Source organism: Bacteroides sp. Ga6A2 (assembly GCF_000702225.1).
Taxonomy (GTDB): domain Bacteria; phylum Bacteroidota; class Bacteroidia; order Bacteroidales; family Bacteroidaceae; genus Ga6A1.
This window is the reverse complement of the sequence record NZ_JNKX01000032.1, coordinates 1-46,027: the sequence shown is the minus strand read 5'-3', so window position 1 is coordinate 46,027 and position 46,027 is coordinate 1. Positions and strand designations below refer to the sequence as shown.

At 46.2% G+C, this 46,027-nt stretch carries 41 protein-coding genes and 1 pseudogene; 35 read left to right on the top strand and 7 right to left on the bottom strand.

What is annotated here, in order from left to right; translation table 11 throughout:
- The 4 genes from T538_RS0109265 to T538_RS0109250 form a co-directional block, all read left to right on the top strand.
- On the top strand, positions 1–328 hold a 328-nt coding region (locus T538_RS0109265; RefSeq protein WP_031541056.1), incomplete at its 5' end, for a transposase.
- 215 nt (positions 329–543) lie between these two features.
- Positions 544–2,115, top strand: coding sequence for an endonuclease I family protein (locus T538_RS0109260; protein WP_031533481.1), 1,572 nt, complete (start codon positions 544–546; stop codon positions 2,113–2,115).
- Positions 2,116–2,336: 221 nt separating this feature from the next.
- Positions 2,337–2,843, top strand: coding sequence for a flavodoxin FldA (gene fldA, locus T538_RS0109255; RefSeq protein WP_031533480.1), 507 nt, complete (start codon positions 2,337–2,339; stop codon positions 2,841–2,843).
- A 39-nt stretch (positions 2,844–2,882) separates the two neighbouring features.
- Positions 2,883–3,260 carry a DUF2023 family protein gene (locus T538_RS0109250; RefSeq protein ID WP_031533479.1) on the top strand — a complete coding sequence of 126 codons (378 nt, stop codon included), beginning with the start codon at positions 2,883–2,885 and terminating at the stop codon, positions 3,258–3,260.
- Positions 3,261–3,329: 69 nt separating this feature from the next.
- Here T538_RS0109250 and purN read toward each other — a convergent pair whose 3' ends face one another.
- From purN to T538_RS0109230, 4 genes are all read right to left on the bottom strand, one after another.
- Positions 3,330–3,905 carry a phosphoribosylglycinamide formyltransferase gene (purN, locus tag T538_RS0109245; protein ID WP_031533478.1) on the bottom strand — a complete coding sequence of 192 codons (576 nt, stop codon included), beginning with the start codon at positions 3,903–3,905 and terminating at the stop codon, positions 3,330–3,332.
- A gap of 106 nt (positions 3,906–4,011) precedes the next feature.
- Positions 4,012–4,533, bottom strand: a complete 522-nt coding sequence (locus T538_RS0109240; protein WP_031533477.1) for a prolyl-tRNA synthetase associated domain-containing protein — start codon at positions 4,531–4,533, stop codon at positions 4,012–4,014.
- A gap of 173 nt (positions 4,534–4,706) precedes the next feature.
- Complete coding sequence (locus T538_RS0109235; protein WP_031533476.1) at positions 4,707–5,531, bottom strand: DUF4249 family protein; 825 nt, start codon at positions 5,529–5,531, stop codon at positions 4,707–4,709.
- A gap of 26 nt (positions 5,532–5,557) precedes the next feature.
- Complete coding sequence (locus tag T538_RS0109230) at positions 5,558–7,633, bottom strand: TonB-dependent receptor plug domain-containing protein (protein WP_081834929.1); 2,076 nt, start codon at positions 7,631–7,633, stop codon at positions 5,558–5,560.
- Between the two features lie 373 nt (positions 7,634–8,006).
- Here T538_RS0109230 and T538_RS0109215 point away from each other — a divergent pair, with 373 nt between their 5' ends.
- A complete protein-coding gene (locus T538_RS0109215) occupies positions 8,007–11,024 on the top strand; it encodes a UvrD-helicase domain-containing protein (RefSeq protein WP_031533473.1) in 3,018 nt (1,005 codons plus the stop codon).
- Between the two features lie 121 nt (positions 11,025–11,145).
- Here the strand turns inward: T538_RS0109215 and T538_RS0109210 are convergent, their stop codons facing one another.
- A complete protein-coding gene (locus T538_RS0109210; RefSeq protein WP_031533472.1) occupies positions 11,146–13,509 on the bottom strand; it encodes a TonB-dependent receptor domain-containing protein in 2,364 nt (787 codons plus the stop codon).
- 255 nt (positions 13,510–13,764) lie between these two features.
- On the opposite strand from T538_RS0109210, the gene T538_RS0109200 reads away from it, so the two are divergent.
- Complete coding sequence (locus T538_RS0109200) at positions 13,765–16,086, top strand: glycoside hydrolase family 3 N-terminal domain-containing protein (protein WP_031533471.1); 2,322 nt, start codon at positions 13,765–13,767, stop codon at positions 16,084–16,086.
- 438 nt (positions 16,087–16,524) lie between these two features.
- On the opposite strand, the gene cdd is transcribed toward T538_RS0109200, so the two are convergent.
- On the bottom strand, positions 16,525–16,995 hold the full coding sequence (cdd, locus tag T538_RS0109195) for a cytidine deaminase (protein WP_031533469.1): 471 nt from the start codon (positions 16,993–16,995) through the stop codon (positions 16,525–16,527).
- A gap of 106 nt (positions 16,996–17,101) precedes the next feature.
- On the opposite strand from cdd, the pseudogene T538_RS18910 reads away from it, so the two are divergent.
- From T538_RS18910 to T538_RS0109090, 22 genes and pseudogenes are all read left to right on the top strand, one after another.
- Positions 17,102–17,611 (top strand): annotated as a pseudogene (locus tag T538_RS18910) (glycoside hydrolase family 73 protein); the annotation flags it as partial.
- 33 nt (positions 17,612–17,644) lie between these two features.
- The gene (locus tag T538_RS19235) at positions 17,645–18,364 is read left to right on the top strand and encodes a lytic transglycosylase (RefSeq protein WP_369794985.1); all 720 of its coding nucleotides are present in this window, start codon (positions 17,645–17,647) and stop codon (positions 18,362–18,364) included.
- Between the two features lie 116 nt (positions 18,365–18,480).
- Complete coding sequence (map, locus tag T538_RS0109185; RefSeq protein ID WP_031533466.1) at positions 18,481–19,341, top strand: type I methionyl aminopeptidase; 861 nt, start codon at positions 18,481–18,483, stop codon at positions 19,339–19,341.
- 14 nt (positions 19,342–19,355) lie between these two features.
- Positions 19,356–20,384: a tRNA (adenosine(37)-N6)-threonylcarbamoyltransferase complex transferase subunit TsaD gene (gene tsaD / locus T538_RS0109180; RefSeq protein WP_031533464.1), complete on the top strand. Its 1,029-nt coding sequence runs from the start codon at positions 19,356–19,358 to the stop codon at positions 20,382–20,384.
- Between the two features lie 2 nt (positions 20,385–20,386).
- Positions 20,387–20,887: a CinA family protein gene (locus T538_RS0109175; RefSeq protein WP_031533463.1), complete on the top strand. Its 501-nt coding sequence runs from the start codon at positions 20,387–20,389 to the stop codon at positions 20,885–20,887.
- 103 nt (positions 20,888–20,990) lie between these two features.
- Complete coding sequence (gene rpmB / locus T538_RS0109170; protein ID WP_031533462.1) at positions 20,991–21,251, top strand: 50S ribosomal protein L28; 261 nt, start codon at positions 20,991–20,993, stop codon at positions 21,249–21,251.
- Between the two features lie 20 nt (positions 21,252–21,271).
- Positions 21,272–21,460: a 50S ribosomal protein L33 gene (gene rpmG / locus T538_RS0109165; RefSeq protein WP_031533461.1), complete on the top strand. Its 189-nt coding sequence runs from the start codon at positions 21,272–21,274 to the stop codon at positions 21,458–21,460.
- A gap of 19 nt (positions 21,461–21,479) precedes the next feature.
- Complete coding sequence (locus tag T538_RS18085) at positions 21,480–21,638, top strand: DUF4295 domain-containing protein (protein ID WP_081834927.1); 159 nt, start codon at positions 21,480–21,482, stop codon at positions 21,636–21,638.
- Positions 21,639–21,766: 128 nt separating this feature from the next.
- Positions 21,767–22,732, top strand: a complete 966-nt coding sequence (gene ftsY / locus T538_RS0109155) for a signal recognition particle-docking protein FtsY (protein WP_031533459.1) — start codon at positions 21,767–21,769, stop codon at positions 22,730–22,732.
- Positions 22,729–24,033 (top strand): 30S ribosomal protein S12 methylthiotransferase RimO, encoded by a 1,305-nt coding sequence (gene rimO, locus T538_RS0109150; protein WP_031533457.1) that lies wholly within the window; start codon positions 22,729–22,731, stop codon positions 24,031–24,033. Before ftsY ends, rimO begins: the two co-directional genes overlap by 4 nt.
- 3 nt (positions 24,034–24,036) lie before the next feature.
- On the top strand, positions 24,037–24,312 hold the full coding sequence (locus T538_RS0109145; protein WP_031533456.1) for an HU family DNA-binding protein: 276 nt from the start codon (positions 24,037–24,039) through the stop codon (positions 24,310–24,312).
- 3 nt (positions 24,313–24,315) lie between these two features.
- Positions 24,316–26,028: an HU family DNA-binding protein gene (locus tag T538_RS0109140; RefSeq protein ID WP_081834926.1), complete on the top strand. Its 1,713-nt coding sequence runs from the start codon at positions 24,316–24,318 to the stop codon at positions 26,026–26,028.
- A 73-nt stretch (positions 26,029–26,101) separates the two neighbouring features.
- A complete protein-coding gene (locus T538_RS0109135) occupies positions 26,102–27,097 on the top strand; it encodes an AAA family ATPase (RefSeq protein WP_031533454.1) in 996 nt (331 codons plus the stop codon).
- Between the two features lie 4 nt (positions 27,098–27,101).
- On the top strand, positions 27,102–27,971 hold the full coding sequence (locus T538_RS0109130) for a DUF58 domain-containing protein (RefSeq protein ID WP_031533452.1): 870 nt from the start codon (positions 27,102–27,104) through the stop codon (positions 27,969–27,971).
- A 3-nt stretch (positions 27,972–27,974) separates the two neighbouring features.
- Complete coding sequence (locus tag T538_RS0109125; RefSeq protein ID WP_031533451.1) at positions 27,975–29,054, top strand: hypothetical protein; 1,080 nt, start codon at positions 27,975–27,977, stop codon at positions 29,052–29,054.
- Between the two features lie 6 nt (positions 29,055–29,060).
- Positions 29,061–30,059 (top strand): vWA domain-containing protein, encoded by a 999-nt coding sequence (locus tag T538_RS0109120; protein ID WP_031533449.1) that lies wholly within the window; start codon positions 29,061–29,063, stop codon positions 30,057–30,059.
- An 11-nt stretch (positions 30,060–30,070) separates the two neighbouring features.
- Positions 30,071–31,090: a vWA domain-containing protein gene (locus tag T538_RS0109115; RefSeq protein ID WP_031533448.1), complete on the top strand. Its 1,020-nt coding sequence runs from the start codon at positions 30,071–30,073 to the stop codon at positions 31,088–31,090.
- A gap of 2 nt (positions 31,091–31,092) precedes the next feature.
- Complete coding sequence (locus T538_RS0109110; RefSeq protein ID WP_081834930.1) at positions 31,093–31,755, top strand: tetratricopeptide repeat protein; 663 nt, start codon at positions 31,093–31,095, stop codon at positions 31,753–31,755.
- Positions 31,756–31,763: 8 nt separating this feature from the next.
- The gene (locus tag T538_RS0109105) at positions 31,764–33,560 is read left to right on the top strand and encodes a BatD family protein (RefSeq protein WP_031533445.1); all 1,797 of its coding nucleotides are present in this window, start codon (positions 31,764–31,766) and stop codon (positions 33,558–33,560) included.
- Positions 33,557–34,345, top strand: coding sequence for a tetratricopeptide repeat protein (locus T538_RS0109100; protein WP_031533444.1), 789 nt, complete (start codon positions 33,557–33,559; stop codon positions 34,343–34,345). The genes T538_RS0109105 and T538_RS0109100 overlap by 4 nt, the downstream gene beginning before the upstream one ends.
- A gap of 5 nt (positions 34,346–34,350) precedes the next feature.
- A complete protein-coding gene (locus T538_RS0109095) occupies positions 34,351–35,031 on the top strand; it encodes a phosphatase PAP2 family protein (protein WP_031533442.1) in 681 nt (226 codons plus the stop codon).
- Between the two features lies 1 nt (position 35,032).
- Positions 35,033–35,290 (top strand): DUF6965 family protein, encoded by a 258-nt coding sequence (locus tag T538_RS0109090; protein ID WP_031533440.1) that lies wholly within the window; start codon positions 35,033–35,035, stop codon positions 35,288–35,290.
- Between the two features lie 193 nt (positions 35,291–35,483).
- Here T538_RS0109090 and T538_RS0109085 read toward each other — a convergent pair whose 3' ends face one another.
- Positions 35,484–36,128: a hypothetical protein gene (locus tag T538_RS0109085; protein WP_031533439.1), complete on the bottom strand. Its 645-nt coding sequence runs from the start codon at positions 36,126–36,128 to the stop codon at positions 35,484–35,486.
- A 281-nt stretch (positions 36,129–36,409) separates the two neighbouring features.
- Between T538_RS0109085 and T538_RS0109080 the strand changes: the two genes are divergently transcribed.
- Genes T538_RS0109080 through ccsA form a run of 7 tightly spaced genes read left to right on the top strand, consistent with a single transcriptional unit; the run spans position 36,410 to position 45,546 of the window.
- Positions 36,410–37,672, top strand: a complete 1,263-nt coding sequence (locus T538_RS0109080; protein ID WP_031533438.1) for a hypothetical protein — start codon at positions 36,410–36,412, stop codon at positions 37,670–37,672.
- Between the two features lie 36 nt (positions 37,673–37,708).
- The gene (locus tag T538_RS0109075) at positions 37,709–38,866 is read left to right on the top strand and encodes an imelysin family protein (protein WP_031533437.1); all 1,158 of its coding nucleotides are present in this window, start codon (positions 37,709–37,711) and stop codon (positions 38,864–38,866) included.
- A gap of 3 nt (positions 38,867–38,869) precedes the next feature.
- Positions 38,870–40,384 (top strand): di-heme oxidoredictase family protein, encoded by a 1,515-nt coding sequence (locus T538_RS0109070; protein WP_031533436.1) that lies wholly within the window; start codon positions 38,870–38,872, stop codon positions 40,382–40,384.
- 26 nt (positions 40,385–40,410) lie between these two features.
- Positions 40,411–41,622 (top strand): porin, encoded by a 1,212-nt coding sequence (locus tag T538_RS0109065; protein WP_031533435.1) that lies wholly within the window; start codon positions 40,411–40,413, stop codon positions 41,620–41,622.
- Positions 41,623–41,638: 16 nt separating this feature from the next.
- Complete coding sequence (locus tag T538_RS0109060) at positions 41,639–42,364, top strand: hypothetical protein (RefSeq protein WP_031533433.1); 726 nt, start codon at positions 41,639–41,641, stop codon at positions 42,362–42,364.
- A gap of 31 nt (positions 42,365–42,395) precedes the next feature.
- Complete coding sequence (locus T538_RS0109055; RefSeq protein ID WP_031533432.1) at positions 42,396–43,523, top strand: Rid family hydrolase; 1,128 nt, start codon at positions 42,396–42,398, stop codon at positions 43,521–43,523.
- A 4-nt stretch (positions 43,524–43,527) separates the two neighbouring features.
- Positions 43,528–45,546 carry a cytochrome c biogenesis protein CcsA gene (gene ccsA / locus T538_RS0109050; protein WP_155993090.1) on the top strand — a complete coding sequence of 673 codons (2,019 nt, stop codon included), beginning with the start codon at positions 43,528–43,530 and terminating at the stop codon, positions 45,544–45,546.
- The last annotated feature ends 481 nt before the right edge of the window (positions 45,547–46,027 follow it).

The window sequence follows — 46,027 nt, the reverse complement described above, 5'->3', positions numbered from 1 at the left end:
CGCCGACAGGGGCTACATCAAGAAGGAACTCTTCGACTCACTGTTCGATCAGGGAGTCCTTCTCGTACATGGTCTCAAGGCGAACATGAAGAACAAACTCATGTCGCTTGAGGAGAAGATTCTGCTTAGGAAAAGATGCATCATCGAGTGCATCAACGACCTGCTCAAGAACAAGGCAAACCTTGTGCACTCACGCCATCGCTCGATACATAATTTTATCATGAACATCTGCTCTGCCCTTACTGCATATTGCTTCTTCGAGAACAAGCCGGATGCCCTTCCTGTGCATGTCGAAAAATCAAGACAACTTGAGCTGTTTGAACTCTAATCTTATCCCGAACTGGCGTATAAAGGCAACGCAAGCCGCTTTTTATATGACTGTGTACGATGAGTATAACGGCATTCCGCAAAAGTAAAATGAAAACTTCCGAAAAACTTAGTCGTGCATTTTTGTCTGTGTTTAGCCAAATATCAATATCTTTGCAGAGTATTGGTGCTACTATCATTCAACAAAGTATATATAGGTTAAATTACTAAACAAAGATGAACAAGGTTAAACGAATTCTTATTGCGGTTCTTTCGGCAACCGTAATTGTCAACATGGCGTATGCAACCGGCGGCGTAACGCGCAAGCAGCTTGCCGAGTATGCCAGCAGTCTGAAGGGATTAAAGAAGGCTGAACTGAAAGAGGCTATGTACAGACTTATGAATCCGAAGACGGTGCTCGAATACGGAAGCGGAAGCGGGCACACTTGGGACGGATTCTACGATACCGATCGCACCGCTGATAACTACTGCATTGACCGCTATTGTGACGACCGTCGCGAGTTTGGAAGTCGTGGCGCGGTTGTTTCCGGACTTAACATAGAGCACAGCTTCCCTAAATCGTGGTGGGGCGGCACAAAGAATAGCGCGTATATGGATCTGTTCAACCTTATGCCGTCGGAAGTAACGATAAACTCGGCAAAGAGCAACTATGGCATGGGCGTTGTAGACAATGTAAAGGATACAAACGGCTGCACAAAGGTGGGTACGGGCAAAGGCTCAAGCTCTAACGTAAACCTGTGGGAGCCGGCCGACAAGTGGAAGGGCGACTTCTCAAGAGCATACATGTATATGGCTACGGCTCATCAGAATCTGAGCACAAAATATACGGGCGAGGCTCTCACATCGCTCGAGAAGAACGTGTGGCCGACGCTTCAGCAATGGGCTTACACTCTATATCTGATGTGGACGAGAACCGACAAGGTAGACCAGATTGAGGTTGACCGCAATAACGCCGTCTATGAGATTCAGGGCAACAGAAACCTGTTTGTAGACTATCCGACACTTGCCGAATATGTGTGGGGAGACAGTATCGACGCGGAGTTCGATCCTTACACCGCGCTTACAACCTGCTCGGACGATGACAGATACGCATCATATCAGTATAACGACAATGGTGGCTCTGCTGGCGGCAATAGCGGCAACGAGAGCGGCGGCAACGGCGGAGATAGCAACGACGACGATAATATCGATGATGTTGAAACTGGCGAGGTTGAGGGCACATACATTCTCGTAACCAATGTTGGCGACCTTAAGACTGGCGACAATCTGCTTATTGCATCGGACAACTATGTAATGAGTTCGACTCAGGCGGCTAACAACCGTCCAGCTGTGACAACAACCGTTACAGACGATAAGATTGTTTATGCCGACGATATGGCTGTTGTGACCCTTGTACGCACGGGCGACTACTGGCTGCTGAAGACAAACGGAGGCTATCTCTATGCGGCATCGTCTTCTTCAAACTGGTTGCGCACAAGCGATAAGGCAGACAATACAACCAAGGCGTCAATCACTCAGGCTGCCGACGGCTGCGCGGTTATTAAGTTCGTAAACGTGAGCGGTCGCAACGAGCTTCAGTATAACGCAAGTGCCAACGTATTCTCTTGCTACAAGAGCGGCAACCAGAAGGCTATTCAGTTGTACCGCCGCATTGCTACAACCGATGGCGTTTCTGCAACAACCATCAGCACAGGTGATGAGGCTGTCTACAATCTCAACGGCGTTAAGGTTGATGCTTCTTACAAGGGCATCGTTGTAAAGAACGGAAAGAAATACTTCAACAGATAATATTCTGATTCCGAAGGAAATAAGATAAAGACTGCCGGGGCTGAACGGAAAAGCCTCGGCAGTCTTTTTTTTGTTTCAGAAGAAAACCGCCGATACCGAAAATTAGTGATTCCGCGCCTCAAAATCATCGTTTTTAGTGATTGTGCCGATGCCCGATAGCATTTACTTTTGCACTCGAAAGTTTAAATGATTATTAACAAACACATTTAACGTTTATTTGTATGAAGAATATAGGAATTGTTTTTGGCTCAACAACAGGTACATGTGAGAGCCTTGCAGCAACGGTTGCTGAGAAACTTGGCGTGTCGGCAGACAACGTTATAAACGTTACTGACCTCACAGCCGACAAGGCGGAGAGTTATGATGTATTGGTGCTCGGCTCATCTACTTGGGGCGACGGAGAACTTCAGGATGATTGGTACGACGGTCTTTCGGTGCTGAAGAGTGCCAATCTTTCGGGCAAGACCGTTGCGCTTTTTGCTTGCGGCGACTCAGACTCTTACTCGTCAACATTCTGCGATGCAATGGCTGAGCTGAAGGCTGGCTTGGCATCATCGGGCGTTACATTCGTTGGTGCGGTAGATGCTTCGGCTTACTCTTACGACGACAGCCGTGCTGTAGAGGACGGCAAGTTCATCGGTCTTGCCATCGATGATGTAAACGAGAGCAGCAAGACTGACGCTCGCGTATCGGCTTGGGCAGAAGCCCTAAAGCCTTATCTGGCATAAAGTAAGAAGAAAGTTTTATAATTATTGAAAGGAAACGCAATGCAAGTATCAGAAGATTTCAACCCAGCCGACCTGAAGGTCCTGTTCAACCACATTTACGAGTACAAGAAGGGTGTACGCAGAATGGTTCTCTACACGGTAAACCGAAAGTATCTCGACTTTGCCGTTGAGCGCCTTGCCCATCAGGGTATAAGTTACTATGTATTGTCGGCAGGCAAGAACAACGTTAATCTCTTCTTCGGAAGAGACGAGTGCATCGACACGGTGCGTTGCCTCATCAGATGTCCGCTGAACCAGCTTACGCCAGAGCAGGATTTCATTTTGGGCACTCTGCTTGGCTACGACGTGTGCGTGCAGTGTGAACGTTATTGCGGCAAGGTTGAAGCAATTGGCAAGATGCGGCTTGCTGTTTCCTGATTGTTAGTTGTAGTACACAAAAAAGAAAGAAGGCTGTCGTCTCTCATTAGTAGATGACAGCCTTCTTTTTTATTCCTTTATAACGCTTTCTATAACCTTTGGGAAGTGAGCCTGCTCAAGTTCGTGAATCTTGGCGGCGATGGTGTCGGCAGTATCCTCGTCGGAAAGTGCTACCTTGAACTGCGCAATATGCTCGCCGGCATCCAGTTCGTTATTCACAAAATGAATGGTTATTCCCGTCTCTTTCTCTCCGGCAGCCTTTACAGCCTCGTGAATGTGATGACCGTACATTCCCTTTCCGCCGTATTTAGGCAACAGGGCAGGGTGGATGTTTATGATGCGCTTAGGATAGGCATCGATAAGATAATCTGGCACTTTTACTAGGAATCCGGCAAGGATGATGAAGTCGCAATCCTTTACGGCAGCCATTACCGTGGCTTCGTCCTCGGCAAACTGCTTTCGGCTTATAACCGCGTTGGGAATGTCATGATTCTTGGCTCGCTGAAGTGCGTAGGCATCAGCCTTGTTGCTCACCACCATACTCACCTCAACCTGCTCGTCGGCAGAGAAATAGTTGATGAGGTTTTCGAGATTCGTTCCGCCGCCGCTCACAAACACGGCAAGGCGTATCTTTTTGTTGTTCATATATGTTTTTGTTGGTTGTTATTTCAGATTTTAATTGACAGTTGACAATTCAAAATTATGAATTATCAATTTTGAATTATGAATTCAGCCGTTTTCAATTTTCAATTCAATAAAGCTTGATATACTCGTAAGTATTTCCGATGCCGTCAAGATATTGTTTGAACGCTTCGCGCGAGATTACCACCGTTCCGCGGCAGTCGTTAGGGTGGAACGACAGGCTTTCGGCATCCTTCAGATTCTCGTCGAGAAACAGATGAACGTGATGTTCCTCGTCGTTAATCAGTCCGAAAGGCGAAACGCTTCCCGGCTCCAGACCAAGATACTTCATCATGCGCTCTGGCGATGCGAACGACAGCTTTCCGCACGATGGCAGACCCTTTGACACTAGCGATTCCTTCAGAATATGCTCAAGTTCGTGAATGTCTAGGTCGTAGTCGCAGTTGAAGCACACCAGATAGTGCTTGTTGCCTTTATGGTTTCTGAAGAAGAGATTCTTGCAGTGGACAGAGCCGTCCTCCTTCCACCAGCGTTTGGCTTCTTCTATGGTTTTACCTTCGGGATGATTGTAATTTGTAAACGGAATGTTATGTTCTCTGAGATAGTTGAGGACAGTTTCTTCTCGTGTCATACTGATTGATTTTTTTTACTTCTGTGTGCAAATATACATTAAATAGCCGAAAAATCCGAACTTTTTGTAAGAATTTAGGCAAAAAGAAGGTCGGCTACTGAATGATGTAGCCGACCGTTGTATCTGTTTCTTTTGTGCTTTGCATAAAACGTGCAAGGAAATGCGTTTTTCCTTTATTTGTCCGGGTCTTCGCCGATGCTCGACTGGTTGTATGTTATCGTCGGTATTCGGCAGATGCTTCGGGCAGAGAACAGACCGAGCACTCCAGATGTGAAGTTTGGCAGCGGATTGCAGTTGTTGCTTTCGGCAATGCTCAGCGAGAAGAAGTAGTTGTATGCCGTTTCGTCGATGAGGCTCACCGAGATGTCGAGTTTGTCGCCGTCGTGCAGCCATTCCTCGCGTTTTTCCTTCTCGTCGTCGCCCTCGTTGTTTGCGAAGAGGCTGCAATTAAACACAATCTTTCCGTCGTTGGCAACCTTGTTGTCCGAGAGCATCCAGCGATACATCTTGTCGTTGCGCATGATGCGAATGTAGTAGTAGCGAGGTTGCTTTCCGTCGTCGGCTAATGTTATCTTGTATACGTAGAGTGAGTCGCCCAACATCGGCATACGATAGAAGTAACTGTCCTCGAACTTTATCTCATCGGGCATGACCGATGTCGATTGCGTGGTTACGTTTCCGATATTTGCTTTCAGCGTATATGTTACGCCCTCAACGCCCTTTACTGACGATGTGTAAATGCCGTTGCCTTCGTTGGTGAGGGCTGTTTGTGAGCCGTCGCTGCCGGTCATCGTTACATTTGCGCCATCTATTGTTGGAGCGTCGGCGGTGCTTTCTACATCGCGAGTCTGGGTAATTACGGCTTTTGTGCCTTCGTTGCTTACCGTTGCCTCGATAACGTAAATTGGCTCAACAGAGTCGTACTTGAAATCGAGTTCTTTCTCGCACGAGCAGAGCACGGCTGCCACAAGCGGAATGTATATTTTTCTTAGTTTCATTGTCATTTTTTAAGAGTTGTGGTTTGTTAGAATTTTAGTCCGAAAGACACGAACGGAATAACTCCGAAGAGCGAATACTGATTGCAGACTGTGCCCGAAGGTTTCTCCTCGTCGTTCTGGAACATGATGACGTAAGGATTGTAGCGGTTGTATGCGTTGTACACTCCAAACGCCCATTCTCTCTCTACGTGCTTCAATTTCTTGGTGTATGTTGCGCTTAGGTCAAGACGATGGTATGCAGGTGCGCGATAGCCATTGCGCTGCTCGTAATAGTAGTGAATGTCGCCGTCGAAATCGTATTTTGCGCTTGGCGCAGACAGAGCCTGACCTGTGTTGTAGGTAAAGGTTGATGACAGATTCCATTGCTTGTTCAAGGCATACATCGCAACAATGTTGAGGTCGTGACGACGGTCGTTGTTGGCTGTGTACCAGCGGTTTTCGTTAATGCCGTCAATCTTGTTCTCCGACCACGACAGGGTATAGGCAATCCAGCCCGTGAACTTGCCCAGATTCTTTCGTGCACACACCTCAACTCCGTATGCGCGACCCTTTCCGCCCAGAACGATTCGCTCAATTTCCATTTCCGAGAACTCTGCCTTTCCGTCCTTGTAGTCGTAGATGTTTCTCACGTCCTTGTAATATCCCTCGATGCTGAAATCGTAAGCCTCGTTGTTCGTTGCCTTAATGTAGCCGAGGCTTATCTGGTCGGCAACTTCGGGCTTTATGTTGTTGGTGCTTATGGTGTAGCGGTCGTATGGCATTGACATGCCCGACGAGCGTGTGGCGTGTACCGACTGGGTGGTGCGGCTGTAGCCCAGTTTCAGACTGCTTGTTGCATCGATGTTGTACTTCATGCTGAGGCGTGGCTCAAGGTTGAAGTATGTCTTTACAAACTTGCTGCTCTTGTAGTTGTATGTGTTTGTTATGTATCCGTTGGCATCGATGTCGTAGTAAGGCGAGCCGCCAAGAGGCGAGTACATGTCGAGGCGCAGACCTGCCGAGATGTTCAGTTTGTCGCAAACCTTCCAGTCGTCGTTAATCCAGATGTCGTTGTTGTTCGCGCTTCGTACCTCTTTGTCGTGGAAGAAGTTGAACATCCAGTCGCCCGACTTAATCTGCTGCCACATTCCCTGAACGCCGATGTTAATGCTGTGGCTGTCGTTCGGATTCCATAACAGGTTCTCTTTCAGCAAAGCCTGGCGGATGTGTCCGCCACACTCGTAGTTCTGCTTGGACAAGTGCATTGCCATGTCGTTGTTGAATGATGAGTACACGGCGCACGATGTGAGGCTCAGTTTTTCGTTGAACATGTGGTTCCATCGGCCTGTTACGGCGATATTTCCCCAACTCATGTCAGCCAAATCCTTCAGCCCCATGTTGTCGCGGCATTTGTAAACCGAAAGCGAAAGATTGTTCTTGTCGTCCATGCGGAAATTCAGTTTCGCGTTTATGTCGTAGAAATACAGAGTGTTATCCTTGTATTCGTCTGTACCTTTCAGGAAAAGGTCGAGATAAGAGCGTCGTGCTGCAAAGATAAGCGTTAGTTTCTTTCCGATAGGTCCGTCGGCATTGATTTTCGTAGCCAGCAGACCGATGTTTATTCCGCCGTGCCATCTGTCGGAGCTTCCGCTCTTTGTGCTTATGTCGAATACCGACGATGTTGCTCCGCCGAATTGCGCCGGAATCAGACCTTTATAAAGCGATGCGTTAGAAAGGACCTCGTCGTTGAAGGCTGAGAAAATTCCCATCAGATGTCCCGAGTTGTAGATTGTGGCATTGTCGAGCAGAATCTGGTTCTGCGCTGCCGTTCCGCCTCGCACCTGATAGCCCGACGAGCCGTCGCCTTCGGACTTTACGCCCGGCAGCAACTGGATTGAGCGCATAATGTCATGTTCTCCAAAAAGTGCAGGAACTTTGGCAAGTTCGGCAATGTTTATCTTCTCAACGCCAATCTGCGTCTCGTTAACCCTTTTAAGTGCCGAAGTCGAAGTTACAACAATCTCCTCTATACTGTCGTTCAGTTCTCCCAAGGGTTTTACAATTTGTGCCGAGGCTGTATTCGCCAATGCCCCAAGGCACAAAAATAATGTTAAACTCTTCATTTGAAATGTTAATAATTTTGCTTTTGATTGAATTAACGAAAAAATTACTATTCTTGCAACTCTCTATAACGCTTCGAGCGTTTGTTTATTGTGTGCAAGTGTTTATGTTTATGCCGCCTTTGTCGCCTTGTTTTCTCGATAGATAGTTGCGTTCCTCCGGCTGGCGAATGCAAAATTATGCTTAATTCGCCAGTCTGCCAAAATTTTGGGATATTTTGCATCTTTCTGTGACGAATGACATTGCAAATGCCCGTAAAATGGGCTGTTTGTGGCGAATGGCGGTTTTGTTTGACGAATGTTTTGGCGGACGGAAAAAAGTGATTATTTTTGCCGATAGTGTTAAAGTTGCAGTTTTTTTTTGAATAAAAATAACATGATGTATATTTTTGTTTTGGCTATTATTATTGTTGCTGCATTGATTGTTCTGGGTTATTTCTACGGAACAAAATTGAAGTCGAAGGGAAAGATTTTTGCTGTTAAGATGATGGCGAAAAAGTTTTTTTCGGAATGTGACAAAATGCAGAAGGATTTCGTTTCTGAGGATAACGAGAAACAGTTTATCGAGAAATGGCGAAGTCTGTATGCACAGGCAGAAGAACTCCATATTTCAGAAAAGAACGAATCGTTTGCTGAGATAGAACGTTTCAAAAACGTTTTTTTGTCGTTGCACGAAACATTCTCTGCATCAAACGACAGATATATCGAGGAGTTGAACAAGAGAATATCTGTTTTCCGCGAGCCGATGAACCGTTTCTTTTGTGAATGTAACGACTTGCGTGAACGTTATGTAACCGAGCAGGAGAAAAAGCCGTTCATCGAGAAATGGCAAAGTCTGTATCTGCAAGTTCGTGATTTTCGTATTCCCGAGGTTCACAAATCGTTTTCTGAGTTTGAGCGTTTCAAAAACATTTACGAATCTCTGCCGAATTTCTTCGAGACGGCAAACGCTAACTTCATCAAGAAGGAATCTGAAATTTACGACTATCTGTTTTCAAATATTGACGGAAAATCGTTGGACGCTCAGCAGCGCGCCGCCGTCATTACCGACGAAAACAGAGTGCTTGTTCTGGCTGGCGCAGGAAGCGGAAAGACGCTTACAATTGCTGCAAAAGTAAAATATCTCTGCGAGGTTCGCAAAGTCAGCCCGAAGGATATTCTTCTTATTTCCTTCACGAGGAAATCGGCTCAGGAAATGACTGAGCGCATCTGCAACAAACTTGGCATTATGGCAGAGGCTACGACTTTTCACAAACTGGGACTTGACATCATCAAAAATGCTGAGGGCAGATGCCCCGATATCTCGGACGAAGGCGTGCTGAATCGTTTTGTTCACAATTTCTTCGAAAAGGAACTTCTGAACTATCCCGATTTGATAAAGAATCTGACCGAATATTTCACATATTTCCTTGAAATTCCCGATAAAGTTGAGGATTTCTCTTCGCTCGGCGAATATTACGAGGCTGAAAAGAATGCCGACCTCGAAACGCTGAAATCGAAATACGACCGCGAGAAGTTTGTTCAGGAGAAAAGTTCGGAAAATGCGAAGAAATATACGACGCTGAACAACGAGAAAGTTAAAAGCCTTGAAGAGACGAAGATTGCGAACTTCCTGTTCATGCACGGCGTGAATTATGAGTACGAAAAGCCTTATCCTTTCGAGAGCGACGACCCTTTGCGCAAGTCGTATTGTCCCGATTTCTATCTGACGGATTACGGCATCTATCTTGAGCATTTTGGCGTTTCGGAAAATTTCAGATTGCCGTGGCTCTCTCCTGTTGAGGAAATGAAGTATCTGGATGGTATACAATGGAAGCGAAAATTCCACTTGGAGCACGGCACAAAATTGATTGAAACGTATTCGTTCTATAGTTCACAAGGCGTTCTGTTCAAAAAACTCGAGGAAATGCTGCTCAGCAATGGCGTGAAATTAACGTCTCGCGATTTTACAGATGTCTTCAATACCGTTTATGCCAGCAAGAGCAACAAATACTTTTCTGAGTTTATTAAACTCTGCTGTACTTTTATAACACTCTTTAAATCAAATAATTACAAGGTTGAATATGTAGAGGTTCTCCGAAGGGAAAACATATTGCATGAGAAAGATAAATTCTTGAGAGACAGAACAAACCTTTTCCTCGACATTATAAAAACAATTCTCACGGCTTATCAGAGTTATCTTTCGGCAAACAATGCCATCGATTTTTCCGACATGATAAACAACGCCGCCGAAAAAGTTGCCGAGGGTTGCGAAATAACTCCATATAAGTATGTGATTGTAGATGAATATCAGGACATTTCGAAGTCGCGTTTTAATTTTCTGAAAGCTATTGCCGACCGGACTGGCGCGAAATTCTTCTGTGTGGGCGATGACTGGCAGTCTATTTACCGTTTTGCAGGAAGCGATATCTCGTTATTTACCGATTTTGAAAGATATTTCGGCTACACAAAAGTTCTGAAAATAGAAAAGACTTACAGAAATTCGCAGCAGCTTATAGATGAGGCTTCGCGCTTTGTGTTGCAAAATCCTATGCAGTTGCGCAAGGATTTGCGGTCGGACAAGCGCCTCGACTATCCGCTCGTGTTCTGGGGCTTCGACGATGATGCCGGAAGGGTATTGCAGTTGGCGATAAACAAAATTGTGTCTGAGTTCGGAATAAAGTCCTCAATCTTGCTTTTGGGACGAACGAACTATGATGTTGAGATTGCAAAACGAACTGGACTGTTCAAGGTTACGCACGAGAATCAGAAGGAAAATCTTCATTACATTCCAATTCCGGAACTGCCGATAGAGTTCATCTCGGTTCACAAGTCGAAGGGACTGGAGGCTGATAATGTTATTCTTCTGAACTTCAAGAACGAGAAACTTGGCTTCCCGAATCAGATTGCCGATGATAATGTTCTGAATCTTGTTCTGACAACATCCGAGAAATTCAAGTTTGCCGAAGAACGCCGTCTGTTCTATGTTGCAATAACGCGAACCAAGAACAGAACTTTCATTCTGACTGACAATAAGATTCCGTCGCCATTCTTCAAAGAGTTCTCCGAGTCAAAATCGGTCTGCTTTGCGGCGATAAGAAAGCCTTCGGATGAGAATCAGACAAAGTGTCCGTGCTGCAAAACTGGCAATCTGCTTAAGGTAGAGCATAACGGAAAATCGTTTGTCGGATGCTCCAACTTTCCGAAGTGTAGATATACGCTTCGTGATGCTACAGTTCTGCTTAATCCGAAGAAATGTCCGTATTGCGGAGGCTTCCTTGTAAAACGTAAGAGCAAAGACAGACATTGGTTTGTCGGCTGCACAAACTTCCCGTATTGTGAGTACACCGAGGCTCTTTCAGAAAACGAAAATAGTGGCATAAGGTATAATTATTACGCTCGCCAAAGAAGGTAGTTTTTACGTCTGTATAACTTGTTAAACGATATTCTTAACGAAGAATAAAAATCTAAGGCGCGTATCGAGCGAAAATGCTGATACGCGCCTCTTTGGTTATTTTTGTGTAAGAGAGAGAATTTTAGTCGCCCATACGAGCCTTCGACTCCTTGCCGGCGCCGCTGCCCTTGTACTTGCTGCTCGTTGTGTTGAAGTTGTATCTCAACGACACGTTCAGACGCTGATAGTTTCTGATATTGTTTATGTCGATAGTATAATATCCGCAGTCCATAAAGGCCTTGTGTCCGGCGTACTTTGTGTAGGTTGCTCTCAGACAGAGCGCATCGTTCTTCAGCCAGCATTTCTGGATTGTTGCGTTGAAGTTGAACTTTTGTGACTTGAGATAGAAGTTCTGCACGTTTCCTTTTGAGTTGTACTCGCAGCCGAGTTCAAACTGCCAACTGTGCTTCAGTCTGAATGTGTTCTGTATCTGAGCGATGGCAAGAGGCTTCGTCAGACTGATGGTGCGCTTTCCGCTTGCCTCGCGAGGGTCGGCAAGGTCTATAGTCGTGCGGTGGTTCAAGATGCCGACCGTCAGACTTGGAGTCCACACGCCGATGGTTGGCGATGCGTTCAGGAATGCCGACAGATTGTTTATCGGGTTGGCAAGGTTGATGTTTGTCAGAAGAATCGTTCCCTCGTCGTTGTAGAGGTACGACCACTCGGTGAGCAGCTTTGTTATGTGCTCGTAACTTGCCGACAGGTTAACGAACTGCCAACGGACGTTAAGTCCCAGTTCGTGGTTCTTCTGGTTCTCGAGTTTAGGGTCGCCACTCTGAATGGTGTAACTGTTAAGATAATATGTGCTGTTGCTCAGTTGCCAGTAGTTTGGGCGGCGTGTGCGCACGCTGTAACTTAACGATGTCTGAACCTTTCCGAACTGTCTTGAAAGCGCGATGTTTGGGAAGAAGTCGTCGGTGGCTCTGTTCAGGCTGTTGCTTGCGTCGATGTGGTCGGTATAGTCAAGTCCAACGTGCTCGTAGCGCAGACCGATGCTTCCGTCTACGATTTTCGGAAGGCTGAAACTGTAGTCGAAGAAAACGGAGATGTTCGTCTCAGCAGTCTTCGAGTCGGTACTTGGAATCATCGCGTTGTTAATGGCGTAGGTCGATTTGCGGTTCACGAGTGTTATCTCGTCGCCCACGTTCAGCATACCCTTCCATATCGGATAACTCAGAATCAGTTTCTCGGCAATCATGTTGCTCGATGCTGTCTTTATTGAGTTCATCAGGGTTGTCGGTTCGTTCGGATGATTCTCTGTTATAGAACCGTCCTCCTCGCTCTTGTTTGTGTAGAAATCGGTGTTGAAGTCAATCTTCAGTTTGCCAATCTCGCCGTTGTAGTATGCGTTGCCCTGCCAACTGTAAGGCTGACGCTCCTTTGTCATGTTCAGGCCCGATGTGTTCTCGGTCAACTCGTTGTTATGGTTAATCTTGCTTTTAGTCTCGTCCTTGTCAATACCGTAGAGTTTCTTGTTACATTCAATTCTGAATCCTGCCGAATGTTTCTGCGAAATCTGCCAGTTTGTGCCAAATGTGTAGTTCATGCCGTAGCCGTGCCATTCAGAGTTCATTCTGTTTTCCTGCTCTATTGACTTTACTTCGTTTGCTTTCGAGAACCACGAATTCTGTAAAGCCTCAGTTTTGTTTCTGTTGTGCCATGCCCAGTAGTTCACGTTTCCGAAGAAGTCGAGCGACTTGTATCTGTAGTTCATGTTGAGCGATACGTTAGGGTCGTTGTGATTGTAATACAGATGATAGTTGTCGCTGGCATTAAAACTGAATCCGAAGCCCTCGCCCTGACGCTTTATTGTGCGGATGCGAACAACCGATGTAACCGTGGCATCGTATCGCGAGCCGGGATTCATGTCAACCTCAACGCTCTCAATCTCTTCGGAGCGCAGACGCTTCAGTTCGTCCTTGTCCTGAAGTTTCCTGCCGTTAATGTATATTACAGGCGAGCCCTTTCCGAGCACTTCCAGTCCGTCTTGAGTCTCTCTCAGTCCCGGAATCTTGGTAAGCATCTCCTCGGCTGTTCCCGATTTCTCGAGAACCGAGCCTTGAACCTGCGTAAGCATCGATGTGCCGTGCAGTTTTGTCTTCGGAAGTTGAGCCTTAACAACCACCTCGTTGAGAGTCTCGGGCGATTCTTTCATCGTGACAGGCTCGTTTGCCTTTCCGAAGTTTACATATTGAGTCTGGAATCCCACGCTCGAAAACTTCAGAACGCAGTTGCTTGTGTTTGCCGATATGTTGAACTTGCCGTTCTCATCCGAAACTGTTCCGTTTACGAAAGCAGAGTCGGGAAGCGACAGAAGTGAGATGTTTACGTATGCCATTGGGTTGCCCTTGGTGTCGATAATTTTGCCGTCGATTTTCTCAGACTTGGCAAAACTGCTTAGCGATGCTATCGTAAGAAGTGCCAGAAGTGATGATTTTGTTTTCATGTGTATGTTTTGTATTATTGTTTTTTACTCTTGTACTGCTTAGACGCAACGAGATGCACGTTTGGTTGCATCTGAATGAAAAAAAATTTTTCGTGCTCACAAATGATACTTACCAACATAATTTATAATACTTTATTTCATGGAGAAAAATCGGGTGCGAAAACGGGAAAAAATCTGACTTGCATATTCTTTCATTACGGTATCTTTTCTATAACTTTGCCATAAATCGTGTAAAAAACTATAATTTAGATACAAATGAAGAAAATATTGATTCTTGCGGCCCTTTTTGCCGCGCAGATGACAATGGCGCAGAAGCCTGCCATTCCGAGGGACGAGAAGATTGAGCAGAGAGTTGAGGCTACGCTCAAGAAGATGACTCTCGACGAGAAGGTGGGGCAGATGCTCGAACTTAATATGGACGGTATGGGCAAAATTACCGTAGAGAACGGCAAGCCCGTGTGGAAACTGAACGAGCAGACGCTCGATACCGTAATTTCTAAGTGGAAGATTGGCTCAATCCTCAACGTGCCGATGTCGAGGGCGGCAACCGTTGCCCAGTGGCAGGAGTGGATAAGGCTCATTCAGAAGAAGTCAATGAAGCATATCGGCATTCCTGATATCTACGGACTCGACCAGAACCACGGCGTTACATACACGCAGGGCGGAACAATCTTTCCGCAGCCTATAAACCTTGGTGCGTCGTTCAATATCGAACTTGCCCGCCAGATGGCAGAGGTTACAGCCTACGAGACTCGCGCCGGAAACTGTCCGTGGGTTTACAATCCGGTGCTCGACCTTGGCAGAGACCCTCGTTGGTCGCGCCTTTGGGAGAGTTTCGGCGAGGATGCCATCGTAAACGCTCGCATGGCTGAGGCCGAAATCAACGGCTATCAGGGCGACGACCCTAACCATATAGGAAAGTACAAGGTGGCAACAAGCGTTAAGCATTACTTCGCCTACGGCGCACCATTCTCGGGCAAGGACCGTACTCCTGCCTACATCTCTCCGGCTATGCTCCGCGAGAAGTATTTCGAGCCGTTCAAGGCTGCCATAAAGGCTGGCGCGCTTACAATAATGGTCAATTCCGGAAGCATTAACGGCGTGCCGGTTCATTCAAGCTACGAGTATCTCACGAAGTGGCTGAAACAAGACCTCAACTGGGACGGTATGATTATAACCGACTGGGCTGACATCAACAATCTTTACACTCGCGAGCATGTGGCAAAAGACCGTAAGGATGCTATCCGAATTGCAATAAATGCCGGCATCGACATGAGTATGGACCCTTACAACGTTGATTTCTGCACACTCCTGAAGGAACTTGTAAACGAAGGTAAGGTAAAGCAGGAGAGAATTGACGATGCCGTTCGCCGAATCCTTCGCCTGAAATATCGCCTCGGCTTGTTCGACGAGCCTAACACCGGTGGAAAGGGCTACGAGAAGTTCGGTAGCGAGGAGTTTGCAAACCGCGCTCTTAAATCGGCAGAGGAGAGCGAGGTCCTTCTGAAGAACGACGGCATCCTTCCGCTGAAGAAGGGCTGCAAGATTCTTGTAACAGGTCCTAACGCCAATCAGATGCGATGCCTTAACGGAGGCTGGACTTACAGTTGGCAGGGCTCGAGAGTTGAGGATTTGGCTGCCAGCTACAACACAATCTTCGAGGCTCTCGGCAACAAATACGGAAAGCAGAACGTGGTTCTTGAGCAGGGCGTAACCTACAACGAAGAAGGACAATATTTCGAGGAAAATGCTCCTGAGATAGACAAGGCTGTCAGGGCTGCCGCAAATGTAGATGTTATTGTGGCTTGCATAGGCGAGAACAGTTATTGCGAGACTCCCGGAAACCTTACAGACCTCACTCTTTCTGAGAATCAGCGCAATCTGGTAAAAGAACTGGCAAAGACAGGCAAGCCTATCATCCTTATCCTGAACGAAGGACGCCCTCGTCTTATAACCGACATCGAGCCGTTGGCAAAGGGCATAATCGACATCTTCCTGCCCGGCAACTACGGAGCCGATGCCTTGGCAAACCTTATGGCTGGCGATGCCAACTTCTCGGCAAAGATGCCTTACACCTATCCGCGCGAAATCAACTCGCTCAATACATACGATTACAAGGCAAGCGAGGAGGTTGGAACGATGTCGGGCGCATACAATTACGACGCAAAGGTATCGCTTATGTGGCCTTTCGGCTACGGATTGTCATATACAAAGTACGAGTACAGCAATCTGAAGGTCGACAAGTCTACATTCAATTCTGACGACGTATTGACCGTTACTGTCGATGTGAAGAATGTCGGCGACGTAGACGGAAAAGAGCCTGTGCTGATGTATTCGTCAGACTTGGTTGCGTCAATCGTGCCAGACAACAAGCGTCTGCGTTGTTTCACAAAAGTCGATTTGAAGGCTGGCGAGAGCAAGACCGTAACATTCAGACTGCCTGCGCGCGAACTGGCTTTCGTAGGAGCAGACGGCAAATGGATTCTCGAGGAGGGCGATTTTGTAATCAAAATCGGAGACCAGACTCAGAAAATCCAATGCACCGCAACAAAAGTATGGAACGAACCTAATATCTGATACTTTCTTGAAGATTCATAGAGAAATCCCGACGTCGGACTAAGCAACATCCGGTGCCGGGATTTTCGTTTTCAAAAAAAGTAGCCTTTGCAATAAAAGACTACTTATGCTATTTCTGTTTGGATAGACATTTCCTTCGGGATGCCTTCGGGATTCGTTCGGGTTTCCTGCGTCTCCCTATGCTTTGCTTGTTAAGACTCAGTTAAGACTTTCTCCGAATAGTTCTCGAACCTTCCCTGTACCTTTCCTGTACCTTTCGGCTTGCTTGGATGTATCTTCCCTCTATCTACCTTCTATCTACCTTCTTCCTACCTTCTTCCTTCCCGCTATTTTGTATTTCCAAAAAGAACACTTCGTGTCGTAATTGTCCTTTAAAAACTCAGCAATTATGAATTATCAATTTTGAATTCTAAATTCAGAGTTAATTGATTAAAATTTTCAAAGCGAAAACGAATAGGGCAGAAGCGATTTCATGCCATCCTCGATAATCATCGTACCGTTTTTGCCGTAAAGCATCACGCGGATATGTTTGCCGGCTCTTCTCTCTTCCTCCGAGATAACCTGACGGCAACTTCCGCAAGGCGAGATAGGCTCATCTATGAAATCGCCGTCGGTATAAGCCGCGATGGCAATTTCTGCTATCCTGCTCTCTGGGTGGTTTGCCGATGCGCTGAATATGGCGGTTCGCTCGGCACACAATCCCGACGGATATGCCGCATTCTCCTGATTGGCTCCGCAGACTATCGTTCCGTCGGTAAGCCTTACTGCCGCTCCGACCTTGAATTTTGAATAAGGTGCATAACTACCATTTATTGCATTTTTTGCTGCTGTCAGAAGTTCTTGGTCAGCTTTTTTCAGCTCGTCCCAATCGTAGATGTCAGCATTAAAAACGATACTTTTTTTTCTCATGTTTTTTCTGCTTAATGAATTTATTTATACAAAATTAAGAAAAAAAATAAACGATATGCATTATTTTTAATTATTTTTGCAGAATCTATGAAGTTTAACGGTTTTTATGAGACATAAAATACAAATACTATTCCTCGTATTGATATTTACTGGTGTGGCTGTCGCGCAGACAACAAAGAAGAATAGCACATATCAGGAATATATTGACAAATATAAATTCATAGCCGTAAGGCAAATGTACGAATACAATATTCCTGCCAGCATAACCATTGCGCAAGGCTTGTTTGAGAGCGGCGCGGGGCAGTCGAACCTTGCCAAGATGAGCAACAATCATTTTGGCATAAAGTGTGGCGGCGACTGGACGGGCGAGAGCATCACATACGATGATGACTCAAAGGGTGAATGTTTCAGAAAATATGCTACCGTACTCGAAAGTTATGAAGACCACTCAAAATTCCTGAAAGGACGTTCGCGCTATGCAAAACTGTTCGACCTGAAGCGTACTGACTACAAAGGATGGGCAAACGGTCTTAAACAATGCGGATATGCCACAAATCCGAAATATGCCTCGATGCTTATAAATCTGATTGAACTCTATGAACTTGACAAACTCGACCATATAGAATCGGCAAAGGAGATTGAAGAGGAGATGACTGGCATTTCGGCTTCTAACAACGAGCAGTCGGCCTATTCTCTGGCCACGTCGTCGCCAAAGTTGCAGGAGACGCAAGACCAAAGACCGATTACGAATTACGAGGAGGAATATGCGCGCGTAGGTGCTCAGAATACAACGAAGAATACTCCGCATAAGCCGCAGACAAGTCAGCACAAGGCTGGCTCTTCGTGGAAAACGGCAATAAAGAACATAACTCATTCTATGTCTCCGAAGTCATCTGGCGAGAAGACAGCCAAGAAAGCCTCAAAGCCAGCAGCAACAGCCACGGCATCGCACAGAGGCAAGAAGGAAGCACCGAAGGCTACGGCAAGGAAATCTACAACGGCGGTCGATTTTACAGGCTCTGGCTTCGATCATACAATATACAAGAACAACGACTGCTATTGCATTAAGGTCAAGAAAGGCGACACGTTCAGAAGTCTGGAGAAGAGCATGAAACGCTCGCGCTTCCTTCTGGCACGCGACAACGAACTTCTTGGCGATGATGAGGAACTCGAGCCGGGAATGTTCATCTATCTCGAAAAGAAGAAGAATTCGTATTCGGGCACTCAGAAAGAATATGTCGTAAAGCCGAACGACTCGATGTATTCAATATCGCAACGCTTCGGCATCACCCTCAGCGCGCTCTACAAACTTAACGGAAAGGGCAAGAACTACACGCTCAGGGTGGGCGACGTTCTTAAACTGAAATAAAGGATAACTTGCAGAGACGGCTATTTGCAATCGGCGTGTCTTGACATTTTTTTATGCCATAGAACATCAAAAGATTAAAAAAACAACTATCTTTGCAGCTGAAAATAATTTTAGAGATGTTTTTAAAGAAAAATCCAAGAAATTGGCATGTTAATAAAGGTCAGGAACTGACCGAGATGGACAAGAGAATACTTTTCTGGCAGAACAAAGGAAAACTCGTCCCAACAAGAGAACTAATAAAAACTCCGGAGCAGATTGAGGGAATACGACGCGCAGGTGTCATAAACACGGCGGTTCTCGATCTTGTTGCCGAAAAGATACATGCCGGAATGTCTACTCTCGAGATAGACAATCTGGTGCACGATTTCACAGTCTCGCATGGCGCAATTCCGGCTTGCCTTAATTATGAGGGCTTTCCGAAGAGTTGCTGTACTTCGATAAACGAGGTGGTTTGTCACGGCATTCCGTGCGAGGAGGATGTGCTCGAAGAGGGCGACATCATTAACGTTGATTGCACAACGATTCTCGACGGATATTTCGCTGATGCAAGCCGTATGTTCATCATCGGCAAGACATCGCCCGAGAAGGAGAAACTTGTCCGCGTGGCAAAGGAATGTCTCGAAGTGGGCATGGAGGCTTGCAAGCCATATTGCTTTGTTGGCGATGTGGGCAACGCCATCGCGAAGCACGCTCATAAAAACGGTTTTACCGTGGTGAGAGACCTTTGCGGTCATGGCTGCGGATGCGAGTTCCACGAAGATCCCGACGTTGAGCACTACGGACGCAAGGGCACAGGTATGCTGCTCGTTCCGGGAATGACATTCACTATCGAGCCGATGATTAACATGGGCACATACGAGGTGTTCATCGATGAGGCAGACGGCTGGACGGTCGTAACAGAAGATGAACTGCCAAGCGCACAGTTCGAACATCATTTCGTAATGACTGAGAACGGTCTTGAGATTCTAACACATTAGTAGTTAAAGGCAAAATGGATTCAGAACATATTTATATATTGGGCATAGAGTCAAGCTGCGACGATACTTCTGCTGCCGTCTTGCGCGACGGAGTATTGCTGAGCAACGTTACGGCATCGCAGGCTGTACACGAGGCTTACGGAGGAGTGGTTCCCGAGTTGGCTTCGAGAGCGCATCAGCAGAATATCGTTCCTGTTGTCGATCAGGCTCTTAAAAAGGCCGGAATAACAAAAGAACAACTCAATGCAGTTGCTTTCACTCGCGGTCCGGGCTTGATGGGTTCTCTGCTCGTAGGCGTGTCTTTCGCCAAGGGCTTTGCCCGCGGACTTAATATTCCGCTTATCGATGTGAACCATTTGCAGGGACATATCCTTGCGCATTTTATAAAAGAGAGCGACGACGACCAGAATCATCCGCCGTTTCCGTTCCTCTGCCTTCTGGTTTCCGGCGGAAATTCGCAGATTGTAAAGGTTAATAGTTACAAGGATATGGAAATCCTTGGTCAGACCATCGACGATGCGGCTGGCGAGGCTATCGACAAGTGCTCGAAGGTGATGGGACTCGGCTATCCGGGCGGTCCGATAATCGACCGTTTGGCTCGTCAGGGTAACCCCGAGGCTTATTCGTTTGCAAAACCTCAGATTCCGGGCTACGACTACAGTTTCAGCGGTCTGAAGACATCGTTCCTTTACTCTCTCAGAGAGTGGATGCAGGACGATCCTGATTTTATCGAACATCACAAGGAAGACCTTGCGGCATCGCTCGAACGTACTATCGTCGACATTCTTATGGCAAAACTCCGCAAGGCCGTAAAGGATACGAAAATCAAGCATGTGGCTGTTGCCGGAGGCGTATCGGCTAACAGCGGATTGCGAAATGCCTTCCACGAACATGCCGACAAGTACAAGTGGAATATTTACATACCAAAGTTCGGATATACTACAGATAATGCCGCTATGATTGGCATAACCGGATATTTCAAATATCTTGACAAGGATTTCTGTAGCATCGACAAACCGGCTTATTCAAGAGTAACAATATAACCATGGATATAGAAATTAAGGCTATAAGCAAGGAAATAAACCTGCTGCTGTGGAAGAATGACGAGACACTCTCTACGGCCGAGAGTTGCACAGGCGGAATGATTTCGAGCGCAATTACCACCTTTCCGGGAAGTTCTCACTTCTTCAAGGGCGGAGTAATAAGCTATACAAACGAGATTAAGATTAACGTCTTGGGCGTAAGGCAGGAAACTATCGACAAATATACCGAAGTGAGCGAACAGACAGCCAGAGAGATGGTTGAGGGCGTTCGCCGTCTGATGGATACGACCTATGGCGTTGCTGTAACAGGCTTTGCAGGTCCTGGCGGCGGAACGGCAGAGAATCCTGTAGGAACAATCTGGATTGCCGTTGGCGATCAGTACGATGTCATTGTCCGCAAACTTGAGGATAACGATGGTAGAGAAAAGAACATGGCAAGAGCGGCGGCAGTTGCGCTTACAATGTTAAAAGAATTGTTGATAAGTCGTCAAAAAGAGGACTGAGATTCAAATATTTGCTGAATTATTTGGATATTTGAAAAAAAACATATAATTTTGCACCCTGTTTGAGATAGACTCATGTTGAAACTATAAAAATAGATATAAAATGTCAAAAATTTGTCAAATTACAGGTAAGAAGGCTATGATTGGCAACAATGTTGCGCACTCAAAGCTTAGAACTAAGAGAACATTTGACGTGAACTTGTTCACTAAGAAGTTCTACTATGTAGAGCAGGATTGCTGGATTAGCTTGAACATCAGTGCTGCAGGCCTTCGTTTGATTAACAAGGTAGGTCTTGACGCTGCTTTGAAGGAAGCTGTATCTAAGGGCTATTGTGATTGGAAAAGCATTAAAGTAATCGCTTAAAAAAGTAAGGAGGAAGACTTATGGCAAAGAAAGCTAAAGGAAACAGAGTTCAGGTAATTCTTGAATGTACTGAAATGAAGGAGAGCGGCCTTTCAGGCACATCTCGCTACATCACTACAAAGAACAGAAAGAATACTCCAGAGAGATTGGAGCTTAAGAAGTATAATCCTATCCTTAAGAGAGTTACAGTTCACAAGGAAATTAAGTAATTTTTGAAACTATAACAAAATGGCAAAGAAAGTAGTTGCAACCCTTCAGACTGGTAAGAAAGAGGGTCGTTCATATACAAAGGTCATCAAGATGGTTAAGTCACCTAAGACTGGTGCTTACGTTTTTGATGAGCAGATGGTTCCTAACGAGGCTGTTAAGGATTTCTTTAAGAAATAATAACATTAACATACCATCAAAGGCCTTCCCTATGCAATATGGGGAAGGCTTTTTTAGTTTTTTTAGCAAATAGTTTTTCGTTATTTCAGTTTCTTGTTATATCTTTGTAGACTAAAATAATATGCTTTATGGGATTTTTTAGTTTTTTCAGTAAGGATAAGAAGGAAACGTTGGATAAAGGTCTGTCTAAGACCAAAAACAGTTTCTTCGATAAGCTTACGCGTGCGGTTGTAGGGAAGAGCAAGGTTGATGACGACGTGCTCGATAACTTGGAGGAGGTGCTTATTACTTCAGATGTCGGAGTAGATACGACGCTGAAGATTATCAAGCGCATTGAGGAGCGTGTGGCTCGCGACAAATATGTTGGAACCGAGGAACTTGGAAACGTTCTTCGCGAGGAAATTGCCGACCTTCTTTCTGAAAACAACACTTCGGATGTCGAGGGCTTCAATCTTTCTGAAACAACTAAACGTCCTTATGTCATTCTTGTTGTAGGAGTTAACGGCGTTGGCAAGACAACGACAATCGGAAAACTCGCAGCGCAGTTCAAGAAGGCAGGACTGAATGTATATCTTGGTGCTGCCGATACATTCCGTGCCGCTGCCGTCGAGCAGTTGTGCATCTGGGGCGAGCGCATAGGCTGCCCGGTAATCAAACAGCAGATGGGTGCCGATCCGGCTTCTGTAGCGTTCGATACGCTTAGTTCTGCCGTGGCAAATAATGCCGATGTGGTAATAATCGATACGGCAGGCCGTCTGCACAACAAGATTAACCTGATGAACGAGCTTACAAAGATTAAAAACGTTATGAAGAAGGTTGTCGACGATGCTCCTAACGAGGTGCTTCTTGTTCTCGACGGCTCAACAGGTCAGAATGCCTTTTCTCAGGCTGAACAATTCTCAAAGGCAACCGAGGTTACATCGCTTGCCATAACAAAATTGGACGGAACAGCCAAGGGTGGTGTAGTTATCGGTATTTCCGACCAACTAAAAGTGCCAGTCAAGTATATCGGTCTTGGCGAGGGCATTGATGATTTGCAGCCATTTAACAAGAAAGAGTTTGTCGATTCCCTTTTCGGAGGTCATTCTTTATGAAACGTAACACAGTTGATATAATAAGTCTGGGCTGTTCGAAGAATCTTGTCGATTCGGAGAAACTTATGCGCCAGCTCAAGAATTACGGCTATCGTGTAACCCACGATTCAGACAATCCGCAGGGAGAGATTGCCGTGATAAATACATGCGGATTTATTGGCGATGCAAAGGAGGAGTCTGTAAACATGATTCTCGAGTTCTGTCAGGCAAAGGAAGAAGGCAGACTTAAGAAACTGTATGTTATGGGCTGTCTTTCAGAAAGATATTTCGAGGAACTGAAGCAGGAAATCCCTCAGGTTGACAAGTTCTACGGTAAGTTTAACTGGACAAACCTGCTTGAGGATTTGGGCAAGGAGTACAAGCACGAACTGCGCAACGAACGTGTTCTTACAACCCCGTCGCACTACGCATATCTGAAGATTTCGGAAGGCTGCGACCGCCATTGCGCTTATTGTGCTATCCCGATAATCACGGGCGCGCATCAGTCACGTCCAATCGAGGATATTCTCGATGAGGTAAAAAAACTTGTGGCTGAAGGCGTTTGCGAATTTCAGGTAATTGCTCAGGAACTGACATACTACGGCATCGACCTGTATCACGAGCAGAAGATTGCCGAACTCATTGAAAGGATTTCAGAAATAGATGGCGTAAAGTGGATAAGGCTTCACTACGCATATCCTGCACATTTCCCAGAGGATTTGTTCAGAGTTATGCGCGAGAAGGACAACGTGTGCAAGTATATGGACATCGCGCTTCAGCACATAAGCGACAATATGCTTACGCGAATGAAGCGTAATGTAACCAAGCAGCAGACATACGACTTGATAACTAAGTTCCGCGAGCAAGTTCCGGGACTGACGCTCAGAACAACCTTGATGGTTGGCTTCCCGGGCGAAACAGAAGAGGATTTCGAGGAACTGAAGGAATTTGTCCGCTGGGCACGCTTCGACAGAATGGGAGCGTTCGCATATTCAGCCGAGGAAGGCACGTTCTCTGGCGAGAACTACGAGGACGATGTTCCTGAAGATGTTAAGCAGAGACGCCTTGACGAGTTGATGGCTATTCAGCAGGAAATATCTGCCGAACTCAACGAAAAGAAAGTCGGAAACACTTACAAGGTGATTATCGACCGTCTTGAAGGCGATTACTATATTGGCAGAACGCAATACGACTCGCCTGATGTTGATACCGAGGTGCTGATTAAATCAGATGATAGCAAACTGGAGATTGGAAAATTCTATAATGTACACATAACATCAGCCGATGACTTTGATTTGTACGGCAATGTTGAAAAACTTTAGAACGTGAATAACAAGGAATTCATAACAGAAATGGCCAATCGGCTGGGCTATAGCGCGAAGGATGCTGCCGAGTTGCAGAAATCCTTTACCGAGGAGTTTGCCGAAAAGCTGATTTCTGAATCATCCATAACAGTACCGAATTTTGGAACATTCGAAGTCAAGAAAAAGAAGGAGAGGATAATCGTTAACCCAACAAGCAAGGAGCGGATGCTTGTTCCGCCAAAACTCGTGGTCGGCTTCAAACCTTATCCTTCGGTGAAAATAAAATTCAAAAAATAAAAAATGAGTGATAATAACAAACTTTTGGTTAGCGATCTGTGTACGGTCCTTATGGATAGGCACAAGATTACGAAGAATGATGCAAAGGTGTTTATTAGCACTTTCTTTGATGTAATACTTGAAGGACTTGAACAGGATCGTATTGTTAAGATAAAGGGACTCGGCACATTCAAGCTTGTAAATGTGGAAAGCAGGGAAAGCATAAATGTGTCGACAGGGGAGCGTTTCGAGATTTCGGGACATACAAAGATTACGTTCGTTCCCGAAAACGGATTGAAACAGCAAGTGAACCGTCCGTTTGCCGACTTTACTACGACTAAAATCGTTTCCGACGAGGTGGCAAACCTTATCGGACAGAATACCAATATCGTTTATGGCGATGATGACGATTCGGACGACGATGTATTCGACGAAACAGACGAAAACATTGTTGATACTGCATCTGCAAACGAGATGACAGCAACCGAGGACGATTCGGATTTTACAATCGTGAGTCCTGCTGACGGCATTGACAACGCGGAAATTCAGAATACTCCATCGGCAGAGATTTCCGAGCAGAAACCGGAGGAAAACCATTCTGCCGAAGCGGTGGCAGACGAATCTGTTAAGATTATCGCGGAAAACGAAGAAGAACCTGAAAACCAAATAAATATCGCTTCAGAAGAGAAGCCTGCTATTGAAAAACAAAAGAAAGTTATAACCGTGATGTCCGAGAAATCTAAACGTGAAGTTAAGGTTATCAGAATTCAGCCGCTTCACCCTAAAAATGAAAACACATCTTCCTCGCTTTCTGAAACGAAGCAGGAAATTGCGCAACCATCGCCAAATGTGGTTGTCGTGGAAAGAAAGACTATGGTCGGTGCCGATGACAACGCATCATCAACCGAAAATATCGCTCCACAGTCTGTCGAGCCAAAGACTGAGCATGCGGAAAAGCCATCGGTTGCTCCGGTTGTCGAAAGCAAGCCTGTTGAGCAGCAGACCGTAGCATCTCAAAATGTAGAAAATGTGCAGAATGATGTCGCTCCATCTTCAGAAAAAATAGAAGAAAGGAACGCTGATTCTGCTGCAAATAATGCCGTTCTTCAGCAAGACAAGCCTTTGCAGTCTGCTGGAAATGCGGCATCAGAACCTGTCCATTCCAGGCAAGCGGATTCTAATGCTGCAAGTCCGACTGCTGCACCGCGCCCAAGCCGAATTGTCGAGTTGGAAGAAGAAAGCAATTTCTTTGCCGACAAGAAGATTTGGATTGTAGTTGCTATTTCTGTTATTGTTTGTATCTTGTTCTTCTTCATCGGAAGATTTACAGGCAAGAGCGCAGGCGAGAAGCAGACGAAAGAACTGTACGTTCCGTTGTTGCAGAATGCTCAGGAAACTATGAAGGCTGCTCAGCAGGAGGCCGACAAACTGAAACGCGAAAAGAAACAGTTGCAGGAAAGTCAGAAGAAAGAGAAGGAGCAGGCAGCCGCCGAAGAGGAGCCGAAGGGTAAAAAGTACGCAACCTTTGCGTCATGCTCCGACTATAAGTTCAAGGTCGTGGGCATAAAACGCTATCACGAACTGAAGAACGGCGAGTCGCTCCTTAAGATTGCCGAGCAGGAATACGGTTCGGCAGAATGTGCATCGTACATAGTAAAACTGAACAAAATTAAGGATGCAAATAAGGTAAATAAAGGTACGGTTTTGGCTATTCCAAAGCTCGAACCTGTTAAGTAAAGTTAAAATAATAGTGTAATTTCGTCGTTATTGGAAATAAAATGTAAATTTGCACAAAAAATAAATAAGAATTATGGCAGAATCTATAGATATCAGGGCTCTTAACGCTGAAATTGAGGCGCAGAGCGCATTCGTTACCAGCCTGAAGGCTGGTATGAATCAGGTTATTGTTGGTCAGACTCACCTTGTAGAGTCTTTGTTGATTGGTTTGTTGTCAAATGGACACGTTCTTCTCGAAGGCGTTCCTGGATTGGCTAAGACATTGGCAATTAAGACATTGGCAAACCTCGTAAGCGGACAGTTCAGTCGAGTTCAGTTCACTCCCGATTTGTTGCCTGCCGATGTTATCGGTACAATGATTTACAGCCAGACAGAAGGCAAGTTCATCGCAAACCGCGGTCCTATCTTCGCAAACTTTGTGCTTGCCGATGAGATTAACCGTGCTCCGGCTAAGGTGCAGTCTGCACTTCTTGAGGCGATGCAGGAGCGTCAGGTAACTCTTGGTAAGGAGACATTTAACTTGCCAAAGCCATTCCTTGTATTGGCAACACAGAACCCAGTAGAGCAGGAAGGTACATACACGTTGCCAGAGGCACAGATGGACCGTTTCATGCTGAAGGTAGTAATCACTTATCCAAAGATAGAGGAGGAGATGCAGATTATGCGCGCCATGATTAACGGCGACAAGCAGGAGGTTTCTCCAATCCTTTCTACCGACGAGATTCTTAAGGCTCGCGAGGTTGTTAAGAAGGTTTATATCGACGAGAAGATTCAGAAATATATTGCAGATATTATCTTTGCAACCCGATTCCCTGAGAAGTATGGCATGGAGGATATCAAGAACTTCATCTCATTCGGTGGTTCTCCTCGTGCGTCAATAAGCTTATGCCTTGCATCAAGAGCATACGCATTCATCCAGCGCCGTGGCTACGTAATTCCAGAGGATGTCCGTGCCGTTGCTCACGATGTATTGCGCCATCGTATCGGTATCACATACGAGGCAGAGGCTAATAACGTTACTTCTGACGATATTGTAACTAAGATTCTTAATCAGGTTCAAGTTCCTTAATTGAATGGAAACAAGTGAGATTTTACAGCGTGTCCGCCGTATTGAGATAAAGACACGTGGTTTGTCTAACAATATCTTTGCGGGCGAGTATCACTCAGCCTTCAAGGGTAGGGGTATGTCGTTTGCAGAGGTGCGCGAATATCAGTTTGGCGACGATATCCGCGACATCGACTGGAATGTGACAGCCCGATTCGACAAGCCTTTTGTTAAAGTCTTTGAGGAGGAACGTGAGCTAACTGTGATGCTTATGGTCGACGTGTCTTCGAGCCTTGTCTTCGGAACAAAGAACATGATGAAGAAGGACATGGCTACGGAGATTGCTGCGACAATTGCTTTTTCTGCAATTCAGAACAACGATAAGATTGGTGTGATATTCTTCTCGGACAAAATCGAGAAGTTCATTCCGCCGAAAAAAGGCCGTAAGCACATATTGTACATAATACGCGAACTGATAAGTTTCGAGCCGGAGAGCAACAAGACAGACTTGAAGCTGGCTCTCGAATATCTGAGCAATGTAATGAAACGCAAGTGCACAGCATTCTTGCTCAGCGATTTTATTGACAGTAACGACTACAGTCAGGTGCTTACGATTGCAAACCGCAAGCACGATGTCGTGGCAATTCAGTTGTACGACCAACGCATAGCCGAGTTGCCAGATGTTGGACTGATAAAGGTACGCGATGCCGAAACAGGTTACGAGCAGTATGTAGACACATCATCAAAGAAGGTGCGCGATGCGCACAGACAATGGTGGATTAGAAATCAGCGTAAGCTTGCCGAGACATTTACAAAGAGCAACGTTGATTCTGTGTCTATCCGTACCGACGGCGACTATGTAAAGGCTTTGATGAACCTGTTCGCAAAACGAAATTAGCAAATGAGAAACAATATTCTAAATAGACTTTGTGCTGTGTTGATTGCCGTGCTTGTCGGCTCATCGGCTATGGCTCAGGTGCAGGTAACATCGAAGATTGATTCCTTGCAGATGCTGATTGGTCAGCAGACAAAGATTCGTCTTGAGGTTACGCTCAACAAGTCGCAGAAGGCTATTTTCCCTGAGTTCAACGACTCCGTGCCGGTGGCAGAAGGTATTGAATTGGTTGAGAAGGAAAAGATGGATACGGCCTACTTGAATGATGGTACAAGAATGCGCTTGACGCAGAACTACATCATCACAGCGTGGGATTCGGCTTTGTATTCCATTCCAGAGATGGTGGTAAAGGTCGGAAATCAGGAGTACAAGACCAACAGACTGGTGCTCAAGGTCCTGTCTATTCCTGTTGATACGCTTCATCCTGAGAAATTCTTCGGTCCAAAGCCCACGATGGTTGTTCCATTCTCGTGGGACGACTGGGCGGGAATATTCTATGTGTCGCTGCTTCTGATTGTGGTAGTCGTTATTATTGCATACCTCTTCATAAACTTCAAGCAGAACAAGCCGATTATCCGCCGAATAAAGGTTGAACCAAAGATTCCGGCTCATCAGAAGGCTATGGCGCAGATTCAGAGCATCAAAAATGTCGATGCATCGGTTGACAGCAAGGACTATTTCACCAAACTTACCGATGTTATTCGTGAGTACATAAAGGAGCGTTACAACTTTAGTGCGCTCGAGATGACATCGGGCGAGATCATCGCCAAACTCACGGAGATGCACGACGACAAGGCTCTGGACGAACTTCGCGACCTTTTCATGACTGCCGACCTTGTGAAGTTTGCAAAGTATGAGGTTGTTATTGATGAGAATGACAAGAATTTGGTTAATGCAGTAAAATACATTAACGAGACTAAGATTGAAGAGACGCTTGAGGATACCAAGCCAAAGGTAATTATAGTTGAGGAGGCAAAGACCAAAAAGAGCAAGTACTTCATGCTTGCGGCTATGGTTGTGCTTGCAGCCCTTTCGGCAGCAGGATTGTGCTACATCATCTATATTATTTACAATCTTTATAACTAATTTGAAATGACTTTTGCAAATTCAGAATATTTTTTTCTGCTCATACTGCTGATACCGTACATCTTGTGGTATCTGCTCCGAAGCAAGAAGTCTGAACCTACATTGCAGGTGTCAGATACACACATGTTCGAGTTCGCTCCGCGCAGTTATAAGGAGTATCTGGTGCATGTGCCGTTCGTCTTGCGCATTATAGCGTTCGTTATGCTGATATGCGTTCTGGCGCGCCCTCAGACCCGCAACAGTTGGAGTGAGTCGGATGTCGAAGGAATCGATATCATGATGTGTATGGACGTGAGTACGAGTATGCTTGCCGAGGACTTGAAGCCGAACCGCATCGAGGCGGCTAAGGAGGTGGCTGCCGAGTTCATCAACAGCCGTCCGAACGACAATATCGGTCTGGCAATATTTGCCGGCGAGAGTTTCACCCAATGTCCGATGACGACCGACCATAACGTTCTGCTCAATCTCTTCAACAACGTGCAATGCGACATCGCGCAGCGCGGTATGATTGAGGATGGTACAGCCATCGGTATGGGTATTGCTACAGGTGTGAGCCGTCTTCAGGACAGCAAGGCTAAGAGCAAGGTTATCATCTTGTTGACCGATGGTTCTAACAACCGAGGCGATATCTCTCCGGCTACGGCTGCCGAGATTGCCAAGAGTCTTGGGGTCAGAGTCTATACCATCGGTGTTGGCTCGGTTGGGTATGCTCCATTCCCGATGGATACTGGTGCTGGAATCCAGTATGTCAACGTGCCTGTTGATATTGATGAGAAGACGCTTACAGATATCGCAACCGCTACCGACGGAGCGTACTATCGTGCCACATCTAAGGAGCAACTTGAGCAGATTTACAAGGATATCGACAAACTTGAGAAAACAAAGTTGAGTGTTAAGGAATACAGCAAGCGCAGCGAGTCGTATCAGTTGTTTGCATGGATAGCATTCTTCTGCATATTTGCCGAGTTGCTGTTGCGTAACACAATATTAAAAAGAATTCCATAAACAAGTGTACAATGTTTCGATTTGAAGATTCTACTTATCTGTATATACTTTTTATTATACCAGTTTTGATTGCATTGTATTATCTTTCGAACTGGCATAAGAAACGCCGTATGGCAAAATACGGCGAATGGAATTTGCTGAAGCAATTGATGATTGACTATTCGTCATACCGTCCTGATGTAAAGTTTTGGCTGGTGTGCGTGGCGTTGGCACTTGTTATCGTGATGCTGGCGCGTCCGCAGTTCGGTTCAAAGATGGATACGGTTAAGCGAAGTGGCATCGAGGCGATGATTTGCATGGATATCTCGAACTCGATGATGGCAGAGGATGTTTCGCCAAACCGTCTGGAACGTGCCAAGATGATTGTGTCGAAACTTGTCGACAACATGGATAACGACAAAGTCGGACTCGTGCTTTTTGCCGGCGATGCTTTCACTCAGTTGCCTATGACTGCCGATTATGTTTCGGCTAAAATGTTCCTCGACGGGGCTAATCCTTCGCTCATAAACCTTCAGGGAACAGATATAAAGAAAGCCATAAATATTGCATCTGGCAGTTTCTCGAAGAACGACAAGGTTGGTCGAGCCATCATCCTTATTACCGATGGCGAGGACAACGAAGGCGGAGCAATCGAGGCTGCAAGAGAGGCTCAGAAGAAAGGCATAAACATCTACATCTTGGGTATTGGTGATGCCAGCGGTGCTCGTATTCCCGATGGAAATGGCGGATATATGACCGACCATTCGGGCAATACGGTTATCACCCGTCTGAATGAGGAGATGTGCCGTCAGATTGCGCAGTCGGGCAAGGGTAAGTATATCCACGTTGACAACTCGAATTCGGCGCAGAACGAACTGAACGCAGAAATCAGCAAGTTGGCAAAGAGTGAGATGGAGAGTACAATCTATTCTGAATACGACGAGCAGTTTCAGGCATTTGCGTTGCTTGTGCTTGTGTTGCTTGTAGTCGACATCTGCGTTCTTGAAAAGAAGAATCCGTTGTCAAAGAAGTTCAAATTATTCTCTAAATGACCATGAAGAAATTTTTCATATTCATTATAATTATGCTGATTCTGCCGGTATGTGCCATGGCGCAGACCGACCGCGACTATATCCGCAAGGGAAACAGAATGATGAGAGATAGCAATTTTGTCGAGGCGGAGAAATACTACCTCAAGGCAGTTGAGCGGAACAGCAATAACGTCGAGGCGGTCTACAATCTCGGAAACGCATACCTGTTGCAGCAGAAAGGCAAGGAGGCATTCGAGCAGTTTGAGAAGGCTTCGAAGATGACAGACAACAAGACTAAACTCGCCAAGATTTATCACAACATGGGCGTTGTTCTTCAGTGTGTGCGAAACCTTAATCAGGCTGCCGAGATGTATAAGAAAGCGTTGCGTTGCGACCCTAACGACAATGAGGCACGCTACAACTACATTCTCTGCAAGAAGCAGACTAAGAATCAGAAAAAGGACGACGAGAAGAAGGAACAGAAGAAGCAACAACAGCAACAGCAGAAGCAAGAGGAAAAGAAAGAAGAAAAGAAGCAGCAGCAACAAGAACCTCAGAAGAGCAGCATGACTAAGCAGAATGCCAAGCAGATGCTGAACGCTGTAATGCAGGACGAGAAAAATGTTCAGAATAAGTTGCAACAGAGGGTTCAGAGCAACCGTCGTAGTCTTGAGAAAAACTGGTAGTAGATAGTATGAAGAGAATATTCGTTATAATTTGCATCATTTTTGGTGTGATAATCAATGCCGGTGCGCAGACAATCAAAATCTATGCGCCGGGATTGGTTTCGGTAGGAGATAAATTCAGGGTAGAGTACACTATTGAATCGGTCGATGTAAATCATTTCCACGGTCCGAAGAACATTAGTGGACTGAACATTCTTAGTGGTCCTAACCAAAGCACGTCGCAGAGCATTACCATGATAAATGGCAAGACATCGCGACAGGGACGCACAAAGTTTACTTATATCGTATTGGCAACGAAGCCTGGAACATATACTATTCCAGGGGCTTCGGCTTCGGTAAACGGCAAGCCTGCGTCATCATCAACAACAAGTGTTAAGGTCAATGCGGCTGGAAGCGGTTCGTCGGCTGGTGCATCGTCATCTTCTTCGACAAAGGCAAGCAAGGCAGGAAATGCCATCACACAGAAGGATTTGTTTGTGGTTACGACCGTAAACAAATCTAAGGTCTATGAGCAGGAAGCCATCTTGCTTACATACAAGATTTACACCCTTGTCGAACTCAATCAGTTTGCGCTCAACATGCCAGATATGAAGGGCTTCCACACTCAGGAAGTGCCTTTGTCAAAGGAAAAGACATTCGAGGTTGAGCGACGCAACGGAATCAATTACAACACTTGTGTGTGGTCGCAGTATGTTCTCTTCCCTCAGCAGAGTGGCAAACTCGAAATCCCTGCTTTGAAGGCAGAGGCAGTCGTTCTTCAGGATAACGGTTCTGACGATCCGTTTGATGCAATGCTCAACGGAAATGGCAAAGTTCCAGTCAAAAAGTTCATTCCTACTCCGAAAATCACCATCGACGTAATGCCGTTGCCAAGCAAGCCAGATAACTTCTCGGGTGCAGTTGGCGATTTCGACATAAAGAGCGAAGTGAATACAACGAAACTGAAAGAGAACGAGACTCTTACGCTGAAGATAACCGTAGAGGGTAACGGAAACATGAAACTTCTTACAGCTCCGAAGGTTGAAGTGCCAAGCGAACTGGAGGCATACGACCCTAAGGTGACAGACAATACCGAACTCACCCCGAACGGCGTGAAGGGAAACAAGACTTTCGAGTATATGTTCATTCCGCGAAGCAAGGGGGAATACACAATTCCGGCCGTGGAGTTCGTTTATTTCGACCTCAAGACGAAGCGGTACAAGACCGTAAAAAGCAGAGTCTTCACCATTCATGTTGAGAAGGGTGATGGCACAAGCAATAGTAATGCAACTGCCGATTACACGAAGCGCGACGACGATATCCACTCTATAAAACTCGGCGACGAGGATTTGTATCCGATAAACGACAATCTGTTCGGCTCGTTTACGTTCTATCTCGGCTTTATTATTCCGCTCGTTGTGTTTATCATTGCATATTTCGTTATACGAAAAATAATGGCAGATAACGCCAACGTAACAAAGAAACGCAAGAAGGGCGCAAGCAAACTTGCCAACAAGCGACTTCAGGCTGCCAGCGAGATGATGAATAGACAAGACGAGGCCTTCTTCGACGAGATACTTCGCTCGCTTAGCGGATATGTTGCCGATAAGTTCAACATTCCGACAGTAGATATGACCAAGGAGAATATCATTGCCAAGTTGAGCGAGGCAGGCGTTTCTGCCGATGTTGCCAACGAACTTGTTGATGTGCTCGACGAGTGCCAGTTTGCCAAGTTCGCACCGGGCAATGCCGACGACAAGATGCAGTCTTTGTATGGCAAGGCATCGGACATTATCAATAAACTCGATAATCTTTTGAGCAAATGAAACAGATAATAGTATATATATTGTTTATTCTTGCGGGAGTCCAGAATTCATGGGCTCTCCGCGATACTGTAAACGCTGAGAAGTTTATAAAGGATGCTACGATGGCAAAGGCTAACGAAGCCTATCAGCAGGAACGTTACAAGGATGCCATAGACTTGTATTCTTCGATATACAAGACAGAGCGAGTAAGTGCCGCTCTTTATTATAACTTGGGCAACAGCTACTATCGCACGGGCAACATTGCCAAGGCGATTGTGAACTACGAGCGTGCGTATCTGCTCGACCCGTCGGATGCTGACATTAAGTTTAATCTTGACCTTGCCCGAAGCAAGACCGTTGACAAGATTACTCCGCAGAGCGAGATGTTCTTTGTTACTTGGACAAAGGCTCTCATTCTCAGCACAAGCGTTAAGGGATGGGCAACGACGGCAATCGTAAGTTTCTCGTTGGCTTTGCTTTTGGTTTTGGTGTTCATCTTCTACGGAAATCAGTTGTTCCGAAAGATTGCATTCTTCTCAGGAATCTTCTTCTTTGTGCTCTTTGTTGTGGCAAATATTTTCGCTTACGTTCAGCAGGACAACTTGATTAAGCGTCGTTCTGCCATCGTTATTGTTCCTGCCACATCGCTGAAGGGTGCGCCATCAGACAATAGTGCCGATGTGTTGAGTATTCATGCCGGAACGAAGGTGTATGTTGACGACCCATCGATGATTGAGTGGAAGGAAGTCCATCTCGAGGACGGAAAGAAAGGCTGGGTAAGAATATCAACCATTGAAATCATCTGATTCGTATGCTCGAGAGTCTTAAGCAATATGATACCGAGCTTCTGCTTTCGCTAAACGGAAGTGACTCAATCTTCTGGGACCGTGTGATGGCAAACATCTCAACAACCATTGCGTGGATTCCAGCGCTGTTAGTGCTGCTCATTGCCATAATCAGAAACAACAAGATGAAGCATATCTCTGTCATCTTCGTGTTTCTGGCTTTGTCGGTGCTTTTGGCTGACCAGCTTGCATCGACGTTGTGCAAGCCGTACTTCATGCGCTTTCGTCCTACGCACGACCCAATGATAATGTATATGGTAGATACTGTTGATAATTATCGCGGTGGATTGTATGGCTTTATCTCGAGCCATGCCGCCAACACATTTGCGGTTGCCATATATATAACGATGTTGTTCAAGGACTTCAGAGTTTCGTTCAGTATGTTTGTGTGGGCAATGATTACATCGTTTTCACGCATATATCTCGGAGTTCATTATCCGGGCGATGTAGTGTGCGGAGCGCTTGCAGGCATCATTATCGGACTGATATGTTACAGCATCGTTCATTACATCATACTGAAGATGGGCAGAGTGTCGTTTGTTTCGAGTCAGTATAACCGAAACGGCTACCGAAACTCCGATATGCAGATGGTTGTTGCCGCCGTAAACATGACTTACGTCGGAATTATTATTGCATCGCTGATATAATATGGAATATAAGCCGAAATACAGCAAGGACGAAATAGAAAAACTTGTGGCATGGATGGACAGCCACATGGACAGATTTCCTCAGGAGATAGAGATTGACAACTGTTCTTCGAGCATGAATCCGCAGTACACATATCTGTCGCTGCGCGAGCTTGTCACTTCTCGGTATGACAACATAACGTATTCATCGTACATCAAGATGGTTTACGATATGCGCGATGCCATTGCCAAAATTCTTGGCGAGGAAGTGGAGGATTAAGGCTTCTAAATACGAAGGTCCGTTATATTGGTTTTAACGGAAGGTGATGAATGTGAGGAAAAATGTTAATGCAATAGTAGCAGGTTTTTATGTAGTTTGTATTTAAGTAAACTGGACTACACGGATACTAAAAAAAATCCCCAAGGACGGAGTAATCCTTGGGGATTTTTTTTATGTTCTGTGAGAAGTGTCTTTAGTATTCAACGGCATGTTCGCCAAGGAACTTGAACGAGAAGTTGTTTCCCTTCATTGATGGGTACTGGCTGCGTGCGTCGATGTCCTGACGGTTCTTCAGATGGTTAATCATCTGGCTGTAGCAGTCGAATCCGCTCTTGCCCTTTAGCTGAACAACGAACTGAGTGTCTTCGTATCTGAAAGGCGAGTAGTCTGTCTTTGGAATGGCGCGCTTGAATATCAGTTTGCACTCGTACCAACCCGGATTCTCTTCCATCAGAATGTCTACGCGGCTCGGAATAAGTTTCGGACCAGTAGAGATAAGGTCGCTGTAAGGGAAATCCGATGCACTAAGGTTAACAGATGTGTCTCCGTTGGGAATCGGAGCCATCGCCTTTGGCGCATTAGATGCGCTTGAGTTTGAATTTGCATTCTTCTTGAACTCCTCGAGCGTTGAAACCTCTGTCTTTATTACAAGAAAATATACTTGACCTTTTAACTTTATTCTGCATGGATAACTTTTAGGACCTTCTACGAAGTCGATAAGTTGCTTTTTCTGCACATTCTTTAAACTTACTTCAGGTATGCTTTCAAGAAATTCGAGTGCAGCCTCTACATTAGGCACTACAACTTCCTGATCAAAAAAACGAACGTATAGATTCATTATTATATTTTTGTGTTTATTTAACCAAAACGTAATCTTCGGCAAAAATAATATAAAATTTCGTATATTCAAAAAATTTTGTTTGCATTATTTGCAACCTTTATTTAATGAATATTGGTATCGCACACGATAATCTGACGAAAATCACTAAAATTAGTGACGGCGAAAATCCGTTTCACTAATTTTAGTGATTGCTTTATGTTTTTTAGCATACTATTTTTGCACTCGAAAAATTAAGTTGAATTATGGAGAGTTTTAAGAAATTCTTGGGAGCATTCGGTATGGTTGCAGCTATGGCAACGATGACGGTCTATGCTCAGGAAAACGGAGAAAGTGAAGACGGATATTCGAAATATCGCATTGGCGGATATGGCGAGATGCGTGCGGCGTGGAAGGATTACGGAAACAACCGCTTCTACGGCAGCAGCGAGGGCTCGGCTAAGAAGAACAGAGGCTCGATAAGCATTCCTCGCTTTGTTATTGCCGGTGACTATAAGTTTAATTCGAAGTGGATTCTCGGTGCTGAGATTGAGTTTGAATCGGGCGGCACTGGAATAGCCTACGAGATTGAGAACACAGAGAACGGCGAGTATGAAACCGAGGTTGAGAAGGGTGGCGAGGTTGCCATCGAGCAGTTTCACATAACCCGAATGATTCATCCGGCGTTCAATGTCAGGGTGGGACACATGGTTCTGCCTGTTGGACGCAACAACAAAAGTCACGAGCCAATTTTCTTCTTCGGAACAACACGCCCTGAAGGCGAGACGACGATAATTCCAAACACATGGCACGAAACAGGAGTCGAGTTTTTCGGCGAGTTTGGTCGTGGCTACGGCTCGTTCGACTATCAACTTCAGGTTGTTGAGGGATTGAATGCCAACGGATTCGACCGTAACAACTGGGCTGGAGGAGCAAGTCAGGGAATCTTCGAGGAAGACAACTTTACAAGCCCTGCATACGTTGCCCGATTGGATTACGTTGGAGTTCCGGGCTTGACACTTGGCGGTTCGTTCTACTATTGCAAGGATGCCGCATCAAACTCAGACAAGCAGCAGACTTACAATTTTGTTGTTCCGGTCAGAATTTTCAGTGCCGATGCGCAGTACATCAACCGATATGTTACGGCACGATGCAACTTCCTATGGGGAAACATCTCGAACAGTAGCAAACTGAGTTCGAAGAACGGAAAACTGTCGAGTGCATCGCCTTACAGCCGAACTGCTCCGATTGCGCACAAAGCCGTAAGTTACGGCGGTGAGGTTGGTCTGAACGTAAAGGGCATTGTCGGAAACGATAACTGTCCGGTTATATTCCCTTTTGTGAGATATGAATATTACAACTCGCAGGAAGATGTAGTTGCGCCGCTCGTTGCCGATGCCCGTCTGAAGACATCGATGTGGACTGCCGGCATAAACTGGAAGCCAGTTCCGCAGATTGTGGTTAAGGCTGACTATACGGCTCGCAAGATTGGCGGCGGAGCATACAACTCAGAAAACGAATTTGCCGTAGCCGTGGCATGGACAGGTTGGCTGGCATCGAAATAAACGGAAAAATCAACACAATTTAAAAATAAAAAATCAATGAAAAACAAATTTCTTCTGATGGGGCTTGTTGCCCTTGGATTGGGCATTACTTCATGCTCTGATGATGATAAGAATGAGAACACTCTTCCTGAAGGTACTGCCGAGGTGGAGATTTCAATCGACGAGGCTGCATACGCAGGCAACGAAGAGAATTGGCACAAATATACTGTTGCCGTTGCAAATCTTCTTGTCAAGGATGCAACAGACCTAAACGAGGCATGGATTAACGGCTATGCCGATGAATTCAAGAACGCAAAAGGCTCGTACAAGTCATACAACGACTGTCTTGCCGAGATTATCAACGGTTGTGCCGACATCTCAAATGAGGTTGGAACTGCAAAAATAGGCGAGCCACGCGACCTTTGGGAGAAGGGCAAGTATACCGAGGCTGTCTATGCCGTTGAGTCATGGTACAGTTACCACTCAATCGACGACTATACAAACAACTTGTATTCAATCCGTAACGCATTCAACGGTTCGCGTACAAGCGCAGAGGCTGAAAATTCTATCGCTTCATATTTGAAGAAGAACGACGAGGCTCTCTACACAACAATAAAGAACGACATCAGCAACGCCATCACAAAGGTTAGTTCGATGGTTGCTCCATTCCGCAGCCATATCGGAAATAAGAGCGTTGTCGAGGCAATGGATGCTTGTGCAACTCTCAATGCCGACCTCACAAACAAACTTTTGCCTTACTTCACAAACCTCGAAGGTGCTGATGCCGACCTGAAACTTATCGTTGCAAACTATGTTGACAATGTGGTTCTTACAACATATTCAGATTTGGTAAAGAAGACAACAGCGCTTCGCGATGCAGTTGTGGCTCTTAATGCAAACAGAACAGACGACAACTTCAAGAAGGCTGCATCTGCTTGGCAGGCTGCCCGCGAGCCTTGGGAGACATCTGAGGCATTCCTCTTCGGTCCGGTTGCCGAACTTGGTCTCGACCCTAACATGGATTCATGGCCGCTCGACCAAGATGCCATCGGCAATATTCTGAAGAACGGTGACTTCTCGGCTCTTGAGTGGGAAGGCGAGTTTACCGAAGAAGGCGAGGCAGGCGAGACTATCGGCGCTGCACAGAATGTTAGAGGTTTCCATACACTTGAGTTCCTGATATTTAAGGATGGAGTTGCTCGTACCATAAAATAAAAGATGAAAAACAAGAAGATATTATTTTCTTCCATAATATTGTTAGCCATGCTATCGTCCTGTGAGGACGATAGCATGGATGTTATGGATATTGACGTGCCCGACGGTTACGCTCTAAGTGCCGGAACATCAACGGTTTTTGTCAATTCAAGTTATGCCTACGATACCGATGCCGACTGGGTTTCGAACATACCCGACAATCAGAGGCGGTTTATCAAGGGCGATGGACTTTACGACGACCTTATGACGCAGAGCATGGGACTCGGCCCTGTTTATGCCGGATATTCATGCGGTTCGTGCCATCGCAACGCCGGAAGAACAAAGCCTGCGCTGTGGACTCAGGTTGGTACTGACGATGACGGAACGCCAGTCTACGGCTCGGGCGAATACGGATTCTCGTCTATGCTTGTGTACGTTACCCGCAAGAATGGCGCATTCTTCCAGAATTACGGACGCGTTATTCACGACCAGAGCATCTACGGAGTAACCGCCGAGGGAAAGCTTCAGTGCCGCTGGCATTATCAGGATTTCACGTTCCCTGACGGCGAGGCTTATCAACTCTGCTATCCTGAGTACACCATAACCGATTGGTACGCCAACTACGGCAACACCAGCGACCCTATAAATCCCGACGAACTGTTCTGCTCGGTAAGAATTCCGCTGCGCCATGTGGGAATGGGACAGATGATGGCTCTCGACCCTAACGAGATTGAGGCTCTGGCACAGAAAAGCAACTATCCCGAATACGGAATCAGCGGTAGGTGCAACTACATAACCGAGCGCGGAAAACGACAACTCGGACTTAGCGGAAACAAGGCTCAGCATGCCGATTTGACTGTCGAACTGGGATTTTCGAGCGATATGGGCGCAACAAATTCACGTTATCCAGAGAAGATTTGCGAAGGTCAGCTTCAGATGCAGGAAGGCTCTATGATGGGTTTGGCATACGACCGGCTCGATGTCTCTACCGAGGATATGGAAAATGTTGATTACTATCTGCACGGACTCGGCGTTCCGGCTCGCCGCCTTGGAAGCAAGACGAAGATGGTGGATTATGATGGCAAGAAGATTTCAGAGCGCGAATACGTCGCCATGGGCGAGAAGATGTTCTATCAGGCAAAATGCCATCTGTGCCATGTCACAACACTCCACACAAAGCCGCGAGGCGCAACGCTCTTGAATGGAACGGAACTTCCTTGGCTCGGCGGACAGACGATTCATCCTTATTCTGACTATCTGCTGCACGACATGGGTTCGGAAATCATGGGCGTAGGCTTGAACGACAACTATGTGAGTGGTCTGGCGCGAGGCAACGAATGGCGCACAACTCCGCTGTGGGGAATCGGACTTCAGGAGAAGGTTAATGCACACACTTACTTCCTGCACGACGGTCGCGCGCGCAGCCTTCAGGAGGCAATTCTGTGGCACGGAGGCGAAGGCGAGGCTTCCAAAAACATCTTCAAGAACATGAGCAAGAGCAATCGCTCGGCACTCATCGCATTCTTGGAATCGCTTTAAAATCAATAAAATAAATAGAATAAACAATGAAGAAAATATTTGCAATTGCGCTGATGGCTTCGATGACTCTTACAGCCGCTGCGCAACACGACGAGGATACAGAAAACGGAATTGTTTCGATAGGCGAGCGCAAGGGCTTTCAGATAGCATCGAAAGACGGCGCATTCACCTTTAAACCATATATGCTTGTGCAGACCAGCGCGGCGTTCAACTATTACGACGACGAAGGTCTTGACAAGGCTTACAATCAGGACAATGTGGCAAATTCAGGCTTTGCCGTGCCTTACGCTGTTCTCGGTTTTACCGGAAAAGTATACGGAAAGGTTACTTACAATCTCTCGATAAATGCGGCTGGCAGCGGCAGCGGAATCTTGCAGCAGGCATGGTTCGACGTTAAGGCTAAGGATGAGTTTTGCGTTCGCGTAGGTAAGTTCAAGACTCCTTTCTCGCACGCTTATCTCACAACGCTTGGCGAGACGCTGATGCCAAGTCTTCCAACATCGCTCACCGCTACAGTCATCTTGCCATATTCGCTCAATGCTGTAACTCCTAACATCGGAACGGGCTTTGACCTTGGTGCAGAAATCCACGGACTTGTGGGCGGAAAATTCGGCTACGAGGTCGGAGTATTCAACGGAACGGGTGCTTCGGTCAACTCGGCAACAAAGACATTTAGCGACGACTGGCACATTCCGTCTCTGCTCTACGCAGGCAGAATCAGTCTGATGCCAAAGGGCGTGATGCCTGCAACACAGGGCAATCCAAACCGATTGAACGAGGACAAGTACATGATTGCCGCATCGACATCGCTCAATGTTGAGAGTGAAAGCGAGAGCACAAACGATTTTCGCGCCGGACTTGAGTTTGCTATGCTGAAGAACAAACTTTATCTGGGCGGAGAATTCTACTATATGCACGTCGGTTTTACCGAAAGACAGAAGATTGATGAGGGTTTCGACTACATCGGCGGATATGTTCAGGGCGGATATTTCGTTGCTCCGCGCACTCAACTCGCTCTGCGCTACGACTTTATGAACCGTAACGGACTTGATGCCAACGGCTCAATCAATATGCCTGCGGTGGGCGTTAACTACTTCTTCCGCGGCACAGGACTGAAACTTCAGGCAATGTATCAGTACACAGGCCGAACAGGTCACGACACTCAGCTCGACCGCGACAACGACGACCTCGGTCTTGCCGTTCATTCGGCAAAAGTTATGCTTCAGTACACATTCTAAACTTAAACATTCGTTAATGAAAAAAATAAGTTTTATTTTTGTGTCGGTTTTGCTGGCGGCTGCCTTCGCTTCGTGCGACGACGGCGACATTAAGTCGAAAACATATTCGTCTTCCGACGGACGAACGGTAAGAGTTACCGGCAAGTTGGTTGGATACGATTCGTGGCCCGATAACTATAAAATCGTTCTCGCCGGATTTTCTGGCGGAGCCGAATATTCAAGCGTTCAGCGAGTTCTCGTGCCCGATGCCGACGGAAACATCGACTGCCAACTGACGAACATTGAATCTGATATTGAGACGATAGAAATCTGTGCCGTTGACCGAATCCGTCTGAAAGCGGCATCGTTCTTCAAAATTCAGAATTCCGGAAACGAAGAGCAGACAACGGCAGATGTCGGTACGCTCGATGTCGGAATGTTCAACGCCATTCAGAACGAAGTCTTTTCGAAAACGTGCGCAAACTGCCACGGAGCAAGCACAACTGCGGCTCGCGGACTTTATCTTACCGAAGGAAAAAGCTATAAGTACTTGGTTGGCGACGACGGACAGGGCGTTCAGTCGAGCCGAATGCCTTCGATGAAGAGGGTTGAACCCGGAAATGCCGAAGCATCGGTGTTCTACCGCGTTGTGGCAGACAACGATTTTACTTCGGAATGGCACTACAATCACTCGGGCGAGGTTCTCAGCACAACCACGCGCGCACTCATTGCCGACTGGATAAACGAGGGCGCAAAAAGATAGTCGAAACAATAAGAAAAAGGAATATAATTAGATGCAACAAGGAAAAAATATATCTGTAGAAATTTCTAAGTTTGAAGTTGAAAACAGTGTGAATGAGTATCATGTGATGATTCATGTGGAAAACCCGATGCTGACGTTCGTTGAGCAGGCGAGTGCGGTGTCAGATGCTTTTGCCGGAGTCGCTGCTGAATTGGAGGCGAAACCCGTGTTCAAACGCTATTTTCTGAGCGATTCGGCAACGCAGACCGATGCGCTTTTCGATATTGCCGAAAAGCAGCCTGAGTGTGCCGTTTCGGTTGTAGAGCAGCCGCCTCTAAATGGCTCGAAGGTCGCTCTGTGGGCATATCTTCAGACCGATGTCGAGGTTGAATCTCTCGGCAACGGCATGTTCGTGGCAAAGCACGGCGATTTCAGGCATATCTGGAGTGGATACAACTATTCCGACGGCAAGGATTCCGAAGAACAGACTCGCACTCTGCTGGTCGATTATGTTGCTCAGTTGCAGAAACTTGGCTGCTCTCTGGCAGATGATTGCATCAGAACATGGTTCTTCGTCCACGACATTGACAACAACTACGGCGGTGTGGTTAAGGCTCGCAACGAGGTCTTCAAGACGCAGAATTTGACTTCTGACACGCATTACATCAGCAGCACGGGCATCGGCGGCAGACATGCCAATCACAAGGTGCTTGTCGAACTCGACCACTACGCTGTTTCGGGCTTGGAAAAAGGACAGATTAACTTCCTTTATGCACCAACTCATCTTAATCCTACATACGAGTACGGCGTTGCTTTCGAACGTGGAACATACGTCGATTATGCCGACCGTCGCCATGTTTTCATCTCCGGAACGGCGAGCATAAACAACAAGGGCGAGGTCGTTCACGTCGGCAACATCGTAAAGCAGGTAGAGAGAATGTGGGAGAATGTAGATGCTCTTCTGAAAGAGGCCGACTGTTCTTTCGACGATTTGGGACAAATGATTGTCTATCTGCGCGATATGGCTGATTATGCCGTTGTAAAACGAATGTTCGACGAGCGATTCCCTTCAACTCCTAAGGTCATAACCCTTGCGCCTGTGTGCCGTCCGGGCTGGCTCATCGAGATGGAGTGTATGGGTGCTAAGCGTCTGACTAACAATTTTTTCAAAGCATATTAAAAAGATGATTAAGAAAGCTATTGTCTTTCTGTACAGTGTCATAGTTGTTGTCCTTGCGGTTGCAACGTTTGTCGAGAACAGCTATGGCACTCGTTTTGTTACAGAAAATGTCTATCATACGGCGTGGTTCTGCGCTTTGTGGGCTGCGCTTGCTGTTTTGTCGGTTGTGCTTTTTGTTGTCAGAGGCTTATGGCGGAGAGTTCCGGTTGCATTGCTGCATGCCTCGTTCATCGTTATTCTTATTGGCGCGCTAACCACTTTTTTGGCGAGCAACAAAGGCATGCTGCACATTCGCAAGGAGATGCCAGCCGATTCATACATCATTCCAGACCGCGGTTCGATGATGCGACTGCCTTTCAAGATGGAGCTCGACAGTTTTGTGGTTGAGTGCTATCAGGGAACCGAAGCCCCTTCCGATTACATCAGTTATGTTTCGGTAGGCGATGAGAATGTGCGCATCTCTATGAACAATATTTTTGCGAAAGATGGCTATCGGTTCTACCAGTCATCGTACGATGAAGATATGCAAGGCTCTTGGCTGTCGGTTAATTACGACCCTTGGGGAACTGGCATAACTTATGCCGGATATCTGCTTCTGGGTTTGTCGATGATTCTCGTCCTTCTGTCTAAAAACTGCCGATTCCGCAAACTGCTGAAGAATCCGGCATTGAAGAGAGGCTTTCTTTCGCTCGTGCTGATGCTCTTTGTTGCCAATGCTTCGGCTTTTGCTCCGCGAACCGTAAAACGGGCGCAGGCCGATGAGATGGCGCGCCGTCAGGTGGTTTATAACGACAGAGTTGTGCCGTTCAACACACTCGCCCTCGATTTTGTTCAGAAGATAACCGGAAAATCGTCGTTCAGGGGCTTGAGTGCCGAACAAATCGTTGTAAGCACGATGCTTTATCCCGAGGACTGGTCGAAGGTAAAGATGATTTACGTTAAGGATGCCGCCTTGCGAAAGGAACTTGGCGCAGAAGACAAATATCTTTGTATGCAAGATTTGTTCGTTGGCAGGGAGTACAAGCTTAATGCCTTGTACGGCAAGATTACCGACAAGCATAGCAAGAGTTTCAAGCAGCTTCAGGAACTCGACGAGAAAGTCGCCCTCATCTTGATGCTGAACAACGGAACGCTCGTCAAACCACTCCCGAAGGATGGCAGCGTTGCTCCGCTTTCCGATTCTAAAATCGATGCCGAATTGTTCTATAACCGCGTGCCGTTTACCAAGATTCTGTTCATGCTCAACCTCACGATGGGATTTTTGGCGTTCTTCTATCTGCTTTACTGCGGATTAAAGAAAAAGCAGAAAATGCGTTTTGCTACGGTTGCCTTTTCTGTAATTCTGTTTGCATCAACGGCCTTTCATCTTTTGGGATATGTTCTGAGATGGTATATCGGCGGCAGAATTCCGCTCAGCAACGGATTCGAGACAATGCAGTTTGTGGCTCTGTGCGTATTGCTTATCTCGTGTGCTCTCTATCGCCGTTTCATTTTCGTTCTGCCATTCGGATTCCTGCTTTCGGGCTTCACTCTGTTGGTAAGTTATCTCGGTCAGATGAATCCGCAGATAACTCCGCTGATGCCGGTGCTTGTGTCGCCGTGGCTCAGCAGTCATGTATCGATGATTATGATGAGCTACGCTCTTTTTGCCTTCATGATGTTCAACGCAATCCTTGCTCTGTGCATGATGCGTGGCGGAAACGAAGAGCAGGTAGAGCAGTTGACCGTACTCAGCAAGGTGATGATGTATCCGGCATGTTTCTTCCTTGGCATCGGAATCTTCCTTGGTGCGGTATGGGCAAACGTGTCGTGGGGGCGATATTGGGCTTGGGACCCTAAAGAGGTTTGGGCGCTTATAACCTTCATGGTCTATAGCGTTGGCTTTCATAGCGACAGCATCAAGATTCTGCGCAATCCAAAGTTCTTCCATTGGTATATGCTCTTGGCATTCCTCACCATTCTGATGACATACTTCGGAGTGAACTATGTGCTTGGCGGAATGCACAGTTATGCCAATGCTTAATGAATGATACGCCGGTCCTGAACAAGAAAACGTTTTTCTGTATTTTGAACCTGACTTAAAGGAAAGACGTTTTCTGTTTTGTTATTCTGAAAACCGCAGTCTGTAAAAATATGCAGACGCAAAGCGAATCATTATGCAGAAAATGGCAAAAAATCTCCTTTTTAGGTAGGGGATAGCTAGGAGGTAGCAAGGAGATAGCAAGAGGGTAGCAAGGGGGAAGGTTCGACGAAGCGTATATTGATACAATGCAATTGACAATGAATAATTCACAATTCATAATTCATAATTCAAAATTGCTTTCATAGTTAGAGAAAGTTGTAAATTCTGAGGCAATTCACGATTGACAACTTAGGAGTCGTAACGAACAATTTCGTCAGAAATTGTTCGTAGGTCCAAGGTAGGTCCAAGGTAGGTCCAAGGTAGGTCCAAGGTAGGTCCAAGGTAGGTCCAAGGTAGGTCCAAGGTAGGTCCAAGGTAGGTC

What these genes read in the sequence shown, in the direction of transcription:
- T538_RS0109260 (WP_031533481.1), top strand. Translation starts at nt 544, where the DNA reads ATGAACAAGGTTAAACGAATTCTTATTGCGGTTCTTTCGGCAACCGTA.
- fldA (WP_031533480.1), top strand. Translation starts at nt 2,337, where the DNA reads ATGAAGAATATAGGAATTGTTTTTGGCTCAACAACAGGTACATGTGAG.
- T538_RS0109250 (WP_031533479.1), top strand. Translation starts at nt 2,883, where the DNA reads ATGCAAGTATCAGAAGATTTCAACCCAGCCGACCTGAAGGTCCTGTTC.
- purN (WP_031533478.1), bottom strand. Translation starts at nt 3,905, where the DNA reads ATGAACAACAAAAAGATACGCCTTGCCGTGTTTGTGAGCGGCGGCGGA.
- T538_RS0109240 (WP_031533477.1), bottom strand. Translation starts at nt 4,533, where the DNA reads ATGACACGAGAAGAAACTGTCCTCAACTATCTCAGAGAACATAACATT.
- T538_RS0109235 (WP_031533476.1), bottom strand. Translation starts at nt 5,531, where the DNA reads ATGAAACTAAGAAAAATATACATTCCGCTTGTGGCAGCCGTGCTCTGC.
- T538_RS0109230 (WP_081834929.1), bottom strand. Translation starts at nt 7,633, where the DNA reads ATGAAGAGTTTAACATTATTTTTGTGCCTTGGGGCATTGGCGAATACA.
- T538_RS0109215 (WP_031533473.1), top strand. Translation starts at nt 8,007, where the DNA reads ATGATGTATATTTTTGTTTTGGCTATTATTATTGTTGCTGCATTGATT.
- T538_RS0109210 (WP_031533472.1), bottom strand. Translation starts at nt 13,509, where the DNA reads ATGAAAACAAAATCATCACTTCTGGCACTTCTTACGATAGCATCGCTA.
- T538_RS0109200 (WP_031533471.1), top strand. Translation starts at nt 13,765, where the DNA reads ATGAAGAAAATATTGATTCTTGCGGCCCTTTTTGCCGCGCAGATGACA.
- cdd (WP_031533469.1), bottom strand. Translation starts at nt 16,995, where the DNA reads ATGAGAAAAAAAAGTATCGTTTTTAATGCTGACATCTACGATTGGGAC.
- T538_RS19235 (WP_369794985.1), top strand. Translation starts at nt 17,645, where the DNA reads ATGACTGGCATTTCGGCTTCTAACAACGAGCAGTCGGCCTATTCTCTG.
- map (WP_031533466.1), top strand. Translation starts at nt 18,481, where the DNA reads ATGTTTTTAAAGAAAAATCCAAGAAATTGGCATGTTAATAAAGGTCAG.
- tsaD (WP_031533464.1), top strand. Translation starts at nt 19,356, where the DNA reads ATGGATTCAGAACATATTTATATATTGGGCATAGAGTCAAGCTGCGAC.
- T538_RS0109175 (WP_031533463.1), top strand. Translation starts at nt 20,387, where the DNA reads ATGGATATAGAAATTAAGGCTATAAGCAAGGAAATAAACCTGCTGCTG.
- rpmB (WP_031533462.1), top strand. Translation starts at nt 20,991, where the DNA reads ATGTCAAAAATTTGTCAAATTACAGGTAAGAAGGCTATGATTGGCAAC.
- rpmG (WP_031533461.1), top strand. Translation starts at nt 21,272, where the DNA reads ATGGCAAAGAAAGCTAAAGGAAACAGAGTTCAGGTAATTCTTGAATGT.
- T538_RS18085 (WP_081834927.1), top strand. Translation starts at nt 21,480, where the DNA reads ATGGCAAAGAAAGTAGTTGCAACCCTTCAGACTGGTAAGAAAGAGGGT.
- ftsY (WP_031533459.1), top strand. Translation starts at nt 21,767, where the DNA reads ATGGGATTTTTTAGTTTTTTCAGTAAGGATAAGAAGGAAACGTTGGAT.
- rimO (WP_031533457.1), top strand. Translation starts at nt 22,729, where the DNA reads ATGAAACGTAACACAGTTGATATAATAAGTCTGGGCTGTTCGAAGAAT.
- T538_RS0109140 (WP_081834926.1), top strand. Translation starts at nt 24,316, where the DNA reads ATGAGTGATAATAACAAACTTTTGGTTAGCGATCTGTGTACGGTCCTT.
- T538_RS0109135 (WP_031533454.1), top strand. Translation starts at nt 26,102, where the DNA reads ATGGCAGAATCTATAGATATCAGGGCTCTTAACGCTGAAATTGAGGCG.
- T538_RS0109130 (WP_031533452.1), top strand. Translation starts at nt 27,102, where the DNA reads ATGGAAACAAGTGAGATTTTACAGCGTGTCCGCCGTATTGAGATAAAG.
- T538_RS0109125 (WP_031533451.1), top strand. Translation starts at nt 27,975, where the DNA reads ATGAGAAACAATATTCTAAATAGACTTTGTGCTGTGTTGATTGCCGTG.
- T538_RS0109120 (WP_031533449.1), top strand. Translation starts at nt 29,061, where the DNA reads ATGACTTTTGCAAATTCAGAATATTTTTTTCTGCTCATACTGCTGATA.
- T538_RS0109115 (WP_031533448.1), top strand. Translation starts at nt 30,071, where the DNA reads ATGTTTCGATTTGAAGATTCTACTTATCTGTATATACTTTTTATTATA.
- T538_RS0109110 (WP_081834930.1), top strand. Translation starts at nt 31,093, where the DNA reads ATGAAGAAATTTTTCATATTCATTATAATTATGCTGATTCTGCCGGTA.
- T538_RS0109105 (WP_031533445.1), top strand. Translation starts at nt 31,764, where the DNA reads ATGAAGAGAATATTCGTTATAATTTGCATCATTTTTGGTGTGATAATC.
- T538_RS0109100 (WP_031533444.1), top strand. Translation starts at nt 33,557, where the DNA reads ATGAAACAGATAATAGTATATATATTGTTTATTCTTGCGGGAGTCCAG.
- T538_RS0109095 (WP_031533442.1), top strand. Translation starts at nt 34,351, where the DNA reads ATGCTCGAGAGTCTTAAGCAATATGATACCGAGCTTCTGCTTTCGCTA.
- T538_RS0109090 (WP_031533440.1), top strand. Translation starts at nt 35,033, where the DNA reads ATGGAATATAAGCCGAAATACAGCAAGGACGAAATAGAAAAACTTGTG.
- T538_RS0109085 (WP_031533439.1), bottom strand. Translation starts at nt 36,128, where the DNA reads ATGAATCTATACGTTCGTTTTTTTGATCAGGAAGTTGTAGTGCCTAAT.
- T538_RS0109080 (WP_031533438.1), top strand. Translation starts at nt 36,410, where the DNA reads ATGGTTGCAGCTATGGCAACGATGACGGTCTATGCTCAGGAAAACGGA.
- T538_RS0109075 (WP_031533437.1), top strand. Translation starts at nt 37,709, where the DNA reads ATGAAAAACAAATTTCTTCTGATGGGGCTTGTTGCCCTTGGATTGGGC.
- T538_RS0109070 (WP_031533436.1), top strand. Translation starts at nt 38,870, where the DNA reads ATGAAAAACAAGAAGATATTATTTTCTTCCATAATATTGTTAGCCATG.
- T538_RS0109065 (WP_031533435.1), top strand. Translation starts at nt 40,411, where the DNA reads ATGAAGAAAATATTTGCAATTGCGCTGATGGCTTCGATGACTCTTACA.
- T538_RS0109060 (WP_031533433.1), top strand. Translation starts at nt 41,639, where the DNA reads ATGAAAAAAATAAGTTTTATTTTTGTGTCGGTTTTGCTGGCGGCTGCC.
- T538_RS0109055 (WP_031533432.1), top strand. Translation starts at nt 42,396, where the DNA reads ATGCAACAAGGAAAAAATATATCTGTAGAAATTTCTAAGTTTGAAGTT.
- ccsA (WP_155993090.1), top strand. Translation starts at nt 43,528, where the DNA reads ATGATTAAGAAAGCTATTGTCTTTCTGTACAGTGTCATAGTTGTTGTC.